Origin of the sequence: Ensifer sp., assembly GCF_035999135.1 — a bacterium.
In the GTDB taxonomy this organism is placed as follows: domain Bacteria; phylum Pseudomonadota; class Alphaproteobacteria; order Rhizobiales; family Rhizobiaceae; genus Ensifer.
Map to the genome: position 1 here is coordinate 1 of NZ_DASYGZ010000060.1, position 55860 is coordinate 55860.

Below are 55860 nucleotides of genomic sequence, written 5' to 3' on the forward strand. Positions count from 1 at the left end.
ACGGGCCGATATGACGCCGGTTGGCGAAGTCATACGGCTTGTAGTCGGTAAAGGTGAAATCCTTGGGCATGCTCATCAGGCGACGAGCTCCTTGTAGGCCGCTTCGTCGAGAAGGGCGTCGGCTGCGTTCGGATCGGCGAGCTTGAGCTTGAAGAACCAGGCAGCGCCCTGCGGGTCGCTGTTGACCAGCGACGGGTCGTCGACGATCGCCTGGTTGACTTCGACGATTTCGCCGTCAAGTGGACAATAGACGTCGGAGGCCGCCTTGACGGATTCAACCGTTGCAGCCGTATCGCCCTTGGCGAAGGTGGAGCCAGTTTCCGGCAGCTCCACGAAGACGAGGTCGCCGAGCTGGCCGGCCGCGTGTTCGGTAATGCCGACCGTTGCAACGCCAGCTTCGACCTTCAGCCACTCGTGTTCGTCGGTGAACTTCAACATTATCGCTCTCTCCTGATCAGCGTTTGTAGGTTTGTTTGACGAAGGGAAGGGCGGCGACCGCCAGGGGCAGGTACTTGCCGCGCACTTCCGCAAAGAGGGTGGTACCGACGTCGGTGTGGCCGGCATCGACGTAGCCCATCGCGACAGGCCCATCGACCGAAGGGCCGAAGCCGCCGGAGGTCACCTGTCCGACCGGCGTCTTGCCCTCGGCATCGGCAAAGAGGTTGGCGCCACCACGAACCGGCGCGCGTCCTTCAGGCTTCAGGCCGACGCGGCGGCGCGACGCGCCATCGGCGAACTGAGCGAGAATGCGATCGGCACCGGGGAAACCGCCCTCACGGGCACCGCCGGCCCGCCGGGCCTTCTGCATCGCCCATTCGATCGCGCCCTCGACCGGCGTCGTCGTTGTGTCGATATCGTTGCCATAGAGACAAAGGCCGGCTTCAAGACGCAGCGAATCACGCGCGCCGAGACCGATCGGCTTGACATCGGGATGTTCCAGCAGCCGCTGCGTCACATCGACGGCGGAGGCGGCGGGAATGGAAATCTCGAAACCATCCTCACCGGTATAGCCCGAGCGCGAAATGATGCAGGTGACGTCGTGCAGGTCCGCTTCGGCGACATCCATGAAGCGCATGCCGGACACATCCGCCCAGAGTTCGCCGAGGACAGCTTCGGCATGCGGGCCCTGCAGCGCGATCAGCGCGCGGTCGTCGAGCATAGTGACGTCGCAGGTGTCGGCGAGTCCGCTCTTAAGATGCTCGAAATCCTGGTCCTTGCAGGCGGCGTTGACGACGAGGAACAGGTGATCGCCACGGTTGGCAATCATCAGATCGTCAAGGATGCCGCCTTCGGCATTGGTGAAGATTGCATAGCGCTGCCGACCCTCGCCAAGGCCGAGCACATCGACCGGCACCAGCTTTTCAAGCGCCAGGGCTGCGTCTTCGACCTTTCCGGACTTCGGCCGGACGATGACCTGTCCCATGTGCGAGACGTCGAAGAGACCGGCGGCAACACGGGTGTGCTGGTGCTCCTTCATCACGCCGTCAGGATACTGCACCGGCATGTCGTAGCCGGCAAAGGGAACCATGCGGGCACCCAGGGAAAGGTGCAGCGCATGCAGCGGCGTCTGTTTCAAATGGGAATTGTCTTCCAAATCCGGCCTCCAGGTCTGGCGCTCCCGCGCCGGCTCACACTTCCGGCGTCAATCGCCGTCGATTCGAGCCCCCTCTGTCCCTTTGCCTGAGATTGTTATCCCTTCGGCGAGCGCAAAAACGCTTCTCTCCAGAGTCCTACCGGCACCTTGCTGGTCCTTTGGCCTGAGAGTTTCCGGGGCGGTTGCTCCTTCGGCACCGGTTTGAGCCGGCTTCTCCCAACAAGATCGTCTCCAGATAACGGCGAAGCCGGGAGCTTGGCAAGAGGGCGGTGTCGCGGTGAAACACATTTTTGTCGCATGACCAAAAGACGCAGCCGTCTCCCGCCCGCAATTCTGTCTTTGCATTCTTCATCGCCAGGGGATAACCCAGGGTCGAGATCGGGGATAACAATGGCAAGGCGGAACGGGAAAATCGGGATTGCGGTACGGCTGATCGCCGTGTTCGCGCTCGCGTTCCTCGCCGTTGCACACAAGCCGCTCACGGCCAAGACGCTCTCGCCGGCCGAGATCGCCGCCTACCAATTGCCCGACGGCACCGTTGCCGAAATCTGCTTCGGAATGGGCGGCGTCGACCATGAGGGCGGTAAGAGCCAGTCGATGGCCCCGGTCTGCGAGGCCTGTCGTCTTTCAGGCGCCGTTCTCCTGCCGGCACCGCCTGCGGAAAGTGTGCGCGCCGACAACGGCATCTGGCTGATTTCGACCGCTCGCCTCGAGGGCGGGATTGTTCATCAGCCCTTGCGCCTGCTGCCGCCGTCGCGCGGACCACCGTCTCGTTCGTAACCTCCCGCTTTCGCAATTCACACCAATGCACCGCCTCAGGCGGTATGACCACCGGAACCGGGCAGCGCCCGGACGCGTGGTCCGGAGATGACGACATGACCAAGACCCGAATCGCGTCCCTTTCGCTCGGCATCAGCCTTGCAGCAACCGGCTTCGCCCACGCGCACGCCACGTTTGAAACCGACACGGCGCCGGTGGAAACCACCTTCAAGGCGGTGCTGCAGGTGCCGCATGGCTGCGACGGCAAGCCGACGACGGAAGTGCAGATCAGGCTGCCGGAAGGCTTCGTCTTCGCCCAGCCACAGCCGAAGGCCGGCTGGGAAATCGAAATCATCAAGGGCGACTACAAGAAGACCTACGACAATCACGGCAAGAAGGTTTCTTCTGGACCGGTGGAAATCCGCTGGAAGGGCGGCAATCTTCCCGACGAATACTACGACACCTTCGTCGTTCGCGGCAAAGTCTCGGGCTTCGACAAGGAGACCGTGCTCGCCTTCCCGACCACGCAGCTTTGCGGCACCGACAGCAAGGTCCTCTGGGACGAGGTTGCCGCCGATGGCCAGAATGCGCATGACCTGAAGAGCCCGGCACCAACGGTTACGGTGACGATGGCGGAAGCCGCGGATCCCCATGCCGGCCATGGCGGCCATATGGACGCTGCCAATGGTTCGGCGAAACTCGGCGACCTCGAAATCTCCGGCGGCTCGGTCAAGGCCATGCTGCCCGGTGCCAAGGTCGGAGGCGGTTTCCTGACGATCAGGAATGGCGGAGCAGACGAGGACCGGCTGGTGGCGGTCGAAAGCCCGGCTGCCGCGCGCGTCGAAATCCATGAAATGAAGATGGAGAACGACGTGATGCGGATGCGCAAGCTTGAAGACGGCGTCGCGCTTCCGGCCGGCGAGACCGTCGAACTCAAGTCCGGCGGACTGCATCTGATGTTCATGGACGTCAAGACGCCGTTCAAGGAAGGCGATTCGGTGCCGGTTACGCTCGAGTTCGAGAAGGCCGGCAAGGTCGATGCGGTGCTGCCGGTCGGTTCGGCCAAGGGCGGGGAGGCCACCGGCGGCCACTCGCATCACTGACATGGTATCGCGATGGCGCCTGCCTCAGGCTGCATCGCTTTCATTCTCTTCGCCGGCGGGTTCTTCCTGCTGGCGTTCGTCGTCTTCATCCTGCGGCGTGTCGTCGCCGTCCCGCATGAATTCGAGATAGCGACGCAAGGCTTCCGCCTCGGAACGCTCGGGCAGGCGACCGTCCGCGGTCGTCAGCATGAAGGACAGGGGCAGGGCGCCCTTCGCCTTGGGGATAGACACCGGCGTCAGTGCCGGCTGCTCGGCGCGCTTGGTCGAGAGCAGCGTGATCGCTTCGTCGGTCGGACCGTCGCCGCGCACACGCGCGGACGGCTTCAGCGCTTCCGCTGCATAAGCCGCTGTCGTCGCGGATACTGTGACGACCTGTGTCACGTCTTTCCAGCCTTGCCCGTTGCCAATCCCTCCTTATCGCCCGGTTCAACTTTAAGGCGCGTGAAAACCGGTGCCGGCAATTTACGAAAATCTTAATTGTCACAGGCAGCCGTCAGACCATTGCCGCGCCATTGTCATACTTGCAATAATGCTAAAATGAACGCACACTCGCCTAGATAGAAGCAGGGGAGGCTGCTCATGACTGACCGTGCCGTGTTGGAAGAGGTGGTGCGGGGCGTCTACGCCGCCCGCAATGCCAATGACGTCGATGGCATCCTGAGGCATCTTGAGCCGGACTGTCGCTTTCGCATCGTCGGAAACCGGCTCGGGCCCATTACGATCGCCGTCGATACGCCGAATGCCGTGCGCGGCATGCTGGAGGATCTCATCGCGAACTGGGACATCACCGGAATGGACACGGTCGGCCTGCACGTCGACGGCGACACCGTCATCGTCCACCGCGCCGGCACGATCCGCTTCATCCCGTCAGACAGGCGCGAAAGCACCGAGATCATCGACAAGTTCACGTTTCGGGATCGCCGGATCACCGATGTGACCGAATTCGTCGACACATTGTTCGTTGCCGAGACGGTCGGCCTCCTGCCGGGTTAATCGTCGTCGACCTTCGACAGGATGAGCCGCTGCACATCCGGCTCCTGTGCGCGGATGGCGCCCATCAGAACGGCAAGGCGGCCACGCAGGCCATGGATCTGGTCGAGCAGCCCCATGGCAACATCGACGCCTTCGTCGTTGACGCCCATGGGGCCGGTGAGATCCTGGATCAACCGGGCTCGGGCAAGGTCCGCCGCTTCGAAAGACCAGCCGGCTTCCGCCTCGCGCGGCATCAGCCAACGTTGCTCCACCCAGATGCGCAGGATCTTGACCTCGATATCGAGGTGTTGGCAAAACTCGCGATCGTTCATGCGTGCCCTCCCAAGCCTTTGCGCGGATCTTCCGCCTTGCCCGCTTCCCAGGTTTCGACGAAAGCCGACAGGGCCGGGTCGTGCGCCTCGGGCAGCACGATCTTCAAGCTGACATAGGCATCGCCGTAGCCACCGCCGGACTTGTGCAATCCCTTGCCCTTCAGCCGCAGCGTCTTGCCGCTGTTGGAATGTGGCGGGATCGTCACGTTGACCGCCCCGTCGATCGTCGGAACCCGAATCTTGCCACCAAGCACGGCCTCACTCAGCGAGATCGGCACCTCGTAGTGCACGTCGTCACCTTCCACCGAATACAGCGGGTGAGGGCGGACGCGGATGTCGATCAACGCATCGCCCGCCGGCGCGCCGTTGAAGCCGGCTTCCCCCTTGCCGCGCAGTCTCAAGGTCTGGCCGTCCCGCGTCCCCGGCGGGATCGTCAGATCGAGCGCAGGCCCGCCGCCCGGCAGGTTGATCTGCGTCTTGGTGCCATTGGCCGCGTCGAGAAAGCTGATCTCCATCGAAAAGTGTGCGTCACGACCGCGCTGGCGCTGCTGTCCACCGCTGCGGCGCGAGAAGAAACTTGAGAAGATGTCATCCCCTTCGGCAAAGTCCGAGAAGCCATGGGCGCTTTCATACCGTCCCGCCGCCTCTCCGGACGCCGCGTAATCACGGTAGTATTGCCTTGGCGCGGCCTCGGCTCCGGTCTCGTCGATCTCGCCGCGATCGTATTTTCCCCGTTTTTCCTCGTCGCTCAGCAAGGCGTAGGCCGCCGAGACAGACTTGAACCGATCCTCCGCGCCCTTGTCACCGGGATTGAGATCCGGATGCAGCTTCTTGGCGAGCTTGCGATAGGCACTCTGGATATCTTTCTGGGTCGCGTCACGGCTGACGCCGAGCGTTTCGTATGGGCTCGTCATGCGGTCTCCTTCATCCAGGCGCGATCGACGCCGGACCATGTGCTTCAATCGCTTACCCATGAGCATAGGGCAGATTTCGGCCGGCGAAAGAGGCGATATCGCTCGTCTATCCGCCACCATTTCGCGAAGATTGACGCTCTGCTACAATCGGTCGCGCAAACAACGCTTAAAGACCGCGTTCCGTCTTGAAGCTCCCGGAGGTCGAAATGTCCGTCCGCCTGCAAATCGCCCTTATGCTCGGCCTGATGATCAATGCCATCCTGTTCGGGATCGGTATCGTGACCGTTCTGTCGATCCCCATCCTTGCCGACAATGCCAAATATTCAATCCCGGTGCTGGTGGTTGCATGCTTCACCATAACGCCCTTCGTCGCCTGGCTCATGGCGCCGAGACTGAGGTTGCGCTACTGGCGGGAGCGCGAGCAGGGACATAAGCAGCAGTCGGCCTGACAGAAAAACACCGACGGGGCATAGACTTCGACGGGGACGCTGACGCAACCGCTGCGCGCGGAAAAGACCGCGTCGCACAGTCGCACGATTTGCATCTTCAACGATCAGACATTTTGTTATACCACCATTTCACTACTTGTTTTTGTACTGGCGCCGCTACAGATTCGTTCTTGTCTCAATGACATAGCCGGGCTGAGGGCCAGAAGGGGACGACTTCATGAGAACGATCGTATTGCTGCTTACGTTGACCACGCTGGCTGCCTGTTCGCAGACCGCAGGTGGTCCGCCGCGTGTCGTTGGCGGCGACGGCGATTATTACCAGGGCATCGTCGCCCCGCGGTAAGGCGGGATCCTCCGCCCGGCTGGCGTGGAGGACGGGATCGCGCCTGCCTGCGGTCCCACAACACATCCTGCAGACGGTTATGGACCGTTCTCGCGCCATGTCCATCGACCATCGTCGTCGTACTCTATGATGGCGTGGTAGGCGTCACGTCGCCCCTCCAGGCGGCCGATGTGAACGCAGCCGATCGATCGATCCGCGAGCATTTCCATGACCTTTTCGAGCATCTCCGAGCCCAAGGTCATCTCTGCGCGGTCGAAAACGACGAAGCTCGGCGACATCAGGAGAATGCCTGACAGCGCCAGAAGCTGCTGCTCACGCAACGAGAGTTCCTTCTCCCAGTCACGCTCGACGTCGAACGCGCCGGCAAAGCCAACCAGGCGTTCAAGACCGATCGTGTGCAAAAGGCCAGCCATGATCGGTTCGGTGGTGGTGCGCTCCTGCTCGGGACCGACCAGAATCTGCCGAAGCGGACCGGCTGGCAGATAGGGACGCTGCGGAAGAAACCGGAGGCCGGCCGGATATTCGATCCGACCCGAGCCCGGCGTCGGGATGTGCGCCATCGCCCGGAACAAGGCGAGCCCCGGGGCGGGGTTCGACCCCGTGACCAGGACCCGGGTCGCCGTCGGTATGGAAACCGACAGGTCGCTCAGAAGTACGGGTTCGCCCTCGCTCGACGACAGGAGGGTGAGGCCGGCATAGGTCACCGGGCCGTCCCGCTCGACCAGTTCGATCGACGTTTCTCTCGCGTGCGATCTGGTGACCTCTTCATGCAGCGAACTCAGACGTGAGACCACCGCGGCGAAGTTCGAGATCGAATTGAATTGCCGGACAATCAGCGAGAACGCGCCGACCAGCATGGCAAAGGCCGCGCCGGACTGGGTAACGACGCCGAACTCGATCTCTCCGCGTATGAAGGCCGGTGCGATGATCAGGTCCGGGACGAGCTGGATCATCCAGTTGTAGCCGCCGGTGAAGAAACCCAGATTGCGGTTGACGCTGACGATCGCCCGGATGTTGGCGACCAGTTCGTCCAGCTTGTAAAGCAGCCTTTGCCGCTGACGGCCTTCGCCATGGGCAAGCATGATGGATTCGGCATTCTCGCGCACGTGGATCAGGCCGGAGCGAAAGCTCGCCTCCCTGTCCAGCCGGTCGTAGTTGAGCCCGATCAGGGGTCGCCCGAGAACGAACGTCATGTAGGAACCACACGCGGCATAAAGCACGGCCACGCCGAACAGCAGCGGACTGATGGACCACAGCACCCCTGAAAAACTGATGACCGTCAGGGTGCTGCTGAACAGCATGATGACGAAGGAGAGCGTGGTGACGGTGAAGGCGGCCACATCCTCGGCGATGCGCTGATCGGGATATGTCAGCCTGCCGGCCACGTCGAGGCGATAGTAGGTTTCATCCTCCAGATAGAGATCGACAATGCGCCGGGTCAGGTATTCGCGCCAAAGCAACGCCAGCCGCTCCTCGACGAAGCGGGCATAGACGCCAACGACGGTCAGGATGGCGAAGACGGCGACGTAGTACACGGCCTGCCGGACGAACTCGCTCATCTGGCGCTCGGCGATCGCCGTCATGAAGTTCCGACCGACGTAATTGTTCACGACATTGAGGCCGTTAAGGCCGCACAACAGCGCGATCAGTCCGCCGAACAGCAGCTTTGCCTTCAACCCGACCTCGGACGCGGCGAAATTCCTGACGGTGCCGAGGAACCGCCCGGCCGTCACCCTGAACGAGATCGTCTGCTGCTCCATGACATTCGCCAGCCCCGGTTCGAAGGACTTTCAATTCATAGCCAACCGCCTGAAAATCCGGCCCGCCGAAGCCCGGTGACGATCGGCTGGCAGCCGCGCATGATGTTCCACAGCAGGCCCGTGCGATAGTTTTCGACCATCAGCACGACCGGGCCCTGATCGATGCCGAAATGATAGGGACTGACCCACCAGCCGGTATCGCTGCCTTCCACCGCAAACGTCTGGTTGAAGGACGGCTTGAAGCCGTAGAGCCGAGTCATTCCAAGGCCCATCTGGGCACAATTCCAGATGGTCGGGATGACGATCTCGGGCGCGAAGGGCAGGGACGCGACCACCACCCAGGGCGAAACCGTGCCGTCGTCAGGGCCGAACGGCGCGCCGCGCGCGATGTAGTCGAAAAACTCCCGCTGCGTACCGTCAACGTTGCGCTTGATCCAGCCAGGACCGTCGCTTGCCGTAAACCCCCAGCAATTGGCGCCGTATCCCTTGAAATTCAACGGGTTGCGGATCGCATATTCCTGCTGGACGTAGGTCGCGTGACGGCTGTTGAGGAAGTAGTCGCTGTCGTGTTCCCGCATGAACGCGTCCCGAATGCCCCGAAAGTCGATCCACATGTGCGAGAGCTGGTGGGTGAAGAGCGGGCCCGAGTAAAGCAGCTCGCGTCCGTAGATGTTCCGCCAGTCATAGGTTTCCGTGTAGGCGGTGTAGGATTCGGGCGGTAGCGGATGGGTTGGGGATCCAAGCCCGAGAATATAGAGTAGCAACCCCTCGTCGTAGCCGCGCCAGCGATAGGGAATGAAGCCGGTTTCCGGCCGCCAGCCGTGGGTCAGCGTCGGCCCGTGGTTACAGGCCCAGTTCCAGTCCGCGCGCTCATAGAGCGCGTGTGCGAGGCGGCAGATTTCCCGTTCCTCCGGGTCATCCCTGTCGAAATAGGCAGCCACGGTCAGCGCACCGGCAAACAGGAATGTCGAATCGATTGTCGACAGTTCGCAATCCCAGACGCGCCGGCCGGTCTCGATGTCGAGGAAATGATAGAAGAAACCCTTGTAGCCGGACGCGTCGGGCTCGGGTCCCTGCGGACACTCGAACAGAAATTTCAGCCGCCTGCGGGCGATCTTCGCCGCAAATTTGCGAATGATGATGCCGCGCTCAACCAGCACCGGGATCGCCGCGAGAGCCATGCCGACCGCAGCGATGCTCGAAGGCGCATCCTCGAGCGTCTTGTCGCGCACCAGGCCGTTGTCCGGATTGGTACAATGCAGATCGTAAAGAAGCGTCGTGAACTGCAGCCGAGCGAGGTCCTGATTGGTCGGCATCCTGTTCAGTTCGCGAGCTGTCGAGGGCAGTTTCGACATGGCCGGGCAACCGCAGCTGGAGGACATTGATCGCAGACGAACACAGCAGATGAACGATCGCCCCTCAGGAGCGATCGCTCGGGCGGATCATCGCACGTTCGGCGGTGACCGACGTGGACGTGGTCGGCTAGACATTGTCACCTTCCGTCGACGTGCCTGGCTTGGCTTGCTGCGCTCCCGCCACCCCCCACTTCCATCCGCTGATCGAGGGCATGTCGTCGCCGTGCTTCTCGATATACTCCCGATGCTCGATCAGCTTGGCCTGGATCGCCTGCTTGAAATAGGCAGCGCGCGCTCCGAGCTGCGGCAGCCGGTCGATGGCGTCGCCGGCCAGATGGAAGCGGTCGAGCTCGTTCAGCACCACCATGTCGAACGGCGTTGTGGTGGTGCCTTCCTCCTTGTAGCCGCGAACATGCAGGTTGCCGTGGTTGGTGCGCCTGTAGGTCAGGCGATGGATCAGCCAGGGATAGCCGTGGAAGGCGAAGATGATCGGCTTGTTTCGCGTGAAGATGCCGTCGAAGTCCCGGTCGGACAGCCCGTGCGGATGTTCTTCGGCCGGCTGCAGCTTCATCAGGTTGACGACGTTGACGACCCTGACCTTGACCTCGGGAAGGTGCTCCCGCAGCAGCTGGACCGCAGCGAGCGTTTCCAGCGTCGGAACGTCGCCGCAGCAGGCCATGACGACGTCCGGCTCGCTGTTGGCGTCGTTGCTGGCCCAGTCCCAGATGCTGACGCCCATGCTGCAATGGCGCACGGCCTGTTCCATCGTCAGCCATTGCGGTCCCGGCTGCTTTCCGGCGATCACGACATTGACGTAGTTGCGGCTGCGCAGGCAATGGTCGGTCACCGACAGCAGCGTGTTGGCATCCGGCGGCAGGTAGACGCGCACGACTTCCGCCTTCTTGTTGACCACGTGGTCGATGAAACCCGGATCCTGATGGCTGAAGCCGTTGTGATCCTGACGCCAGACATGGGAGCTGAGGAAGTAGTTGAGTGACCCGATCGGCCGGCGCCAGGGGATCTCGTTGCAGACCTTCAGCCACTTGGCGTGCTGGTTGAACATCGAATCGATGATGTGAATGAAGGCTTCGTAGCAGGAGAAGAAGCCATGGCGGCCGGTGAGCAGATAACCTTCGAGCCAACCCTGGCACTGGTGTTCGCTCAGGACCTCCATGATACGCCCGCCCGGGGAGAGATGATCATCCTCCGGATAGATCTCGGCCATGTAGCAACGGTCGGTGACCTCGAGCACATCCTGCCAGCGGTTGGAGTTGTTCTCGTCCGGGCTGAACAGGCGGAAGTTCTTCGCATCCATGTTGTTCTTCATCACGTCGCGCAGGAACTTGCCCATGACACGGGCCGCTTCCACGGTGGTCGCGCCGGGCTTTGGCACGTCGACCGCGTAGTCCCGGAAGGCTGGCATCTTCAGATCGCGCAAAAGCAGGCCGCCATTGGCATGCGGATTGTCGCTCATGCGGCGGTGTCCTGACGGAGCGAGCGCCGCAATCTCCGGCTTCAGCCGGCCCTGCTCGCTAAACAGTTCCTCGGGCCGGTAGCTCTTCATCCATTGTTCGAGGATGCGGATATGCTCGGGCTTGTCCATTTCGCCCATCGGCACCTGGTGCGAGCGCCAGTAATCCTCGCACTTCTTGCCGTCGATTTCCTTCGGGCAGGTCCAGCCCTTGGGGGTGCGAAAGACGATCATCGGCCAGGCCGGCCGCTTCAGGTTGCCCCTGACGCGGGCATCGTCCCAGATCGCTCGTATCTCGGCGGTCGCCGTGTCGAGAACGCCTGCCAGTTGCTGGTGCACGCTTGCCGGATCGTGGCCCTCGACGAAATAGGGCTTGTAGCCCATGCCCTCGAAGAACTTCTTCAGTTCGTCGTGCGGGATGCGGGCAAGGAAGCACGGATTGGCGATCTTGTAGCCGTTCAGATGCAGGATCGGCAGGACGCAGCCGTCGCGCGCCGGGTTCAGGAACTTGTTGCTCTGCCAGCCGGTTGCAAGCGGTCCGGTCTCCGCCTCGCCATCGCCGACGACGCAGGCGACGATCAGATCCGGGTTGTCGAAGGCCGCGCCGTAGGCGTGGCTCAGGGCATAGCCGAGTTCACCACCCTCATGGAAGCTGCCGGGTGTTTCCGGCGCCACGTGGCTCGGAATGCCGCCCGGGAAGCTGAACTGCTTGAAGAGCTTCTGCATGCCCTCGGCGTCCTCGCCGATGTTTGGGTAAAATTCGCTGTAGGTGCCCTCGAGATAAGCATGCGCCACCAGCGACGGACCGCCGTGCCCGGGGCCGATGACATAGACCATGTCGAGATCGTCGCGCTTGATGACCCGGTTGAGGTGCACATAGAGCATGTTGAGGCCGGGCGACGTGCCCCAGTGGCCGAGCAGACGTGGCTTGATGTGCTCGCGCTTCAGCGGTTCGCGCAGCAAGGGATTGTCGAGCAGGTAGATCTGCCCGACCGACAGATAGTTCGAGGCGCGCCAGTAGGCGTCCAGCAGGCGAAGCTCGTCTGCGGACAACGGCGATGCGGATTTTGCGGTTGCTGTCTCGTTCGTCGATACTGTTGCAGGCGTAACCATCTGAGCCTCCCGATCGATACGACATGTGCTTGAGATCATTCCGGCCCGCTGTCGCACAGGCCGCAGTCGCTCCGTCCGTTTTCCGGGCCGCCGTTGATGCCTGGCGCTGAAGGCGCTGTTGCTTTGGCCGGCGACAACAGGAATCGTTCACGTCAGTTCAGGCCCGCGGGCACGACATCGGAAAGACGCGCGACAACGGTCGTCTCCGTTCATCCTATTGCGGATAGGGTTCGGAATAATGCTCGACGACGCCCCTGACGCCGCGCACGCCTTCGGCAAGCACGCGTGCGGCCCTGCGGCAATCTTCGGTATCGACGTTGCCCCACAGGTGTACGACGCCGTCGGACACCGCAACCTTGATATCCAGTCCTTCGAGGCCGGTGTTTTCGCCCAGGCGAATGAGAATGCTACGCCGGATGGCATCGTCGCCGGTGGCGGTCTCGTCCTGTTTCGCCTCCAGGATCGCCTGCAGCAGATCGGCGCGACTGATGATGCCGATCAGCCGGCCGTCCTTTAGCACCGGAACGCGCTTGATGCTGCGCTCCTGCATCAATGCCGCAACGCGCGCGAGCGGCGCATCCTCGTCGATCGTCACCGGATCGGTCGTCATGGCATCGCCGACCCGCCAGGAGGAACGTCTAATATAGGCCTGCGCCCGCTCGTCTGCGGCAAGCGTCGCTTGAGCGGCAGGTCCGCCGCCGCCGAGTTCCGTTCGCCGGATGAGATCGCCTTCGCTGAGGACGCCAACGAGTGCCCCGTCGCCATCGACAACGGGCAGACCGCTGACGTGACTCTCGAGCATGATGCGAGCCGCCTGCCGGATGCTGTTGTCAGGCGAAAGCGTGACGACGGCAGGTGTCATGACATCCTTGACGCGCATGTTCTTCCAACTCCCCAGACAAGGACCTTGGTAGCGTCACCAGCCGGCGTAAATTAGCCCCATCTCGCCAATTCGACAACTGTGGGACGCGGAAAACAGCAGGCGACCGTCGCCACTCAGGATTGCCGCTGCCTGCGACCTGAAACTCCGCAAGATTTGTCGGTTCGATCCGTGCCATTGTCCGTTCCAGGCGGAGTTGGATGGTCATGAGCACGGCAAAAGCGCAGATCAGGAAAACACAGGCAGCTTATGACATCAGGCTGAACAGGGTCGTCGACTACATCCACAATCATCTCGAGGAGGACATCCGCTTCGAGGATCTGGCAACGGTCGCCTGCCTGTCCTCGTGGCATTGGCACCGGATCTACACCGCCATGCGCGGCGAGACCATCGCGACAACGATCCGGCGCCTGCGCTTGTCACGGGCGGCCGAGCGGCTGGCAAACTCGCAGATACCCATCGGCGACGTGGCCGAACGGGCCGGCTACGGCTCGGCCGACGCCTTCGCACGCGCCTTCAGGCAAGTCTACGGAAAGAGCCCGACCGACTACCGCTTGAACGGAAGCCATGCGGCGTACAAGGCCGCTCTGCGGGCGCACGACAGCGCAGGTTTTACAGTTTCGATCGAAACGCTCACACCGGTCCGCTGCGCCAGCATCGCCCATACCGGCAGCTACATGCAGATCGACCGTGCGATGAGCCAGTTGTTTGCAGCCCTTGCAACGCAGGGCGGCATGGCGTCCGACCAGCAGATGCTCGCCATGTTCTACGACGACCCGGACCTGATACCGATTACCGAGCTGCGTTCACGCGCCTGTTCGCCAGTGGCCGAAGGCGTCTCGTTGACGGCGCCGATCGAGGAGGCCATCCTGCGCGGCGGTCCCTATGCGCGGCTGCGCTACCGTGGCCCCTATGCCGACATGAAGAATGCCTATCGCTGGCTGCTCGGCGCATGGCTGCCGCAATCAGGCTACGAGCCCGACGACGCGCCGGTGTTCGAAGCCTACCTCAACAGCCCGCTCGAGGTCAGGCCGACCGAACTCCTCACCGACATTCATCTACCGCTGAAAGCATCGTGATGCGCAGCGCGCCGGATGTTCCCGCTATCCCGACCGATGTCGCGAAGGCTCTCGCGCGCTTTCCCGATCCGATCCGCGCCGAGCTCCTTGCGGTCCGCCGGCTGATCTTTGCAGTTGCCGCGCAAACCGTCGGCGTCGGATCACTGACGGAAACGCTGAAATGGGGTGAACCCGCCTACCTGACCGCAGCGACCGGCAGCGGCAGCACGATCCGGCTCGGCATCCCGAAATCGCCGGAGGGCAGGGGTGCCATCTTCTTCAACTGCCGCACGGGCTTGGTCGAAACGTTCCGAGAACAATTCCCGGACTTCACTTATCAGGGCAACCGGGCGATCCTCATCGCCCCATCCGTTCCGCTCCCACACGAACAGCTTGCGATCTGCCTCGCCATGGCGCTGACTTATCATCATCGCCGGCGCGGCGGATGAGCTAATGTCCGACCAGCGGCTGCCGTCCGGGCGACGATATCTTTGAGCTGGGAAATGTGGTGATGGCGGACAGGGTGGGATTCGAACCCACGGTACGGTTTCCCGTACGCTGGTTTTCAAGACCAGAGCCTTAAACCACTCGGCCACCTGTCCTTGCCTGAGGCGGCGTCTGAACGCTTGCCGGGCACGGCGTTATTGCGCGAAGCCCTGGTTCTTTGCAACAGCTAACATGCATAGCGATGAGAATTTCTGAGCGATGGTCAGGGACGGGGGCCGGCGACCCCGTCGGTAACCGTTCGTAAACCATAACGCACGAAATGCGGCGTCGGCCTGTGGATGAATTCGCATTTTCGCCTTGATGATGTCATGAATACACACTGTTCCGTTTCGGGACGCCGAGATTTTCGCCGGGGGTAGGCGGAAGGTTCGAGTACGGCTTATTCGATCGACGTTGTGGGACAGATGACATCCAGTAAAAATGCGGCATATCTGGTCAAGGGACTGCGCCTTGCGGCAGTCCCGATGCTGTGCGTAACGCTTGCAGCCTGCGGATCCACGTCGAACACCAAGAAAACGGCGCGGACCAAGGAGTACTTTCCTGAATCCGTCTATGGCGTGAAGGCGAGCCCGCGCGTTGCCACCGGCAACAATATCCCGAAGGGCGGGGGACGCTTTCAGGTCGGCAAGGCCTATCAGGTCAAGGGCAAGTGGTACCAGCCGAAGGAAGATTTCGGTTACAACAAGACCGGCGTCGCTTCCTGGTACGGATCGGCTTTCCACGGCCGTCTGACGGCCAACGGCGAAGTCTACGACAAGGCGCATCTGTCGGCCGCCCATCCGACCTTTCCGCTGCCGAGCTACGCGCGCGTCACCAACATGGAAAATGGCACGTCGGTCATCGTGCGCGTCAACGATCGCGGCCCCTATGAATACGGTCGCATCATCGACGTTTCCTCGAAAACCGCTGACATGCTCGACATCAAGCGCAAGGGCAGCGCCAATGTACGGGTGCAATATGTCGGTCGCGCGCCGCTTGAAGGCAACGACATGCCCTATCTGATGGCGTCCTATGTCGAGAAGGGTCAACGCGGCCCGAGCGTGATGCCCGAGGGGCAGATCGCGACCGGCGTGATGGTCGCGTCGAACGAGCCGTTCCGCAACCAGAGCCTCGGCACCATCACCGTTCCGGCAAAGGCTTCGCTCGACGTCGGCGAACCGGTGACCGCACTCGCCGCACCGGTGCCGCAATTTGCCCAGCAGCCGGCGTCGCTCAACGAGTTCGTCATGCTGCCGGAAATCGGCCCGATCCCGCGCGAACGGCCGGAGTACATTCCGATGCCGAACGGCAACATGGCCTATGCCGCAGCCTACTACGAGGTTCGCGTCAGCGACGCCGAATCGCCCTTTGAAGCGATCATGGTCGACCGGAAGCAACTGACGCCTCAGGTGATCGTCGATTACGCCAATCGCCAGAAGGCAAAGGCTTCTGTGCGGTAACGGGACGCGCCGTTGTGCCAGAATGACCACGCTGCTATGCGGAAGGGGAAACCGGAGTTTCCCATGCGCATGAAGATGCTTTCGGCGGTGTTTCTCGGCGTCACGTTGTTTGCCGGCGCCACATTGGCACAGACACCGGCGCCCGCCTTCGACACAAAGGCAAAACAGATACTGCTTGTCGACGCCGAAACCGGTACCGTGCTGTTTTCGCGCGGCGAGAACGAGCCGATCCCGCCGGCGTCGCTCGCCAAGCTCATGACGATGGAAGTGGTTGCCGAAGCGCTCGGCAAGGGCGAGGTCACCGCCGAGACGACGTTTCCGGTCTCGGAACACGCCTGGCGAACCGGCGGCGCGCCCGCGGGCACCTCCACCATGTTTGCCGCCCTGAAGTCGAACATTCGCGTCGCCGACCTGTTGCAGGGCGTTGCCGTGCAACTCGCCAACGATGCCTGCATCATTCTGGCCGAAGGCATGACTGGCAGCGAGAGCGCCTTTGCCGAACGCATGACCAAGCGTGCGCGCGAACTCGGCATGCCGGTCGCCACGTTCAAGAATGCCACCGGACTGCCCGATCCGGGCAACCAGATCACGATGAGCGAACTGGTGACGCTCGTGCGCCATCTGCACGAGGCGCATCCGGACCTTTACCGGCTCTATGCGCAGCCGGAATTCGAATGGAACAAGATCCTCCAGCGCAACAAGAACCCGTTGATTTCTGCCAATATCGGCGTGGACGGCCTGGCAACCGGCTTTGCCGAGGGCTTCGGGTTCTCTCTCGCCGCTTCGCTCCAGCGCGGTGACCGTCGGGTGTATCTCGCGATGGGCGGACTTCAGACAGACAAGGAGCGCATCGAGGAAAGCCGCAAGGTTCTCGACTGGGCGATGACTGCGTTCGAGAAGAGACGGGTCTTCACCGACGGCGAGGCGATCGGCGAAGCGGCCGTCTATGGCGGCAACGCGTCCCATGTGGCGCTGGTCGCCGGCGGTCCCGTCGATGTGCTTCTTCCGGTCAACAATCCGGAGCGTCTGACGGCGCGCATCGTCTACAAATGGCCGCTGCGCGCGCCGGTGAACGCCGGAACCGAGGTCGGTGTCGTCAAATTGTGGAACGGCGAGAAGCTCTTGCGCGAGGTCCCGGTCAAGACGGCTGATGCGGTCGGGCAGGGGACCTTGACCAGCCGGGCTGTCGATGCGCTGCAGGAACTGCTGTTCTTTTGGCTCTAGGCAACGACGTTCGCCCTCGCTTGCACACACATCCGCACCAAATCGTCACCGGGCGGTTTCGCGCCGTGGACCAATCGGCTAAACAGGGCCAAATCGCATGCCGATATGGGAAAGCATGGTGTCGCTGAAAAAAGGTCTGTTCGTAACATTCGAAGGTGGGGAGGGCGCCGGCAAGTCGACCCAGCTCCGGCTTCTCGCCGAAGCCCTGCGCGCGCGCGGCTACACGGTGCTGACGACACGCGAGCCGGGCGGCTCCGCGGGTGCCGAAGCCGTGCGCCACGTCCTGCTTTCGGGTGCCGCTGAGGCGTTCGGGGTGCGGATGGAGGCGATCCTCTTTGCGGCTGCCCGCAGCGACCATGTCGAAGAGATCATCCGGCCGGCGCTTGGAAACGGCACGATCGTGCTTTGCGATCGCTTCATGGATTCCTCGCGGGTCTATCAGGGCGTGACCGGCAACCTGGAGCCGAGCTTCGTCGAAACACTCGAACGGGTGGCCATCAACGGCGTCGTGCCGGATCGCACGGTCATTTTCGACCTGCCGGCCAGTGTCGGCCTCGAGCGCGCCCAGCGCCGCGCCGGTGACGACAATCCGGATCGCTTCGAAAAAGAGCAGCTGGAAACGCACGAAAAGCGTCGCGAGGCATTTCTCGACATTGCCCGCAACGATGCTGCGCGATGCCGCGTGGTCGATGCAACACAGCCAGTCGACGCCATTGCCGCCGATGTGCTGGCCCTTGTCGAAGCGCTGCTGCCGCATGGCGACGGCACCGACACATCACCAGCGGAAGTCGCAACATGAGCGTTTCCGGTGTGCTGGACGGGGCGATCTCGCCCGCCGAAAACAATCGACTGTTCGGCCACGAGCAGGCGGAAAGCTTCCTGGCGCAGAGCTACCGCTCGGGCAAGGGGCACCATGCGATCCTGATCGAAGGGCCTGAGGGCATCGGCAAGGCGACGCTCGCCTTCCGCTTTGCCCACCATATCCTGAAACATCCAGAACCGGCAGACGCGCCCGAGGCCATTGCCGATCCGGACCCGACGTCAGCCATCGGACGGCAGCTTGCCTCCGGCGCGTCGCACAACCTCTTGCATCTGGCGCGCCCGATCGACGAGAAGACGGGCAGGGCGAAGGGCGCGATCACCGTCGACGAGGTCCGGCGCGCCGGCAAGTTCTTCAGCCAGACTTCGGGCACGGGCAACTGGCGCATCGTCATCATCGATCCCGCCGACGATCTCAATCGCAATGCCGCCAACGCCATCCTCAAGATCCTCGAGGAGCCGCCGCGCCGCTCGCTCTTCCTGGTGCTGACCCATGCGCCCGGGAAACTGCTGCCGACGATCCGCTCGCGCTGCCTTCCATTGCGATTGAAGCCGCTTGAACCGCAAGCGCTGAGCCAGGCACTGGGGCATCTGGGTTTCGATCTCGCCGGCGAGAATGCCGAGCGCATCGTTGCAGCTGCCGGAGGCAGCGTCGCCGAGGCGCTGAAACTCATCAATTACGGTGGGCTGGAAATCGCCGCCAACTTCGAGGCGATCCTGCAAGGGCAGGGACCGGCCGTGCGCAAGGACATGCACAAGCTCGCAGATGTGCTCGCCGGCAAGGACAGCGAAACGATCTTCGACTTCTTCCAGGCGCTGGCAAGCGATCGCATCATGCGTGAGGCGCGGGAAGCTGCAGTCGCGGGAGACATCATGCGAGCCGAGCGCTTCGCGCGGCTTTCTGCTGCCGTTACCGAGCGGTTGACGGTGAGCGACGCCTATAATCTCGACCGCAAGCAGACGATCCTGTCGCTGCTCGACGACGTGAAGGCAGCGCTATAGCGACGGCCGGAAGCGCCACTTCCGCGCGATGGCTGCGGACAGGTCGAGATCATGGTGGCGGGCAAAGAGCAGCACATGTCCAAGCAGATCGGCGGTCTCGTCCGCCAGCGAGGTCCTCAAATCTTTTGCTGATCTGCCATGGGTCCGACCCCGACCCGACAGCTTGTTCCAGGCCTGGGTCAGTTCACCCAGTTCCTCCTGCATCTTGAGGATAAACCAGTCGGGATCGCGCTCGATTCCGTGTGCTGCCGCATAGCCGGCAGAGGCGGTTTCAAATTGGCTGCCCAGTCGCTCCAGCATGATTCATCTCCCGATTTGTTTCCTTTTTGTTCTATTGCGCGGACACAACCGATGCAAGGCCGTCAGGCCGGGGGATGCTGGTGCCGGCCGGGCTTTTCACGCATCGCATGTTTCTTCCGCCGAGCGTATGCGCTAAGAGCGTGCGTAGCTTCATCCGAGATAGATTGAATCCGCCTATGAGAGACACGTCCCCCTTTTACATCACCACCGCGATTTCCTACCCGAACGGCAAGCCGCATATCGGCCATGCCTACGAATTGATCGCGACGGATGCCATGGCGCGCTACCAGCGCCTGGACGGGCGTGAGGTGTTCTTCCTGACCGGTACCGACGAACACGGCCAGAAGATGCAGCAGACGGCACGCAAGGAAGGCGTGGCGCCGCAGGAACTGGCCGACCGCAACTCGGCGGAATTCCAGAAGATGGCCGTGGTGCTGAACGCATCCAATGACGACTTCATCCGCACCACCGAGGAGCGCCACCATCAGGCGTCGCAGGACATCTGGATCCGCATGGGCGAGGCGGGCGACCTCTACAAGGATTCCTATGCCGGCTGGTATTCGGTGCGCGACGAAGCCTATTACCAGGAAAACGAGACCGAACTGCGTGCCGACGGCGTGCGCTATGGTCCACAGGGTACGCCGGTCGAGTGGGTCGAGGAGCAGAGCTATTTCTTCAAACTGTCCGAATACCAGGACAAGCTTCTGAAGCATTACGAGGAAAACCCTGATTTCATCGGTCCGGCCGAGCGCCGCAACGAGGTGATTTCCTTTGTGAAATCCGGCCTCAAGGATCTCTCGGTCTCGCGTACCACCTTCGACTGGGGCATCAAGGTTCCGAACGATCCGGCGCATGTCATGTATGTCTGGGTCGACGCGCTCACCAACTACATCACCGCAACCGGCTATCTCGACGACCCGAAGGGCCCGCGCGCAAAATTCTGGCCGGCGAACATTCACGTGATCGGCAAGGACATCATCCGCTTCCACGCGGTCTACTGGCCGGCCTTCCTGATGTCGGCGGGCCTGCCTCTGCCCAAGCGCGTCTTTGCCCACGGCTTCCTGCTCAACAAGGGCGAGAAGATGTCGAAGTCGCTCGGCAACGTCGTCGATCCGTTCAATCTCGTTGAGCATTTCGGCCTCGACCAGATCCGTTACTTCTTCCTGCGCGAGGTCTCGTTCGGGCAGGACGGCAGCTACAGCGAGGAGGGGATCGCAACCCGCATCAACTCCGACCTTGCCAACGGCATCGGCAACCTTGCCTCCCGTTCGCTGTCGATGATCGTCAAGAACTGCGACGGTCAGGTGCCGGTGTGCGGCCCGTTGACCGACGAGGACAAGGCGATGCTGGCTGCGGCCGACGCACTGCTTGAAATCACCCGTGACGAGATGGGCAAGCAGATGATCCACCGGGCGCTGGCGGCGATCATCGCCGTCGTCTCCGAGACCGACCGCTACTTCGCCGGCCAGGAGCCCTGGGCGCTGAAGAAGACCGATCCGGCGCGCATGGGCACCGTGCTCTATGTCACGGCCGAAGTGGTGCGCCAGATCGCCATCCTGTTGCAGCCGTTCATGCCGGAATCGTCAGCAAAGCTGCTCGACCTCGTGGCAGCGCCGGCCGACAGCCGCGATTTCGCAGCGCTGGGCGAGGCGGGTCGCCTCGTCTCGGGCACGCCACTCGAAGCGCCGAAGCCGGTTTTCCCGCGCTACGTCGCGCCGGAAGCGCAGTAAGGCACTTTGAGCATGCTGATCGATACCCATTGCCATCTGGATTTTCCCGATTTCGAAGCGGAGCGTGACGCGATCGTCGCCAGGGCGCATGAGGCCGGTGTCGAGCAGATGATCACGATCTCGACCCGCGTGAAGCGGTTCGAGACCATCCTGGCGATCGCCGAGGCCTATCCGAACGTCTTCTGTTCCGTCGGCACCCATCCGCACAATGCGGACGAGGAACTGGACATCACGACGGAAGACCTGGTCCGGCTTTCCGCACATCCGAAGGTGGTGGCGATCGGCGAGGCGGGTCTCGACTACTTCTACGACAACGCGCCGCGCGAAGCGCAGGCCGAAGGCCTGCGCCGGCATATCGCTGCGGCGCGCGAGACCGGCCTGCCGCTCGTCATTCACAGCCGCTCGGCGGACGAGGACATGGCGGCGATTTTGACCGAGGAAAGCGGGAAGGGCGCCTTCCCCTTCCTCCTGCACTGCTTCTCCTCCGGTCCGGAGCTTGCCCGCATCGGCGTCGCGCTCGGTGGCTACGTCTCGTTCTCGGGCATCCTGACCTTCCCGAAGTCCGAGGAATTGCGCGAGATCGCCAAAACGGTGCCGCATGACCGGATGATCGTCGAGACCGACGCGCCTTATCTTGCGCCCAAGCCCTTCCGCGGCAAGCGCAACGAGCCGGCCTATGTGGCGCACACGGCCGCGGTGCTCGCCGAGACGATCGGCGTCAGGGCGGAAGAGATCGCAACGATCACCACTGACAATGCTTTCCGCATCTTCTCGAAGATGCCGAGGCTCTGACGTGGCGTTCCGGCGCACCTTCACCATCCTCGGCTGCGGCTCGTCACCGGGCGTGCCGCGCATCACTGGTGACTGGGGCGCCTGCAATCCTGGCAATCCCAGGAATCGGCGGCTGCGCGCAGCGCTGCTCGTGGAGCAGACAGCACCGGATGGCGGTAAGACGACGGTTGTCATCGACACCGGCCCGGACTTTCGCACCCAGATGGTCGCCGCCAATGTCCGCCATATCGACGCTGTCATCTACACCCATGCCCATGCCGATCACTTGCACGGGATCGACGACCTCAGGGGCTTCGTCATCGAGAACCGCAGGCGCGTGCCGATCTGGGCCGACGCCTATACGATGGAGCGCATCCGCGAGGGATTTCGCTATTGCCTGGAATCGCCGCCGGGCAGCGGCTATCCGCCAATCGTCGAGCCACGCATCATCCCCGACGACCTGTCACCGGTGGTGATATCAGGCGCCGGCGGACCGATCGCGTTCCGGCCGCTGATGCAGTTTCACGGCAACATTCATTCGCTGGGCTTCCGCATCGGTGACTTTGCCTATTGCAGCGACGTCAGCGATTTCCCCACCGAGACGATCGAGAAGCTCGGCGGGCTCGATCTCCTGGTGATCGACACGCTGCAGTACAAGTTTCATCCGAGCCATCTGTCGCTGGTGCAGTCGCTCGGCTGGATCCAGCGCTTTCAGCCCAGGCGGGCCGTCTTGACGCACATGCACGTGCCGCTCGACTACGACACGGTGCAGGGCGAGACGCCTGAACATATCGAGCCGGCATACGACATGATGCGGCTCGAATTCGATGTCGAGATCCCGGCGCCCGGCGTTGCCTAAATTAGATTAGTACGCAACACTAATATACGGAATTACTTCGAAAAATACGGCGCGAGATTGGCGCGGATCCGGTCAAGAACCGTGGCTCCCGAGGTGTCGGGCACGAAACGCTGGCCGGTGATCTGCTCGAAGGCTTCGATGTAGACGGCAGAGGTCTGCTCGACGAGATCGACCGGGATTTCCGGGATCGGATCCTTGTAGGGGTCGCAGCGTTCCGTCACCCAGGCGCGCACGAAATCCTTGTCGAAGCTCTTTGGACGTTCGCCGCGCTCGAAGCTCTGCTGGTAGCTGTCGGCAATCCAGTAGCGGCTGCTGTCAGGTGTGTGGATCTCGTCGGCGAGAATGATCGTGCCGTTCTCGTCGGTGCCGAATTCGTATTTGGTATCGACCAGGATGAGACCGCGTTCGGCGGCACGCTGCTGGCCGCGGGCGAAAAGCGCCAGCGCATATTGCCAGACGGTATCGAGCTGTTCTTTGGTCAGCAGGCCTTGCGCGAGGATTTCTTCGGCTGAAAGCGGTTCGTCATGGCCACCGTCGAAAGCCTTGCTGGTGGGCGTGATGATCGGTTGCGGCAGCTTCTCATTGTCGCGCATGCCGTCCGGCAAGGTGATGCCGTACATGGCGCGTTCGCCGTTCCGATATTTCGTCAGGATCGAGGTGCTGGTGGTGCCGGCGAGATAACCACGCACGACGACCTCGACCGGCAGGATATCGAGCCGCTTGCCGATGACGACATTGGGATCCGGATAGCTGACGACATGGTTCGGGCAAATATCGGCGGTATCCTCGAACCAATAGCGCGCCGTCTGGGTCAGCACGTGACCCTTGTTGGGGATCGACGTCAGGATCACGTCGAAAGCGCTGAGGCGGTCCGTAGCGATGATGATGCGGTTGCCATCGGGCAGGTCGTAGTTTTCACGAACCTTGCCTTTATAGCGGCCTGGCAGTTCCGGAATGAAAGCATCTGAAAGAACGCGCATTTCGCTCATCGCATCTGGCCTTGAAAGTGGTGCTTCGATGCGGGAACGCTAAGCAGGCCGGAAAGCCCGGGTCAAGCACGCCAGGGCAAGGTTTGCCGCACAATCCATGCTTTCCAGCATATCCGCCAGTTCCATAATCTATCTTATGTGATCAATGCATGTAGCCGCAAAGTTAAAGTGTCCTGATCCTGCAAAGTTGGAATGTCACTCTCCCCGGGTTTGGCGAGCTCGAAAAATTCAGATTGCTGCGCCCCACAGCAGGCTCGCGCCGGTGCCGAGCAAAAGCACATCCATGATGCGCCTGAACGTCTCTGGCGGCAGCCGGATCAGAAACGGTTTCGCCAGCAGCGAACCGACCATCAAGGATCCGCCAACCGTCAGTCCTTTCGTCAGCGCGGCCAGAGGTAGCGCACCGAAACTCTGGAACGTGAACGTCTTGGTGACGTAGATCGCCAGCGAAGCTGCGGCTTCGGTCGCAATGAAGCTCCCTTTGGTTAGCCCGTATCCGAGGAAAATCGGAACCGACATCGGGCCGGTCGAAACGACGATGCCCGTCAAGAAGCCGATTACGGCACCTGCCAATGCAAGATGCGCTGGTCTCAGCTGTCGCAAAGTTGCAGCAAGCCACCGCCGCATCGGGATCATGGCCAGGAAGAACAGGCCGATTGCCACATCCACCGCGCGCGGTGGCAGAACCAGCATCGTGCGCGCGCCCAAGGCAGCGGCCGGCACACCCGTCGCCGCATAGGCCGCCACCGCGCGCCAGTCGACAGCGCGCCACCATACAAGGACGCGAGAGACATTAGCCATCACGGCCGCCACAGCCATGATCGGAATGGCCTCCCTGGGGCCATAGACATAGGTCAGGACGGGCAAGAGCATGATCGATGAGCCCGTGCCGATGATGCCGCTTACGAGCCCGGCCACAAGGCCGACAATGAGGACAAAAAGCAAGCGCCGGCTCCATCAACCTTCGATGTATCGTCACGCGAAATCGGCCCTCGGCCGCCAACTACATCGAACAGGTCGATAAGACGTGAGTCTCCCGATTTCGAGAAGCTAAAATGCCACGGTTGCTCCACGCCCAGCGCACATCATGCCGCTTTGAATGCGGCGCGCTGCTCCATGTATCCTGACGGATCGGGACCGGTCCGCATCATTGTCCGTCGCCACGCCTCCTGCTCCGCGTTGATCAGCGCCAGTTCCCAGACGCAGGCAACGACCGGTCTCCTTGCGGTGTCCATGGGCTCAGCGGCGGAATACAGTTTCCGATAGATGTGTTGGCAAAGAACCGAACCTTGGATCCACCAGTGAACGGAGATGGAAAGTCCAAGCGTGCCGGGGTGAATGATCACGAAGCCCATGCCGTTGCTATTGCCCTCGTCTCGAACGCGCTGAAGCACCTCCTTTCGCACGACCGACTGGGCCAGCAGCTCCATCGCGTCATCGATCGTCGCGCCTTCGGCCAGGAGGCCGTAGACCTTAAGCTTGAGATCGCCGATCTTCCATTGACCCAGATGCGAAACGGCTCGGGGATGATAGACATCGATCGTGTTTGTCGTCATCGGCGCATTCCAATCCTTCACCACCCTCAATGGAACCATACTATCTGGAATAACGCGTTGGTTGAAGGGCCGCACCGGCGGACCCTGCCCGGCGTTCAGCGGAATTCATCTGGCTCCATCACGCCCACGCTGGTCGTCCTTCATGTCCGTGATCCCCTTCACGAGCCGATCCGCCGGCCCGAAATCCGTCATTTCTGTTCCCGATAACCGGAAGCCGAGCGCTTGGTAGAACCGAACCGCGTAACCACCGGACGTCACGGCCAGCAACCTCACGCCGGCATCAGCAGCCGATTGCTCCGCTTCTGACAGCAGCATGCGGCCGATGCCCTGCCGCCATGCGCCAGGATCGATGAAGACGGCATCGACCTCAGCAACCTCCACAGATCTCGGCAACATCGTGCAGAACCCGACGATTTTCGCCATCCAGTTCGGCGACAAGCGTGTGCGCAATGTTTTCGGGTGCGATGCCGAAGACGTCAGGATTGTCGAGAAGGTCTTGATGGTGTTCGCCGGTCGCCAGCGATGCACGGCGCTGGAGCACTTCCAGGTGCTGATGGTCGGCGGCGGTGGCGCGGCGGATCGTTGGCTGCATGGTTTCCATCACATGATGAGCGAAGAGCCAATAGATTTACTCTGAACCGTCGTCCGTCCAATCAACGAACATCTTGCGCCTTGTGCGTTCTGGACGCTCAGCCCCTACCCTCATAGGACGTCGTTATTACCTTGACAAAAAAAACTGTCAAGGCAATCATCGCGCCATGCTCGATCTTGACGTCATAGATGCGCCGGCCGCCGCCGCGCTTGCCCTGGAGCCCATCAAGGCCCGTTTGCTTGCGGAACTTGCCGCACCCGCATCGGCTGCAGCACTCGCGGGCCGGGTGGGACTGACGCGCCAGAAGGTCAATTACCACCTGCGTGTGCTCGAAGAACACAAGCTGATCGAACCGGCCGAGGAACGCCGCTGGGGCGGGCTGACCGAACGCTTGATGGTCGCGACGGCGACGTCCTATGTGGTCTCGCCGGCGGCTTTGGGTCCGATCGCTGCGGATCCCGGACGCAGTGGAGATCGCCTTTCCGCGAGCTACCTCGTCGCGCTTGCGGCCCGTATCGTGCGGGAAGTCGGCGGCCTGATGCGCGGCGCACGCCAACAGGAAAAGCGCCTTGCGACGCTCGCGATCGACACCGTCATCCATTTTCGATCGCCCGCCGATCGCGCGGCCTTCACCTCCGACCTGGCGCAAGTCGTCGCTGCTCTGGCGGCCCGTTATCACGCAGAAGACGCACCTGATAGCCGGCCACACCGGCTCGTGGTCGCGTCCTACCCCGCGCCGAGGGAGAGCGGCGGCGGTGCATCCGAAGACACCAACTCCTGAAAGGATATCTCATGCCGATCAAGAAGGATGGCAGCGGAAAGCGCTGGGTCGAGATGGAATTGATCGTACCCGGCTCGCCGGAACAGGTTTGGCAGGCGATCGCGACCGGCAATGGCAACAGTGCCTGGTTCACCAAGACCCGGATCGACGAGTACGTCGGCGGCAAGATCGCCTTCGACTTCGGCGCGATGGGCGGCTCGAGCGGAGAGATTACCCATTTTGAGCCGCCTGCCCGCTTCGAATATGTGGAACGGGAATGGAGCGAAGGCGCGCCACCGATTGCGACCGAAATCACCGTTACGGCGCGATCGGGCGACCGCTGCGTGGTGCGCATGGTGCACTCGCTGTTTTCCACGACGGATGACTGGGACGACCAGATGGAAGGTTTCGAGGGCGGCTGGCCGGGCTTCTTCGAGGTGTTGAAGATCTACCTCGGCCATTTTGCCGGTGAGAAGGCGTCGTGCTTCATGGCCATGGCTGCCACGAAGGAGCCTGAAGGCAAGCTGTGGGATCGCTTGACCGACGCGCTCGATCTCACTGCGGCCAATGTGGGCGAGGAACGCACGACCGCGTCCGATCCGGAGAGCTTTTCCGGCGTCGTCGAGCGGATTCAACAGGAACGCACGCAACGTTATCTTCTGCTGCGCTTGACGTCCCCTGCACCCGGCATCGCCTTCATCGGGACATGCGCGATCGGCGACGGCGCCAACGTCAGCATGTCTCTCTTTTTCTACGGCGACGATGCCGGCGCAAGAGCGGCAGCCAGCGAGACCAGATGGCGGGAATGGTTCGCAAGGACGTTCGCATAGGCTGCCGATGCCACGGCGTCTGTAGCTCCTTGGCCTCGCACGATCGGGCGACTGCGCCCGATCAACCGATTTCTTCAAACATCACCACTTTATGATACATAAATCGTGACATTCATAAAATTCTGTAACAAGCTGATTTTATTTAATACATTCCGATTGTCCGGCACTTGCTGTGGTGGACATCACCTTGGCGCCGCCATTCCCAAAACCCGTCGTCGTCCTATGCTTTGACTGACACCGACGGATGGAGATCTCGATGTTCAGGACGTTTGCCGTTGCCCTTGGACTGGTGATGCAGCTGGTCGCTGCAAGTGTGGTACATGCCGACGAGCCCGTCGATACGGCGCGATCGATCATCCAGGGGCAGATCGACGCGTTTCTGCATGACGACGCGGAGACGGCCTATTCCTTCGCCTCTCCGGCGATCCGCGGAAAATTCCCGGACAAGGCAGCCTTCTTCGACATGGTCAAGCGCGGTTACCAGCCGGTCTACCGCCCGGGCAACTTCGCCTTCGGCCGCTCCAAGGTCGTCGGCGACCAGGTGCTGCAGGAGGTCTTGATCTCGGCCCCGGACGGCAAGGACTGGACGGCGGTCTACGAGCTCCAGAAGCAGCCGGACGGCAGCTACAAGATCAATGGCGTGATGATGCTGCAGCAGGCGCCGGGGCCGGCGATCTGATCGCTGTGGTATGGTTGCGCGTTCTGAGCTTCAGACCGGCGGAAGATCACCTCGCCGCCAGGTCTCCTGTGTCTCCGCCATGAAATCGGCAAAGCGGCCCTCATCGATCGCCAGACGGATGCCGGCCATCAGCTCCTGGTAATAGGCGAGATTGTTCCAGCTGAGCAGCATGCCACCGAGCGACTCGTTCGAGCGGATGAGATGATGCAGGTAGGCGCGCGAGTAGTCGCGCGTCGCCGGGCACGACGATTGCTCGTCGAGCGGCCGCATGTCCTCGGCGTGGCGCGCGTTGCGCAGGTTGATGCGGCCGTGGCGTGTGAATGCAAGGCCGTGACGACCGGACCGGGTCGGCATCACGCAATCGAACATGTCGATACCCTCGGCCACCGACCTCAGGATGTCGTCCGGCGTGCCGACGCCCATCAGGTAACGCGGCTTGTCGACCGGCATGATCGGGCATGTGATGTCGAGCATGCGCAGCATCACCTCCTGCGGCTCGCCGACGGCAAGGCCACCGATGGCATAGCCCTTGAGGTCGAGGCCCTTCAGCGCTTCGGCCGAACGTTCGCGCAGCTTCGGAATGTCGCCGCCCTGCACGATGCCGAACATCGCCTTGCCCGGCTGGTCGCCGAAGGCGACCTTGCAGCGCTCGGCCCAGCGCAGCGACATTTCCATCGCGCGCTCGATTTCCTTGGGCTCGGCCGGCAGCGCCACGCACTCGTCGAGCTGCATCTGGATATCGCTGTCGAGAAGCCCCTGGATCTCGATCGAGCGTTCCGGCGACATGTGGAAGAGCGCGCCGTCGACATGACTCTTGAAGGTGACGCCCTGCTCGTCGAGCTTGCGCAAGCCGGCAAGCGACATCACCTGGAACCCGCCTGAATCCGTCAGGATCGGCCCCTGCCAGCGGATGAGGCCATGCAGGCCGCCGAGCCGCGCGACACGCTCGGCGCCCGGGCGCAGCATCAGGTGGTAGGTGTTTCCGAGAATGATGTCGGCGCCGAGATCCTTCACCTGGTCGAGATACATCGCCTTGACAGTGCCGACAGTTCCGACCGGCATGAAGGCCGGCGTGCGGATCGTGCCGCGCGGCATGGAAACCTCGCCGCGCCGCGCCTTGCCGTCGGTCTTGTGGAGCTTGAACTGGAAGGTCTCGGTCATCTAGTTTTTCCGGAAAAGCAGGCTGGCGTCGCCATAGGAATAGAAACGGTAGCCGGTTTCGATCGCATGCGCGTAGGCCGCGCGCATCGTTTCCAGGCCAGAGAAGGCCGAAACCAGCATGAACAGCGTCGATTTCGGCAGGTGGAAATTGGTCATCAGCATGTCGACGGCGCGGAAACGGTAGCCGGGCGTGATGAAGATGCCAGTTGGACCGGACCAGGGCTTGACGATGCCGTCTTCAGACGTCGCGCTTTCAATCAGTCGCAGCGACGTCGTGCCGACGCAGATAATCCGCCCGCCCCTCGCCTTGACCGCGTTGAGCCGTTCGGCCGTCGCAGCGTCAACATGACCGATCTCCTGGTGCATCACATGGTCGTCGGTGTCATCGGCCTTGACCGGAAGGAAGGTGCCCGCCCCGACATGCAGGGTGACGAAGTGTTTCTCGATGCCCGCCGCGTCGAGCTCGGCAAAGAGACGGTCGGTAAAGTGCAGCCCGGCGGTCGGCGCCGCAACGGCGCCCTCTTCGCGGGCGTACATGGTCTGGTAGTCGGCCCGGTCCTGGGCGTCCTCGGCACGCTTCGAGGCAATGTAGGGCGGCAAGGGAATATGACCGACAGCCATGATCGCCTCGTCGAGTGCAGGGCCCGCTAGATCGAAGCGCAGGGTGATCTCGCCGGCGTCGCCCTTTTCCTCGACGAACGCATCGAGCGTTCCGATAAGGCAACTTCCGCCGCCGTGACCGAAAGCGATGCGATCGCCAACCTTCAGGCGCCGGGCCGGACGGGCAAAGGCTTTCCAGCGATCCGGCGCGATACGCATATGCAGCGTCAGCGAGACCGGCGTGGTGACGTCTTCACCACGGTGGCGGATACCTTCCAGTTGCGCCGGGATCACCTTGGTGTCGTTGAAGACAAGCGCATCGCCTGCCCTCAGGAACGACGGCAGGTCGAGCACGCCGTGATCCGAGAGAACCTCGGAGGTTTCAGGGCGGACAACGAGCATGCGGGCGCTGTCGCGCGGGCTTGCTGGCCGCAGCGCAATTGACGTTTCCGGCAGATCGAAGTCGAACAGGTCTACGCGCATCGTTACCTTCAGACAAAAGCAAACCCGCCCCGGCGCTTTTGGCGACCGGGGCGGGTTCGTGCATTAGCGCAAATCAGACGTCTGCGGCAACCCGCATCGTGACGATCGAGTCGGGATCACGCACCGGCTCGCCGCGCTTGATCTTGTCGATGATCTCCATGCCTTCGGTGACCTGACCCCAGACCGAGTACTGCTTGTTGAGCCAGGGGGCGTCGGTGAAGCAGATGAAGAACTGCGAGTTGGCCGAGTTCGGCATCTGGCTGCGGGCCATCGAGCAGGTGCCGCGAACGTGGCTGACGTTCGAGAATTCAGCCTTCAGGTCCGGCTTGGAGGAGCCGCCCATGCCGGCGCGGGCCGGGTTGAAGTGCTCGCCGCCGGTCTTGCCGTACTGCACGTCGCCGGTCTGGGCCATGAAGTCCTCGATCACGCGGTGAAACACCACGCCGTCATAGGCGCCTTCGCGGGCCAGTTCCTTGATGCGGGCGACATGACCCGGAGCGACATCAGGCAGAAGCTCGATGACGACCTTGCCCTTGGTGGTCTCCAGGATGATCGTGTTTTCCGGATCCTTGATCTCGGCCATGGGTTTTCTCCTTGCTGTTAACTTACTTGCCGACCTTGACGCTGATCATGCGGTCGGGATCGGTGACGGAGCCGTTGTTGGCATCGTCGCCGAGCTTGATCTTGTCGACATTCTCCATGCCGGAAACGACCTTGCCGACGACCGTGTACTGGCCGTTCAGGAAGTCGCCCGGTGCGAACATGATGAAGAACTGCGAGTTGGCGCTGTTCGGATCCTGCGAGCGAGCCATGCCGACCGTGCCGCGCTCGAACGGAACGTCCGAGAACTCGGCCGGAATGTCCGGACGCGACGAACCGCCGGTGCCGGCAGCCTGCGGCTGGTAGCCGTTTTCCATGTCGCCATACTGCACGTCGCCGGTCTGGGCCATGAAGCCCTTGATCACGCGGTGGAAGGCGACGTTGTCATACTCGCCGGCCGCCGCCAGCGCCTTGATCTGCTCGACATGCTTCGGCGCGATGTCGGGCCTGAGTTCGACGACGACCGGCCCATCCTTGAGCGTGATCGTGAGGAAGTTATCGGCCGCTTGCGCGAACGCCGTGCCCGTAAACGAGGCAAGCGCGATGGCGCCGGCGAAAGCGAGATGGAGGATTTTCATGGTTTCTCCCTGCGTAGTGAATTGTGGGCCGCCCGTTACGACGCGCGGCGTTTGGCCTGCAGTGCGTGAAAAACTGCCTTGGGCACGAAGGCACTGACGTCGCCGCCCATGGCCGCGATCTGGCGGACCAATGTGGCGGTAATGGGCCGCGATGCCGTGCCTGCCGGCAGGAACAGGGTCTGGATATCCGGCGCCATCTGTCGGTTCATGCCGGCCATCTGCATCTCATAGTCGAGGTCGGTTCCATCGCGCAGCCCGCGCACGAGCAGCTTCGTGCCGCGCTCGCGCGCCGCGTCGACCACCAGGTTATCGAAGGCGACCACGTCGATATCGCCTGCCCTGTCCGGCAGGAATTCGAGCAGCGACTGGCGGATGAGACCGGCGCGCTCGTCAAAGGAGAAAAGCGGTGCCTTGCCCGGGTGGATGCCGATCCCGACGATGACTTTCGTCGCCACGTTCAGCGCCTGCACAAGCACATCGAGATGCCCGTTCGTCATCGGATCGAAGGAGCCGGGGTAAAATGCCGTGGTCATCGCACCTGTTTCCGTTTGGTGAAGCCTTTTGTCACGGACGGCGACGGATCGCAAGAGTTGTACGGGCGTTGGTACTGTTCCCTGGGAAACAGCGGGCCTTAAAGAATGAATGCTAGATGAATGCCATGTTCAAGGGCGCTTCACACGCAAGACGTTAAATGTAGCGCCAGTAACAACGGAACTTTTTTGAACGTACTGCCGTTTAGGATGCGAAAGGATTACGGCTATGGCACTTGCTCTGTTTTCGATGGCGATGTTTTTCACGATGCTCTTTGCGACGATACATGCAATGCGCAACGAGTCCCGTGACCGGCACGAAAAGTTCGTGATCCAGAAGATCATTCGATAATGGAGAGCGTCATGGCCACCCTGTTCATGATCGCGGCAGCGGTTATCAGTTTCGTGTTTTTGATCGATTTCGCCCGGACGATACGCGACCTCCAGCGCGATCGTCGGGGTTCGGAACGGCTAGACGGCTTCAACGTCTAGCGGTTTCGAGGCTTCGTAAACGAAGCTTGGTAGTAGGCGACGCCCGTTCCCCTTCCCCTGAGGCGGTCGCCATTTCAAGCCGGACGGCATCCCCTGCCCGTCCGGCTTTTTCTTTGCCTGCTCGCAAGTCGCGACCGTTCCGCTCAGGCTGCCTTCTCGCCTCCCGCCTTTGCGGTGAGCCCGTTCAGCATCCGGAAGAAGCGCCAGTTCAGGAGCACGGCTGCAGCCGCAAGGCCGAGCACGAAGCCGAACCAGACACCGGTGCCGCCAAAATTGAACGGGAAGGCAAAGGCCCACGCACAGACGAAGCCGATCGGCCAATAGGAAATCAGCGCCAGCAACATCGGTACCTTGGTGTCCTTCAGGCCGCGCAGCATGCCGGCTGCGATCGCCTGCATGCCATCGACGAGCTGAAATGCACCGGCAATGACGATCAGCGGTGCGGCAAAGGCCAGAACGGCGGCCGCGTCCGGCCGGGCGGTGTCGAGATAAAGTGCTGCAAGCTGGCTCGGGAAAAACGCAAAGATCGCGCTGCCGACAACGGCAAAGCCGGCGCCGAGCACAAGCGAGGCAATCGCTGCGCGGCGAACGCCGAGCAGATCGCCGCGCCCATAGGAAAGACCGACGCGCACGGTCGCCGCCTGCGCCAGGCCGAGCGGGATCATGAAGGCGATCGAGGCGAACTGCAGGGCGATGCCGTGGGCTGCGAGCTCGACGGTGCCGATCGTACCCATCAGCAGCGAGGCGACCGTAAAGAGGCTGACTTCGGCAAGGATGGTGAGTGAGATCGGTATGCCGAGGAAGACGACTTCGCGGAATGCCACCCAGTCGGGCCGCCAGAAACGGACGAACAGTTCGTATTGGTTGAGCTCAGGCTTGCTCTTGATATAGCCGATCGTCAGCACGGCGCCGAGCACGGCTACACCAAGGGCTGCCACCGCCGCGCCGAAAATGCCGAGGCGCGGAAAACCGAAATGCCCGAAGATCAGCACGTAGCAAAGCGCGGCATTGAGCAGGAGCGTCGCCAGCGTCACGTAAAGAATGATCCCCGCCCGTTCGAGGCCACTCAGGAAGGCGCGAAGCACCATGAAGATCAGGCCGGGGAAGATCGCCCATTGCGCGATGCGGACATATTCTCCCGCAAGGGCGGCGACCTCGGGTTGCTGCCCGGCAAACAAAAGAATCGGCTCGGCCATCCACAGCAACGGCGCCGTCAGCACACCGTAGAGCATCACCACCCACATGCCCATGCGAACGGAGCGGCGCACCGAAACCTTGTCGCCGCGTCCAACGGCCTGGGCCGCCATCGGCACCACCGCATTGGCAAAGCCGTTTCCGAAGACATAGACGGTGAAATACATCTGCGTCGCCAGAATGATCGCCGCAAGCTCGGTCGCGCCGAGCTTTCCGACCATCAGCACATCCGTCGTATTGATCGCAAGCTGGGCCAGCTGCGCGCCGATGAACGGCACGCCAAGATAGAACGTCGCGCGATAGTGCGTGCGCCATGAATTGTCGGTCGTCACGGGGGTCGGGCTCGAATTCGCGGTCAGCATGGCAGATTCCTGGCAGTCTGCGGCGCGTGCCGCGGTTGCCGATCGAAGGGAGGAAAACCGGAAATAGATGACCGATGGCCAAAGAGCCAGCCGCCAGGGCGAAGTTGCTCAAACTTTCATCGACAGATCACGAAAATTGATCAATTTCCAGGCACGCGGGTCAGTTCGCCGCGCGCAGCCTTCTCGATCGCCGGGATCTCCTCCGGCTCGTCCGCTTCATCCCGCTTGCTTTCTTCAGTCTCCTGCGGTCCGACCGCACTGCTCCTCGGTATCTTCAGGAGAAACACGACGATCGCGCCAACGAGGAAGCAGCTTGCAAGCGCGTAGGGAGCGCCAGCGAACGCCACCGGCGCCGCAGGGCTCGTGAAATAGCCGAAGGCTTGAGTGAAGATTAGCGGGCCGATGATCGTCGTAATGCTGCCGATGCTGGTCAGCGCGCCCTGAAGCTCGCCCTGAGCCGATGGCGGAACATGGGCGGCAGCGATGCTGCGCAGCGGCGGATCGGCAAGACTTTCGAGCGCGGTGGCGATAATGACGGCATAGATCATCCAGCCCTCAGACGCGCCGGCATAACCGATCGCGCCCAGCGTCGTGAAGGTGAGCCCCAGCACTGCCGTGCGCCACTCACCGAGCCTCGGCACGACGCGCGGCAGCACGAACCCCATGACCAGCGCGCCGCCGATACCGAAGATCCCGAGCGAAAGCCCGATCTGCCCCTCGCTCCAGCCGTACCGATAGGCTGAGACGAACGACCAGACGGCCGGATAGACGGAGTGGGCAAGCCAGAAAAGGAAGAAGACCAGCCCGACCCAGCCAATGCCGGGATAGTTGCGCATCTGTTTCAGCGCCCCGAGCGGATTGGCCCGCTTCCATTCGAAGCGCCTGCGGTTTTTGCGCTCAAGCGTCTCTGGCAGCAGGAACACGCCGAGCACGAAATTGACGAAGGAAAGTGCCGCTGCACCGTAGAACGGCACCCGCGGACCGAATTCGCCGAGCAGTCCGCCAAGCACGGGGCCGAGCGCGAAGCCCGTGCCGAAGGCGATGCCGATCAGACCGAAATTCTTGGCGCGGTTGCCGTCATGACTGATATCGGCAATGTAGGCGGCTGCCGTACCGAAACTGGCGCCGCTGACACCGGCGAGCACTCGACCGATGAACAGCATCCAGTAGCTGGTGGCAAGGGCGCAGATCAGGTTGTCGATCGCAAAGGTCAGTACGGAGGCGAGCAACACCGGTCGCCGGCCGAAGCGATCGCTGAGATTGCCGATCAGTGGTGCAAACAGGAACTGCATGGCCGCATAGACGAGCAGCAGCCAGCCTCCGTCGATTGCCGCTTCGCTGATGCTGGAGCCGGTCAGTTCCTCCAGATAGGTCGGCAGCACCGGAACAATGATGGCGATACCGACAATGTCGAGGAACAGGATCAGAAAGACGAGGAACAGGCCGCGTCTGGTAAACTTCTCATCGAGCATCTGCCACTCCCCCGAGCACCTGCCGCCCGGACTCGGAGACAGAACGTGAACGACACGACCAATTTAGGTGTAACGGATGATTTCACCCGAAACAATCCGTGAACACCTCAATTTATCTGATGTGACTATCGCAAAGGTTGATGCATCGGACACGTCACACGCCCATATCATGGACTGCTGCGACGCTGTTCTGTCTTCAGGAAATCGACGAATGCGCGCAAGGGCGCGGGCATGTGTCGTCGGCTGGCATAATAGAGAAACGGCCCGGAAAAACTGGTCGTCCAGTCGCCGAGAATGGCAACGAGCCGTCCCGTTGCAATTGCGGGAGCGACGAATTCTTCGAACGTCCTGATGATTCCGATGCCATCAATCGCCGCACGGAGCTCGAGGTCGATCGTGTTGGCAAGCACGATGGCCGGTGGCGCGATCGTCAGCGTCGTTTCACCCTCGCCGAATTCCCACGCAAGGGAAATGCCGCTCGCGAATCGATGGCGAATGCAACTGTGTTCGAGCAAGTCGCGCGGATGCTCAGGCACGCCCCGCATTTCAAGGTATTCCGGCGCCGCGGCGGTAACGTAGCGCTGCAGCCGCGGACCGATCGGGATCGCGATCATGTCACGCTCGACGCGTTCCTCGTAGCGAATGCCGGCGTCGAACCCGGCCGCAAGTACGTCGACGAACCCGTCCTCGGCGGTCACCTCGAGAGAAATCGCCGGATGCTCGCGCAGGAAACGACCGATGATCGGTGCTAGGATCTCACGGGCGACGATGGTCGGGACGTTCAGCTTCAAGGTTCCGGCCGGGCTGTCGCGCATGTCGTTGACCTGATCGAGCGCGCCTGAGATCTCGCCGAGTGCCGGCGTCAGCCGGTCGAGCAACCGGGATCCGGCTTCCGTGAGCGTGACGCTGCGGGTCGTGCGGTTGAGAAGCCGCACCTTGAGCCTGGCCTCGAGCCGGCGAAGCGCTTCGCTCAGCGACGATGCCGACACGCCCCGCATCTTGGCGGCTGCGCGAAAACTGCGGGCCGCGGCAACAGCGGTAAAGGCATCGAGATCGGCAAGTGGCAGATCGTTCATTGTGCAAAATTCCGTACAAGCTGTTCGTTTTGATCCGGATTATCGCACGACAAGGCAAGGAGTAAACAAGAACCAGGCAGACGGCCGGCGGTTTTCGGCCCCACCGAAGGAGAACGACCATGGATTACGTTACACTTGGCAAGACCGGCCCCTCGGTCTCGGCGCTTGGCCTTGGCTGCATGGGAATGTCGGGCATGTATGGCCCGGCGGACCGCGCCGAAAGCATCGCCACGATCCATGCCGCGCTGGACGCCGGCATCACGCTTCTCGATACCGGCGACTTCTATGGCATGGGCCACAACGAAATGTTGATCGGCGAGGCGCTGAAGGGCGGGAAGCGTGACAAGGCCATATTGAGCGTCAAGTTCGGCGCGCTGCGCGACGCCGGCGGAAACTGGCTGGGCTACGACAGCCGGCCAAAGGCGGTACGCAGCTTCCTCGCCTATACGCTGCAGCGGCTCGGCGTCGACCATATCGACGTCTATCGTCCTTCGCGTCTCGATCCGGACGTCCCGATCGAAGACACCATCGGCGCGATCGCCGACATGGTGAAGGCCGGCTATGTCAAACACATCGGCCTGTCCGAGGTCGGCGTCGATACCATCCGCCGTGCGGCTGCCGTGCACCCGATTTCGGACCTGCAGATCGAATACTCGCTGATTTCACGCGGCATCGAGGATGCGATCCTTCCCGCCTGCCGCGCGCTCGGCATCGGCATCACCGCCTATGGCGTGCTGTCGCGCGGCCTGATCAGCGGCCATTGGCAGAAGGGGTCGGCTGGAAAGGGCGACTTCCGCGCCATGAGCCCCCGTTTCCAGGACGGTAACATCGACACCAACCTCGCTCTCGTCGAGGCCCTCAGGCAGATCGCCGAAGGCAAGGGCGCCTCCGTCGCCCAGATAGCGATTGCCTGGGTCGCGGCACAGGGCAAGGACATCGTACCTCTCGTCGGCGCGCGCCGCCGCGACCGGCTTGGCGAGGCCCTGGCATCGCGCGAGGTCCGTCTCAGCGCCGAGGACATGGCAGCGATTGAGCGCGCCATCCCCCGCGATGCGGCTGCTGGTGCGCGCTACCCGGAAGCGCAGCTCGTCCATATGGACAGTGAACGCTGACCCAAAAGACAAAGGGCCGGCAAACAGGCCGGCCCTTCGTCGATGTGGATGTTCGAAAAATCAGACGCCGCCCGAGAAGGTATCGCAGGCCGACATCTTGCCGCTGTCGAAGCCACGCTTGAACCAGCGCATGCGCTGTTCCGATGTGCCGTGGTTGAAGCTCTCCGGAACGACATAGCCCTGCATGCGCTTTTGCAGCGTGTCGTCACCGATCTGGGTGGCGGCGTTCAGCGCCTCCTCCAGGTCGCCCTGCTCCAAAAGGCCCTTTTGCTGCGTGTACTTGCCCCAGACGCCGGCGAAGCAGTCGGCCTGGAGCTCGACGCGCACCGACATCTGGTTCGCTTCGGTTTCGCTCATCGACTGGCGCATCTGGTTGAACTTCGGCAGTACGCCGATCAGGTTCTGGACATGGTGGCCAACTTCGTGGGCGACGACATAGGCCTGGGCGAAATCGCCGGCCGCATCAAATTTTTGCGCCAGTTCGTCGAAGAAGCTCATGTCGAGGTAGAGCTTGTGATCACCCGGGCAGTAGAAGGGTCCGGACGCCGCTGATGCAAAACCGCAGGCTGAGCGAACCTGGCCGCGGAACAGCACCATCTTCGGTTCTTCATACTGCTGGCCATTGGCCTGGAAGATGCCGTGCCAGGTGTCTTCCGTCTCGGCGAGCACCGTCGCCATGAACTGCTTCATTTCCTCCTCCTGCGCCGTTCCCTGTGGCGCCGGCGAACCGTCGCTCTGCTCGAAGCCAGGCAGCTGGACCTGGCTGCCACCGCCATTCAGCACCTGCAGCATGTCGATGCCCATGGCCTTCAGGATGAAGTAGAGAACGACAAGAAAGATGATGGTGCCGAAGCTCATGCCGCCCCCGGCCCGGCGCATGCCACCGCCGCCACCCGGCATGCGGAAGCCGCCGCCCCGTCCGAAAGGGCTTCCGCCAAGGCCGCCGGGGCTCGCGCCCCGCTGGTCTTCGACGTTGTCGGATTGGCGGCGGCCCTTCCATTCCATGATCTGTCCTCCCGGCATGGGGCGATGGGATATCGGTCAGATCATTTATATGCCCGGCCGAATGAAGTTGTAAAACGCAATCAGGCCGACAAGGTTGCGATCACATCAATCTTTTCGGGGGGTTGCCGTCCTTCGACGGATCCGAACACGGCGCCGTATCCTTGACCGGCCGCAGCTTTGACGATCCTATTCAAAACGGGAGAAAACGGGAGGCACGGTCATGAAAGCACTGCGGCTCGAAGACATCGGTCATCTCCGGCTCGCCGAAGTGCCAAAACCCTGCCCGGCCCACTCGAGCTGCTCGTACGGGTCGAGGCGTGCGGCATCTGCGGTACCGACCGGCATCTGTTGCACGGCGAGTTCCCGTCGAAACCACCGGTGACACTCGGTCACGAATTCTGCGGCATCGTCGAAGCAATTGGCAGCAGCGTATCCGACATCGCCATCGGCGCGCGCATCACCGGCGACCCCAACATTTCCTGCGGCACCTGTGCGCAATGCACGGCGGGCCGGGTCAATCTCTGCCGCAATCTCAAAGCAATCGGCATCCATCGTGACGGGGGCTTTGCCGAGTATGTCCTCGTGCCGCGCAGCCAAGCCTATGAAATACCGCTCGACCTCAATGCGGTGTACGGCGCGTTTTGCGAACCGCTCGCCTGCTGCCTGCACGGCGTGGATACCGCAGACATTCGCGCCGGTTCCACCGTTGTCGTGCTTGGCGGCGGCGTGATCGGTCTGCTGACTGTCCAGCTTGCCCGGATGGCCGGCGCGACGACGGTGATCCTGTCGACGCGACAGGCGGCCAAGCGGCAGCTGGCCGAAGAAGTGGGCGCCACGGCGACCGTCGATCCCTCCTCCGGCGACATCGTGGAACGGATCGCCGGCGCCTCCGGGCTGGTCCCCGGTGGCGTCGATGTGGTCATTGAGTGCGCGGGCGTTGCCGAGACCGTCAGACAATCGACGCGGCTTGCCAAGCCCGGCGGCACGGTCGTGATCCTCGGCGTCATGCCGCAGGGCGAGACGGTGGAGATCGAACCCTTCGACATTCTCTTTCGCGAACTGCGCGTGCTCGGGTCCTTCATCAATCCCTTCGTGCACCGTCGCGCAGCCGATCTGGTGGCCTCGGGCGCGATCGAGATCGACAGGCTGATTTCGCGGCGCGTGACCCTCGACGAAGCGGCGGATGTCATCTCGAGACCGGCCGGACCGGCGAGGTCAAAGTGCTTGTGATCCCCGGCGCACCGGCGGCAAGATCGCCGAATTGACGTCGTTGAACGTCTCGGGCAGCAGCGGAGGCGCAAATATGCGGGCTTCTTGTCGATTCCGGAATTTTCGGGGTTTCGCTTGCAGAAACATTTGCCTATAAGCCGCTTCTAGCCTGAAAAGACCCATCAATGCGTGCCCGGCCGGTGACCTCCCACTTCGGCCGGTTTTTCGCGCAGCTAGAAACGGATGATCGACCATGCCGAAGCGCCAAGATATCAAGTCCATTCTTATCATCGGGGCGGGGCCGATCGTCATCGGTCAGGCTTGCGAATTCGACTATTCCGGCACCCAGGCCTGCAAGGCGCTGAAGGAGGAAGGCTACCGCGTCATCCTCGTCAACTCCAACCCGGCGACGATCATGACCGATCCGGGCCTGGCGGATGCCACCTATGTCGAGCCGATCACCCCTGAGGTTGTCGCCAAGATCATTGCCAAGGAGCGCCCCGATGCGCTGCTCCCGACCATGGGCGGCCAGACGGCGCTCAACACGGCGCTGTCGCTTCGCCGCATGGGCGTTCTCGACCGCTACAATGTCGAGATGATCGGCGCCAAGCCCGATGCGATCGACAAGGCTGAAGACCGCGCCCTCTTCCGCGAAGCCATGGCCAAGATCGGTCTCGAAACGCCGAAGTCGCGGCTCGCCAACGCCACCGACATCAAGGACCACGACCGCAAGGTGCACGAGGCCGAGCGCGCCGAACTGAAGGGCCGGCTTTCTGGCGCGGAACTCGACAAGGCGCTCGACGATCTGGAGAACCAGTGGAACCTCGGCGAAGGCGATCGCAAGCAGCGCTACATGAACCATGCGATGGCGATTGCAGCCCAGGCGCTCGACGACGTCGGTCTGCCGGCGATCATTCGCCCGTCCTTCACGCTTGGCGGCACAGGCGGCGGCATCGCCTATAACCGCACCGAATTCTTCGACATCGTCGGCAGCGGCCTCGATGCGTCGCCGACCACCGAAGTGCTGATCGAAGAATCGGTGCTCGGCTGGAAGGAGTACGAGATGGAAGTCGTCCGCGACACTGCGGACAACTGCATCATCATCTGCTCGATCGAAAACATCGACCCGATGGGCGTGCACACGGGCGATTCGATCACCGTCGCTCCGGCGCTGACGCTGACCGACAAAGAATATCAGATCATGCGCAACGCCTCGATCGCGGTGCTGCGCGAGATCGGGGTCGAGACCGGCGGCTCGAACGTCCAATTCGCCGTCAACCCGGCGGACGGCCGCCTGGTCGTCATCGAGATGAACCCGCGCGTATCGCGCTCCTCGGCCCTCGCCTCCAAGGCGACCGGCTTCCCGATCGCCAAGATCGCGGCCAAGCTCGCGATCGGCTACACGCTCGACGAACTCGACAACGACATCACCGGCGGCGCAACGCCCGCGTCGTTCGAACCGTCGATCGACTATGTCGTCACCAAGATCCCGCGCTTCGCCTTTGAGAAGTTCCCGGGTGCCTCGCCGGTTCTGACCACGGCCATGAAGTCGGTCGGCGAAGTCATGGCGATCGGCCGCACCTTTGCCGAATCGCTGCAGAAGGCGCTGCGCGGGCTCGAGACGGGCCTGACCGGGCTCGATGAGATCGAAATCCCCGACATGGACGAGAACGGCGATGGCCGCAACGCCATCCGCGCCGCGATCGGCACGCCGACGCCGGATCGGCTGCGCATGGTCGCCCAGGCGCTGCGCCTCGGCATGAGCGAAGCCGAAGTCCATGAGGCGAGCAAGATCGACCCGTGGTTTATCGCCCAGTTCAAGGCGATCGTCGACATGGAAGCGCGTATCCGCGAACACGGCCTGCCGAAGGACGCAGAGAACCTGCGCATGCTGAAGGCCATGGGCTTCTCCGACGCGCGTCTTGCCACGCTCGGCGGCAAGCGCCCGAAGGAAGTGGCGGAACTGCGCAATGCGCTGAACGTGCGCCCCGTCTACAAGCGTATCGACACCTGCGCTGCCGAATTCGCGTCGCCGACCGCCTACATGTACTCGACCTACGAGACACCCTTCGTCGGCCTTGCCCGTTCCGAAGCCGAAGTCTCCGACCGGAAGAAGGTCGTCATCCTCGGCGGCGGCCCGAACCGCATCGGCCAGGGCATCGAGTTCGACTATTGCTGCTGCCACGCCGCCTTCGCGCTGAAGGACGCCGGCTATGAAGCGATCATGATCAACTGCAACCCCGAGACCGTTTCCACCGACTACGACACCTCGGACCGGCTCTACTTCGAGCCGCTGACGGCCGAAGACGTGATCGAGATCATGCGCGCCGAGCAGGAAAAGGGCGAACTGGTCGGCGTCATCGTGCAGTTCGGCGGCCAGACGCCGCTGAAGCTTGCCGAGGCGCTGGAAAAGAACGGAATTCCGATTCTCGGTACCGCGCCGGACATGATCGACCTCGCCGAAGATCGCGACCGCTTCCAGAAGCTCCTGATGAAGCTCGATCTCAACCAGCCGAACAACGGCATCGCCTACTCGGTCGAGCAGGCGCGCCTCGTTGCCGCCGAAATCGGGTTCCCGCTGGTGGTGCGTCCGTCCTACGTTCTGGGCGGCCGGGCGATGCAGATCATTCATTCGGAAAGCATGCTGCAGACCTACCTGCTCGACACAGTTCCGGGCCTCGTTCCCGAGGACATCAAGCAGCGTTATCCGAACGACAAGACCGGCCAGATCAACACGCTTCTCGGCAAGAACCCGCTGCTGTTCGACAGCTACCTGACCAACGCCACGGAAGTGGACGTCGACTGCCTCTGCGACGGCAAGGACGTGTTCGTGTCGGGCATCATGGAGCATATCGAGGAAGCCGGCATTCACTCCGGCGACAGCGCCTGCTCGCTGCCGGTGCACACGCTCGACACCGCCATGGTCGACGAACTCGAGCGTCAGACGGGAGCCCTTGCCAAGGCGCTCAATGTCGGCGGCCTGATGAACGTGCAGTTCGCGATCAAGGACGGCACCATCTACGTGCTGGAAGTGAACCCGCGCGCCTCGCGCACGGTGCCCTTCGTCGCCAAAACCATCGGCGCGCCGATCGCCAAGATCGCCGCCCGCGTGATGGCCGGCGAGGCGCTTGATGTGGCGATCGCCGCCTATGGCGAGAAGCCGGATCCGCGCAATCTCAAGCACATCGCCGTCAAGGAAGCGGTGTTCCCGTTCGCACGCTTCCCCGGCGTCGACACGCTGCTCGGCCCGGAAATGCGCTCCACCGGCGAGGTCATCGGCCTCGACACCGACTATGCGCTCGCCTTCGCCAAGTCGCAGCTCGGCGCCGGCGTCGACCTGCCGCGCGACGGAACGGTGTTCGTGTCGGTGCGTGACGAGGACAAGACCCGCGTGCTTCCGGCAATCCGCATCCTCGTCGACATCGGCTTCAAGGTCATGGCGACGGGTGGAACGGCACGCTTCCTCGGTGAAAACGGCATCGCCGCCACCAAGATCAACAAGGTCCAGGAAGGCCGTCCGCACGTCGAGGACGCGATCCGCAACCGCCACGTCCAGCTGGTCATCAACACCACGGACAGCAACAAGGCGATCTCGGACTCCAAGTCCCTTCGTCGCGCGACGCTGATGCAGAAGGTGCCCTACTACACCACCATGTCGGGCGCAGAAGCAGCAGCCCAGGCGATCAAGGCGCTGAAGGCCGGCAGCCTCGAAGTCCGGCCGCTGCAGAGCTACTTCAAGGCCTGACGACAAATTGCGGCGCGCGACGACCTCGCGCGCCGCTTCCCCCTTGGCAGGGTACCCCGCCTGCCCGCTGAACGCCGCATGAACGGACGGTTCAGGCTCCATTCCCCAGCCGCGTGTTTTCATGCGCTCACGCATCCAGAGATTACGTCCAATCGATGCGGTATACGGGGCAAGATCGTGCAGCGCTATTTCTTCGATTTGCAGTGGGACGGCGAGCGTTTCGTCGATGACGACGGCATCCATCACTTTGACGAAGGTTCGGCCATCTACTACGGCCAACGCATCGCCGACAGGATCGGCCGCGATTCGGACTACAGCTCGCTGACCGTCCTGGTCCATTCGGCCAATCGCAAGCTGCTCGCGACGATCAGGCCGTCCGTGGGTCGTGGCGGCGAGCAACGCGCACTTCTTGCCAGGCGCCACGTTGGAACGTTGCATCAGGCCGCCTGAGGCTGCCCTGTCGCGCGCACCTGCTTACAGGCACGGAGGCGCCACAGTCACTTGAGCGGCACCCCTGATTGCTCTGACGCCAGCGCCCCGCCAGAGCCTCGACGTGATCGTCTTGCCGCAAGCATCACCGTCCTCAATCCCAGATAGAGCGATGCCGTCGAAATCACGAATGCGACGACGAAGACGGCAAGCATGGCGTCGTGGAGCGTCGCCACACTTGCGTTCTCATCGAAGCCGCGAAGGTTTGCCGTCAGCCCGCAGACGGCTGCGCCGATGGCGTAACCCGCCGATTGCAAGGTCGGAAGCAGCGCCGAGGTCTTGTCGCGCTCGCCGCGCGGCGACACGTCCATCAGCAACTGGCTGAGCGTTCCCCAGGAAATGCCGAACCCGGCGCCGACGGCGATCTGGCTCGGAAAGACCAGTCGGTAGTCATCGATGCCGACCGCGACGGTAAGGCCGGCAAGGCCGAGGCTGAGAAGGGCCGGTCCGGCCGGGATGAGTTTCACGCGCAGCGCATGGGAGCGAAGGCTGGCGACGAAAATTGCCGTCGCACTCCAGGACATCGCCATCAGGGCGGCCGAAAAGCCGGCCGCCGTCGGGCTGAAGTTCCAGACGTGCTGAAGACCGTAGATGAGATAAACCGAGCCCGAGGCCTGCGCCAGCGGCATCAATAGCACCACCCAAAGACCGGTGCCGAGCGGCTTCTTGAGCGAAAACGCGCCGGTTGGAAGGATCGAGTGGACCGCCCGGCGATCGGTTTCGGTCGCAGCCCACAGGATCGTCAAGGCCGTTGCGAGCGCTGCGGCCATGACGGGCACGCTCCCGGCCTTGTTCGACACGGAAATCAACAGAATGCCGACGCCGACGACCACGAGGCGCAACAGCGGTATGGGACGGGCCTTTTCGGTGGACGGAGCCTGCGCCGGAACGATGAAGAGGACGAGCGTGATGAACAGTGCCGCAGCCGGGATATTGACGGCGAAAGCCGCCCGCCATGACCAATACTCGGTCATGAAGCCGGAAATGAGCGGGCCGCCGAAGGCAGCCGTCGCCCAGACGATGGCCTCGGCTCCAAAGATCTTCGGCACGAGCCGTGGCGGAAAGAGTTCCGGGATCAGCGCATAGCAGACGGCAGCAATGATGCCTTCGCCGAAGCCCTGGAACACGCGACCTGCGAGCACCTGCGGCATGCTGCTTGCGGTCGTCGCGATAAACGTACCGGCGACGAAGACGACAGCGGCGGCAATGAGCGTGCCACGTGCGCCGAAGCGCGCCTTGAGATTGGCGGCAACTGCACCGCCGAGAATGGCGAAGACCAGGTAGAGCGTGACCGCCCAGGAGATCAGCGTGGCGCCGCCGAACTCCTCGACCGCGGTCGGCAACGCCGTCGACACGAAAAACTCGTTAAAGGCGAAAAGCGCGACCCCGAGACAGAGTGTCACCGTGGCAACGAAATAGTCCGGACGGAGCAATTCGCGCCAGCGGCCCTCTTCGCCTGGCAGTGCGTCGCCGGTATTCGTCCTTTTGACATCCTTGGCCAATTCCATCGACTGCGGTTCCCCTTTGACGTTCACCACAGCACAGTTACGACCTCAAGCGCAGTTGAGGTAAAGCACTTTCTCACCAAAATGCCGGCCGTCAATCTCCTCTACAAGTTGCGCGCGCATCGCAGCGTTCGGTGGATGATGGCGAAATATCTGGCTTTCGCGCTTCCGTTTCTGCTATAACCACGGTTCGAAGTTTCGGACGGTTCCGGCGTTCACGCGCCGGAGACCGTTTTCTTTTGCGTTGGCGCCGCCCAAAGGGTGGCGCCTCGTGCTGAATGAAGGACATTGAAATGGTCGAAAAAGTGCCGATGACACAGGGTGGATTCGTCAACCTGCAGGAGGAGCTGCGCTGGCGCCAGCAGGAAGAACGACCACGAATCATCGAGGCGATTGCCGAGGCACGGGCACATGGCGACCTGTCGGAAAATGCCGAATACCATGCTGCCAAGGAGGCACAGAGCCACAACGAAGGCCGGATCGCCGAGCTCGAAGACTTGATCGCCCGCGCGGAAGTCATTGATCTTACAAAGATGTCCGGTTCAAAGATCAAGTTCGGCGCCAAGGTCAAGCTGGTCGACGAAGACACCGAGGAAGAAAAGACCTACCAGATCGTCGGCGACCAGGAAGCCGACGTGAAGGCCGGTCGCATCTCGATCTCCTCGCCGATCGCACGCGCGCTGATCGGCAAGGAAGTTGGCGATTCCATCGAAGTGAATGCGCCGGGCGGCTCCAAGGCCTACGAAATCCTCGCGGTCAACTGGGGCTGATCGGCCCCCATCGGGGCGGAGGCTCTCTTCGCCCCGGCTTTCCCCTTCCCCGCAAGTCGATCGTTGCTCGCGCAAGGAGTGCGCATCCGTGGCCGATATCCGGAACGTCGAGGTCATCGCTCCCAATTTCAAGCGCCGCCTCTCGGGCGTGACGTCCACCATCATCCAGTTGATTCCGATCCAGCGCGCGCTTGGCGAAAAGATTGCCGTGCTCGGGCCCGGCTTGCCGGACGCCCTGCCCTCGATCCGCTTCCGCGACCTGCTGCGCCTGTGGAGTGCGCCCGAAAGCCGCCCCTGCCGCGTCTGGCATGCCCGCCGCAATGTGGAAATGCTGCCGGCGATCGTGCTGCGCGATCTCTTGCGGATGAAGCTGAAGATCGTCTTCACCTCCGCCTCGCAACGGCGTCACACCGGGTGGAGCAAGTTCCTTATTTCCAGGATGGACGCGGTGATCGCGACCAGCAGCAAGACGGCCGCCTATCTCCAGGTGCCGAACACGGTCATCCTGCACGGCATCGACACCAAGCGCTTTCAGCCGGCCGGCGACACGGGCGCGGCGAAGACAGCACTCGGGCTCGACCCCGCGCAGAAATATGTCGGCTGTTTCGGGCGCGTGCGTAAGCAGAAGGGCACCGATCTCTTCGTCGACAGCATGATCGCGCTTCTGCCCTGCCGACCGGGCTGGAGCGCCGTTGTTGCCGGTCGCGCGACCGGACCCCACGTCGCCTTTGAAAACGAGCTGAAGGAGCGGGTCGCGAAAGCGGGCCTTTCCGACCGGATCCGCTTTGTCGGCGAGCACACCAACATCCCCGACTGGTATCGCGCGCTCGATCTTTTCGTCGCGCCGCAGCGCTGGGAAGGGTTCGGCCTGACGCCGCTCGAAGCGATGGCAACGGGCGTGCCCGTGGTCGCGACCGACGTCGGCGCCTTTTCGGAACTGGTGGTCGTCGGAGAGCAGGAAACTGGGACTGTGATCCCGGCCAGCGACCTGCAGGCCATGGTGGAGGCATCCGCAGGCTTCATGGACGACGATCGGCGCCGCACGTCCGCCGGCGCCAACGGCAAGGCACTCACCTGCGCTTCGTTTGCAATCGAGGGCGAGGCCCGTGCAATCAATGCCGTCTATGAACGGCTGATGCGCGCCTGACCCTCTCCCCTGACGTTTGCTTGCAGCATGTTTCGGCAGGGTCTTCTCAGCCCCCGCCCCTGCCGCCGGCCTATCGTTTCGAAGCAAACAGCTTCATATAGGCGTCGGTGATGGCCTGCTTGGAAAACTGGCTCATCAGCGTCTGATGGCCGCGTTCGGCCAGGCGCTCGCCAAGCACGGTGTCATTGGCAATGCGATCGATCGCCTGGGCGAAGCCGTCCGCGTCACCGATATCAACCATCAGGCCGTTCTCGCCGTCGCGCATGAACCAGAGCGGCCCTTCCGAGCGGCTGGAAACGACCGGCGTGCCTTGCGCCCAGGCCTCGAGGACAACGTTTCCAAGCGGCTCGTGGCTCGACGCCATGACGAAGATGTCCGAAGCGGCAAGGAACGGACGCGTGTCCTTCTGCCAGCCGGCGAAACGCACGCGCTTTGCGACGCCCAGATCGTTAGCAAGCTTCTGCAGGTTCTCACGCTCTTCGCCGTCCCCAACCAGCCAGAGATAGGCGTCCGGCACCTTGGCGATGGCCTGGATGAGCGTGTGGAAGCCCTTCCGCGGCACGAAACGCCCCATCGACATGACAACAGGCACGTTCTCCGGTGTATCGAGTGTGGCGCGGCTCACCGGCGCGACGCGTTCGGTGCCGGTGAAGTTGGAAATCACCTCGACATCGCGCTTCCAGCCGATCTTGCGCACATGCTCGGCAATGCCCGGCGTGTTGCAGACGAGGCAGTCGGTGTTGCGGAAATAGTCGAGCCGCAGCGGATAGTCGCCAAGCCGCGAGATCTTGATGCAGCCCTTGTAGTTCGGCATCAGCCGGCTTGCGCGCGGCATCCAGGCAAAGAGCGCATCCGGCTTCTCGCGGCGCGCCATGCTGCTCACCTTCATCGGCAGAAGGATGCGATCGAGCGACAGGTTGCGGAAGTTGCTCTCGATGATGCGGGTCGCACCCTCGATGTCCTTCTTCCAGATGCGTCCGTGGCGGATGACGGCGGTCTGCTCGACCCCGCGCTCGCCCAGCGCGTTGACCAGATGGACGAAGAAGCGCTCGGCGCCGCCGTCCTTGCCGAAGTGAAAATGCATGACTTTCATGGGAACCTCACGGCTTGCCCGCGCCCCGATCCATGTCGTCATGGTTCGGGTGCCGCTTCAGCGCGTGCCTCTGATAGATCTTTGCTGCGGTGAGGAAGGCGTAGACAGCCCCCGTCATCGCTTCGATGAAACCCGGAAAGCCGCACCGCCACAGGCCGTTGCGGAAATAGAGCCGGAGGAAGTAGAGCGGCGGGCTGAACAGCATCTTGTAGGGACGCGCCGATTTACCGGCCGCAAACTGCTGGTCCGCTTTCAGCGTCGAATACTTGTTTTCCTTCAGGATCTGCTCGTCGATGATCAGCGGACGATAGTGCAGCAGGCTTCCCTTGGCCGCCGCACCCACGGCGCCATCCGGCACGATGCCTTCATGGACCTTCTGGTTGAGATCGTATCGTCCCCTGCCCTTGCGGATCAGCCGGAGGTTACGGCGTTCGTGCACGCGTTCCGGCGTGTAGCCGTAGCCGATCAGATAGGGCCTGCGCGCAATGCGCCAGCCGACAGTCTCCGCCGGCGCACTGAGCAACGTCGGCAGCAGCGCCTTCAGCGGTGCGTCGAGGCGCTCGTCGGAATCGATGTTCAGGCACCAGGCCTCGGTGCACTGATCGAGCGCGAACTGCTTCTGTCCGGCGTAGCCCCGCCACGGCTCGTGCATGAAGCGGATCGGCCAACCCTTGTCGATGTAGGACTGAACGAGCGCAGGCGTCCCGTCGGTCGACCCGGAATCGACGATGACGATCTCGGCGCACTGATCGAGGCTCTCGATGCAGTTTGCAAGATAGGCCTCTTCGTTCTGGCAGATGATGAAGGCAGACAGCGGAAGCTTGTTCATGATGGTCCTAGATCTGCACGAGCCCGATGTCCTTGACCTGACGGATCGTCAGCATCGTGCGCACCGTGTCGACGCGCTCGTTGGCCGTCAGCACCTCGATGACGAAATCCTGGAACGTCGTCAGGTTCTCGGCGACACAATGCAGGAGGAAGTCGCTTTCGCCGGACACCGTCCAGGCCTGCCGGACGATCTGCCATTCGGCGGTCGCGGCGGAGAAGGCCTTCAGGTCGGCTTCCGACTGGCGCTTCAGGCCCACCATGCAGAAGGCCACCAGGTCGAAACCGAGCGTGGGCGCATTCAAGAGTGCGTGGTAGCCCTTGATGACGCCGGTCTCTTCCAGCTTGCGCACCCGCCTGAGGCACGGCGGCGCGGATATACCGACCCGTTGGGCGAGATCCACATTGGTCATCCGGCCATCACGCTGGAGCTCGCGAAGGATCTTGAGATCGATTGCGTCGAGCTCGACTTGTTTCGTCATGAACGTTCGTCCTTTTTGCGTGGCGACTTTGTGAGCGGGCAAAGTCGAAAACGAGAATTGCTTGCGGTTTGATCGGCCCCGTGGCCTGAATTGTTTGCAGACGTCTATCCTCCGGACCCGGGCGCGATCGGAATCGTCGCGCCGGCACGGTCGTTGAGGACCAGGTCATCTTGAGGCAGTGCGCTGCCGAGCGCTGCGCGTTCGCGACGGAACCGTGCTCGGCCGGCATTCAACCCCATATGCTTCTCCAGCAAAGTGAATCCGCGTGAAATATCGTCAAACCCGCTGGACAACAAGGAGCCACGCCGACTATTCGCGGGAAAATGGCGCGTCGATGCCGGCTTGGCGGCAGAACGCGGCGCTTGCACCACCCGAAGGCTCCCTCCGTCGTCCGCGTTCGGCTGTGATCGGACGCGGCAAGAAGCCTCCCCGCCCCTGATGCAGAAACGCGTCATCTGGTGGCGAAACCGAGCCTCTGGCTCAAGCACTTGTGTGTATCGGCCGGGACACCCTTGAAACTCATGGTGGGGAATCCCTAAACTATGGGACTATTTCCCATTCACGCAATGGAATCGGTTGAGCTTTGCGTTTCTCGCCGATGAACGAAGGACACGACTATGACTGCCCGTCACGTGAAAGTGCTGATCATCGGCTCCGGCCCGGCTGGCTATACGGCTGCCATCTATACGGCGCGCGCCATGCTTGAACCCGTGCTGATCGCCGGCATGGAACAGGGCGGTCAGCTGATGATCACCACCGACGTGGAAAACTACCCGGGTTACGCCGATCCTGTGCAAGGCCCGTGGATGATGGAGCAGATGCTCAAGCAGGCCACCCATGTCGGCGCCGAGATCGTCAACGACCTCGTCACCGACGTCGATCTTTCGGTCCGTCCGTTCCGCATCAAGACCGACAGCGGGACCGATTGGACCGCCGACGCGCTGATCATCGCCACCGGCGCCAAGGCGAAGTGGCTCGGGATCGAGACCGAGCCGACCTTCATGGGCTTCGGCGTTTCGGCTTGCGCCACCTGCGACGGGTTCTTCTATCGCAACAAGGACGTGATCGTCGTCGGCGGCGGCAACTCGGCCGTCGAAGAGGCGCTCTACCTCTCCAACCTCGCCAAGACGGTTACCGTCGTCCACCGCCGTGACAGCTTCCGGGCCGAAAAGATCTTGCAGGAGCGCCTGTTCGCCAAGCCGAACGTCAAGATCATCTGGGATCACGAGGTCACGGAATATCTGGGCGCACCTGCCAAGCCGCCAATGCCGGCATCGGTCAACGGCGTGAAGCTGCGCAACACCAAGACCGGCGAGACCGCCGACATGGTCACCGACGGCGTGTTCGTCGCGATCGGCCATGCGCCGGCGGTCGAGCTTTTCAAGGGTAAGCTCCGTCAGAAGTCCAACGGCTATCTCTGGACCGCGGCCGATTCGACGGCGACCGACGTACCGGGCGTTTTTGCCGCAGGTGACGTGACGGACGACATCTATCGTCAGGCGGTGACGGCAGCCGGGATGGGCTGCATGGCGGCGCTCGAAGCCGAGAAATACCTGGCGGGTCATATGCCCGTCGCAATTGCAGCCGAATAGAAGCTGCGAATCGGGGTGGTGTCGCTGAGGCACCGCGCCCGTGTGGGAACAGATGCATCAGCCACGCCCGGAAGACAGGCTCCTGTCTCCCGGAGTGGTTTCTTATGGGGGACTTCATGTCGCTGGACTGGGACAAACTGCGCATTTTTCACGCGGCGGCCGAGGCTGGGTCGTTCACCCATGCGGCAGATAAGCTTCACCTCTCGCAATCGGCGATCAGCCGGCAGGTGAGCTCGCTGGAGCAGGACGTCGGCATCAAGCTGTTCCACCGCCATGCGCGCGGTCTGATCCTCACCGAACAGGGCGAAATCCTCTATCGCACGGCACATGAAGTGCTGATGAAGCTGGAAAGCGTCAAGGTCCAGCTGAGCGAAACCACGGACAAGCCGAGCGGCAAGCTGCGCATCACCACCACGGTCGGACTCGGCCAGGGCTGGCTGACGGACAAGATCCAGGAGTTCATGTCGCTGCATCCGGAGGTGCAGGTGCAGCTCATCCTCGACAACGAGGAACTGGACGTCAACATGCGCCATGCCGACTGCGCCATCCGCCTGCGCCAGCCGCAACAGTCGGACCTGATCCAGCGCAAGCTGTTCACCGTGCACATGCATGTCTATGCCGCACCGTCCTACATCAACAAATATGGCGAACCGCAGTCGGTCGAGGACCTCGACAACCACCGCATCATCACCTTCGGCGAGCCGGCGCCCAACTACCTTCTCGACGTGAACTGGCTCGAGATCGCCGGTCGCGATTCGGACAATCCTCGGGTCTCGCATCTGCAGATCAACAGCCAGACCTCGATCAAGCGCGCCTGCCTGCTCGGCATCGGCGTCGCTATGTTGCCCGACTATATCGTTGGCCGCGACCCGGGCCTCATCCAGCTGCCGATCAGCGCCGACATCCCGTCTTTCGACACCTATTTCTGCTATCCCGACGAAATGAAGAACGCGGCGAAACTCAAGGTTTTCCGCGACTACATCGTCGCCAAGGCGAGAAACTGGAACTTCTGAAGGCCCTCCGCAAATGCCCATTTACGGAGCAATTGCCGAAACCAGAGCTATCATACTGTTTTAAAAGAGAATTTATCGATGCGCCGCATGTTTTGTGCGGCGCATTTTTGTTGTGCGCCGCAAAATTGAGCAGGGATGCGCACATGACATGGCTGTCATGCATATTAAATGATTGCTGCTCGCCCAAAAAAGCAGCATACCACACTCAGCTGATGCATCTTTGGTGGCTTCTCCTCCCAGTGCCACCGCAGCAGCTGTTCCCCTCTGGAGGTTTAATTACCTTCACAACTTATAAAGGGCCCAAGTCATCTTGTGGCCCTCTTTTTTTGTCTACTCTTTGCAGACAGCGAACCGTGATGAAAATCGCGATCGGCTATTGAAAGCCGATACTTCGCTTCCCATATCAAAATGCAGCTGGTGCATTCTTGGTGGCTTCTCCTCCCCCGCCACCGCATCAGCTGTTCCCCTCTGGAGGTTTTAATTACCTTCAAAACTACAAGGGCCCAAGTCATCTTGAGGCCCTCTTTTTTTGCCTGCACGGTCCTCACAGCCTTGTGATTTGAATATCGTGTTTTAGCGATACATCTATCGATAAAGCACGATGTGGCGATATACGATGGATAGAGACGAGGTATTGAAGGCGCTTGCCCATCCAGTCCGGGTGAAGATTCTCGCCTGGCTGAAGGAGCCCCAGCGTCATTTCCCCACCCAGGAACATCCGCTCGATCTTGGAGTTTGCGCCGGCCAGTTCGAACGCTGCGGCCTGTCGCAATCGACCGTATCCTCGCATCTCGCCGTGCTTCAGCGCGCCGGCCTGGTGACGACACGCCGCGTCGGCCAGTGGGTCTTCTATCGTCGTGACGAAGACGCGATCGCAGCCTTCCTCCGGAACATCGGCGATCTCTGAAGCCAGCAAATCCTCCCAAGCAGACCTCCCTGAAAGGACCCTCCCATGGCCACGCTTTTTGACCCTGTTACCATCGGCGACATTGCGCTGAACAACCGCATCGTCATGGCGCCATTGACGCGCAATCGTTCACCAGGCGCCGTTCCGAACACACTGAATGTCACCTACTACGAGCAACGCGCCTCCGCGGGCCTGCTGATTACCGAGGGAACGGCGATCACCCAGCAGGGCCAGGGCTACGCCGACGTTCCCGGCCTCTACACTCCGCAGGCGCTAGAAGGCTGGCGCAAGGTGACGGATGCGGTGCACGCCAAGGGTGGGCGGATCGTCGTCCAGATCTGGCATGTCGGGCGCATCTCGCATAACTCGCTGCAACCGGAAGGCGCCAAGCCGGTCGCGCCTTCGGCAATTCGCGCCAAGTCCAAGACCTATCTGATCAACGCTGACGGAACCGGGTCCTTTACTGAGACCTCCGAACCGCACGCGCTGGAGATTGCGGAGATCGACGGCATCGTCGAAGACTATCGCCGTGCGGCGCGGGCAGCGATCGACGCCGGCTTCGACGGCATCGAGATCCACGCGGCCAATGGCTATCTCATCGATCAGTTCCTGCGTTCCGGCTCAAACCATCGCAGCGACGCCTATGGCGGCACACTCGAGAACCGGGCCCGCTTCCTGTTCCAGGTCGTCGATGCCGTTACGCAGGAGATCGGCGCGGGCCGTGTCGGTATTCGCCTGTCGCCGGTGACGCCAGCCAACGACGCCTACGATCCGGAACCGCAAGCGGTCTTCGGCTACGTGCTGAAGAACCTCGCCCGGTACGCCCTTGCCTACATTCACATCATCGAGGGGGCGACGGGCGGTCCGCGGGATCACCAGCAAGGCGACCACCCGTTCGACTATCCTGCGCTGCGGGCGACCTATGTCGCCGCCGGCGGCAAGGCCGCCTGGATGACGAACAACGGTTACGACAAGGCGCTGGCCGAAAAGACACTCAGGGACGGCGAGGCCGATCTTGTTGCCTTCGGCAAACCGTTCATCGCCAATCCGGATCTTGTCGAGCGTCTGGAACGCAACGCGCCGCTCAACGCGCCCGACCAGGCGACCTTCTACGGTGGCGGCGCCAGGGGTTACACCGACTACCCGGCCCTTGAACAGGTCGCATGAAGCTCCCACATGGCCAGTACCCCCGCCGTCCGGCGGGGGTATTTGTCTGGGAAGACGTTGTTTATGTTCTCTTCTTACTTTGAAAAATGGGCATTGCAGCCCGATGGCGAATTGATTGTTACGCCCTCCAGCCATCTCTTTCCCGTGCGCTATGACAACCAGTTGGCGATGCTGAAGGTGGCGCGGGACGCGGAAGAAAAATACGGCCGCTTGCCGATGCTCTACTGGAACGGCCAGGGTGCAGCCAAAGTCTATCACTCGGATGGCGACGCGATCCTGATGGAGCGCACCGACAGCCGGCACAACCTGTTCCACATGGCGATGACCGGAAGCGACGAGGAGGTCACGCGCATCATCTGCCGCGCAGTGGCCGAGCTCCACGCGCCCCGCGCGACTGCGGTGCCGAACCATCTCGTGCCCCTCGACAAGTGGTTCGCATCGCTGGAAACGGCCGCTCCCGCCCAGGGCGGTCTGTTCGCACAGGCGCTTCAGGCGGCAAAGGCGCTGCTTGCCGACCCCGAGCCCCCGGTCGTGCTGCACGGCGACGTTCACCACGCCAACATTCTCGATTTCGGCGCGCGTGGCTGGCTTGCAATCGACCCGAAGCGGGTGTTCGGCGACCGGGGCTACGACTATGCAAACCTCTTCTGCAATCCGGAACTGCCGCTGGTCACCGCGCCCGGCCGCCTGCAGCGACATCTGCCCATCGTCGCCAGGGAGACGGGCCTCGCGCCGCGCCGGATCCTGAACTGGGTGCTGGCCTATGCAGGGCTTTCGGCCGCCTGGTTTCTGGAGGATGGCGACGACGCCGGGGTCAAGAGCGACCTGAAGATGGCTGAGATCGCGATTGCCGAGCTCGGCCGCTAGAGCGCCTGGCTGCTCCAAGCTTCACCACTGGAGGCGATATACTCTAGGGCGATCCTGTCTTCAGCAGGATCACCGCATATGTGCAGGCGGCACTACCGTCATTGCGAAACGCGCAATCCTGCGGCGGTCCGAGCTCCAGGCAGTCGCCCTCGGCAAGCGCATGCGTTTCACTTCCCTCCACAAAGGTCAGGCGCCCGTCCGTCACCCAGATCCAGCGGCGATGG

Annotated in this window: 57 protein-coding genes, 1 tRNA gene, 1 pseudogene and 1 riboswitch (1 of these 60 only partly in view); of the genes and pseudogenes, 30 read left to right on the plus strand and 29 right to left on the minus strand. The window is 62.3% G+C overall.

Annotation, left to right across the window (positions count from 1 at the left end; genetic code table 11):
* Window positions 1-75: 75 nt before the first annotated feature.
* A complete protein-coding gene (gene gcvH, locus VGO12_RS06425; RefSeq protein WP_025427112.1) occupies window positions 76-438 on the minus strand; it encodes a glycine cleavage system protein GcvH in 363 nt (120 codons plus the stop codon).
* Between the two features lie 16 nt (window positions 439-454).
* On the minus strand, window positions 455-1594 hold the full coding sequence (gcvT, locus tag VGO12_RS06430) for a glycine cleavage system aminomethyltransferase GcvT (protein WP_327511899.1): 1140 nt from the start codon (window positions 1592-1594) through the stop codon (window positions 455-457).
* A 141-nt stretch (window positions 1595-1735) separates the two neighbouring features.
* Window positions 1736-1823: riboswitch (glycine riboswitch) on the minus strand.
* Window positions 1824-1984: 161 nt separating this feature from the next.
* On the opposite strand from gcvT, the gene VGO12_RS06435 reads away from it, so the two are divergent.
* Entirely contained in the window at window positions 1985-2374 is a 390-nt protein-coding gene (locus VGO12_RS06435) for a hypothetical protein (protein WP_327511900.1), read from the plus strand.
* Window positions 2375-2469: 95 nt separating this feature from the next.
* Complete coding sequence (locus VGO12_RS06440) at window positions 2470-3456, plus strand: copper chaperone PCu(A)C (RefSeq protein ID WP_327511901.1); 987 nt, start codon at window positions 2470-2472, stop codon at window positions 3454-3456.
* Window positions 3457-3480: 24 nt separating this feature from the next.
* Here the strand turns inward: VGO12_RS06440 and VGO12_RS06445 are convergent, their stop codons facing one another.
* Entirely contained in the window at window positions 3481-3837 is a 357-nt protein-coding gene (locus tag VGO12_RS06445) for a hypothetical protein (protein ID WP_327511902.1), read from the minus strand.
* Window positions 3838-4035: 198 nt separating this feature from the next.
* Here VGO12_RS06445 and VGO12_RS06450 point away from each other — a divergent pair, with 198 nt between their 5' ends.
* The gene (locus VGO12_RS06450) at window positions 4036-4449 is read left to right on the plus strand and encodes a nuclear transport factor 2 family protein (protein WP_327511903.1); all 414 of its coding nucleotides are present in this window, start codon (window positions 4036-4038) and stop codon (window positions 4447-4449) included.
* Here VGO12_RS06450 and VGO12_RS06455 read toward each other — a convergent pair.
* Window positions 4446-4760 (minus strand): chaperone modulator CbpM, encoded by a 315-nt coding sequence (locus tag VGO12_RS06455; protein ID WP_327511904.1) that lies wholly within the window; start codon window positions 4758-4760, stop codon window positions 4446-4448. The two genes, VGO12_RS06450 and VGO12_RS06455, sit on opposite strands and share 4 nt — an antisense overlap.
* Window positions 4757-5674 (minus strand): DnaJ C-terminal domain-containing protein, encoded by a 918-nt coding sequence (locus VGO12_RS06460; RefSeq protein ID WP_327511905.1) that lies wholly within the window; start codon window positions 5672-5674, stop codon window positions 4757-4759. The genes VGO12_RS06455 and VGO12_RS06460 overlap by 4 nt, the downstream gene beginning before the upstream one ends.
* Window positions 5675-5880: 206 nt before the next feature.
* Here VGO12_RS06460 and VGO12_RS06465 point away from each other — a divergent pair, with 206 nt between their 5' ends.
* Window positions 5881-6123 (plus strand): hypothetical protein, encoded by a 243-nt coding sequence (locus VGO12_RS06465; RefSeq protein WP_327511906.1) that lies wholly within the window; start codon window positions 5881-5883, stop codon window positions 6121-6123.
* A gap of 217 nt (window positions 6124-6340) precedes the next feature.
* Complete coding sequence (locus VGO12_RS06470) at window positions 6341-6466, plus strand: hypothetical protein (protein WP_327511907.1); 126 nt, start codon at window positions 6341-6343, stop codon at window positions 6464-6466.
* 77 nt (window positions 6467-6543) lie between these two features.
* On the opposite strand, the gene VGO12_RS06475 is transcribed toward VGO12_RS06470, so the two are convergent.
* The 4 genes from VGO12_RS06475 to VGO12_RS06490 form a co-directional block, all read right to left on the minus strand.
* The gene (locus VGO12_RS06475) at window positions 6544-8226 is read right to left on the minus strand and encodes an ABC transporter ATP-binding protein/permease (RefSeq protein ID WP_327511908.1); all 1683 of its coding nucleotides are present in this window, start codon (window positions 8224-8226) and stop codon (window positions 6544-6546) included.
* 35 nt (window positions 8227-8261) lie between these two features.
* Complete coding sequence (locus VGO12_RS06480) at window positions 8262-9542, minus strand: glucoamylase family protein (RefSeq protein ID WP_414650684.1); 1281 nt, start codon at window positions 9540-9542, stop codon at window positions 8262-8264.
* 166 nt (window positions 9543-9708) lie between these two features.
* Window positions 9709-12165, minus strand: a complete 2457-nt coding sequence (locus VGO12_RS06485; RefSeq protein WP_327511910.1) for a phosphoketolase family protein — start codon at window positions 12163-12165, stop codon at window positions 9709-9711.
* A 214-nt stretch (window positions 12166-12379) separates the two neighbouring features.
* The gene (locus VGO12_RS06490; RefSeq protein WP_327511911.1) at window positions 12380-13045 is read right to left on the minus strand and encodes a CBS domain-containing protein; all 666 of its coding nucleotides are present in this window, start codon (window positions 13043-13045) and stop codon (window positions 12380-12382) included.
* Between the two features lie 206 nt (window positions 13046-13251).
* On the opposite strand from VGO12_RS06490, the gene VGO12_RS06495 reads away from it, so the two are divergent.
* Entirely contained in the window at window positions 13252-14124 is an 873-nt protein-coding gene (locus VGO12_RS06495) for an AraC family transcriptional regulator (protein ID WP_327511912.1), read from the plus strand.
* Window positions 14124-14552 (plus strand): DUF1801 domain-containing protein, encoded by a 429-nt coding sequence (locus VGO12_RS06500; protein WP_327511951.1) that lies wholly within the window; start codon window positions 14124-14126, stop codon window positions 14550-14552. The genes VGO12_RS06495 and VGO12_RS06500 overlap by 1 nt, the downstream gene beginning before the upstream one ends.
* Before the next feature lie 63 nt (window positions 14553-14615).
* On the opposite strand, the gene VGO12_RS06505 is transcribed toward VGO12_RS06500, so the two are convergent.
* Window positions 14616-14705: transfer RNA gene (locus VGO12_RS06505), tRNA-Ser, on the minus strand.
* 309 nt (window positions 14706-15014) lie between these two features.
* Here VGO12_RS06505 and VGO12_RS06510 point away from each other — a divergent pair.
* The 4 genes from VGO12_RS06510 to VGO12_RS06525 all read left to right on the plus strand — a co-directional run bounded on the left by VGO12_RS06510 (window position 15015) and on the right by VGO12_RS06525 (window position 19094).
* Entirely contained in the window at window positions 15015-16049 is a 1035-nt protein-coding gene (locus VGO12_RS06510) for a septal ring lytic transglycosylase RlpA family protein (protein WP_327511913.1), read from the plus strand.
* Between the two features lie 63 nt (window positions 16050-16112).
* Window positions 16113-17273, plus strand: coding sequence for a D-alanyl-D-alanine carboxypeptidase family protein (locus tag VGO12_RS06515; RefSeq protein WP_327511914.1), 1161 nt, complete (start codon window positions 16113-16115; stop codon window positions 17271-17273).
* A gap of 97 nt (window positions 17274-17370) precedes the next feature.
* Entirely contained in the window at window positions 17371-18072 is a 702-nt protein-coding gene (tmk, locus tag VGO12_RS06520) for a dTMP kinase (protein WP_327511915.1), read from the plus strand.
* Complete coding sequence (locus VGO12_RS06525; RefSeq protein ID WP_327511916.1) at window positions 18069-19094, plus strand: DNA polymerase III subunit delta'; 1026 nt, start codon at window positions 18069-18071, stop codon at window positions 19092-19094. The genes tmk and VGO12_RS06525 overlap by 4 nt, the downstream gene beginning before the upstream one ends.
* Here VGO12_RS06525 and VGO12_RS06530 read toward each other — a convergent pair.
* Window positions 19089-19394 (minus strand): pyrophosphatase, encoded by a 306-nt coding sequence (locus VGO12_RS06530; RefSeq protein WP_327511917.1) that lies wholly within the window; start codon window positions 19392-19394, stop codon window positions 19089-19091. The genes VGO12_RS06525 and VGO12_RS06530 overlap by 6 nt on opposite strands.
* Window positions 19395-19570: 176 nt before the next feature.
* Between VGO12_RS06530 and metG the strand changes: the two genes are divergently transcribed.
* Genes metG through VGO12_RS06545 form a run of 3 tightly spaced genes read left to right on the plus strand, consistent with a single transcriptional unit; the run spans window position 19571 to window position 22754 of the window.
* Complete coding sequence (metG, locus tag VGO12_RS06535) at window positions 19571-21124, plus strand: methionine--tRNA ligase (RefSeq protein ID WP_327511918.1); 1554 nt, start codon at window positions 19571-19573, stop codon at window positions 21122-21124.
* 12 nt (window positions 21125-21136) lie between these two features.
* Window positions 21137-21916, plus strand: a complete 780-nt coding sequence (locus VGO12_RS06540) for a TatD family hydrolase (RefSeq protein ID WP_327511919.1) — start codon at window positions 21137-21139, stop codon at window positions 21914-21916.
* Between the two features lies 1 nt (window position 21917).
* Window positions 21918-22754 carry an MBL fold metallo-hydrolase gene (locus VGO12_RS06545; protein ID WP_327511920.1) on the plus strand — a complete coding sequence of 279 codons (837 nt, stop codon included), beginning with the start codon at window positions 21918-21920 and terminating at the stop codon, window positions 22752-22754.
* Window positions 22755-22786: 32 nt separating this feature from the next.
* Here the strand turns inward: VGO12_RS06545 and VGO12_RS06550 are convergent, their stop codons facing one another.
* From VGO12_RS06550 to VGO12_RS06565, 4 genes are all read right to left on the minus strand, one after another.
* Window positions 22787-23734, minus strand: coding sequence for a phosphoribosylaminoimidazolesuccinocarboxamide synthase (locus VGO12_RS06550; protein ID WP_327511952.1), 948 nt, complete (start codon window positions 23732-23734; stop codon window positions 22787-22789).
* 237 nt (window positions 23735-23971) lie between these two features.
* Complete coding sequence (locus tag VGO12_RS06555) at window positions 23972-24688, minus strand: sulfite exporter TauE/SafE family protein (protein ID WP_327511921.1); 717 nt, start codon at window positions 24686-24688, stop codon at window positions 23972-23974.
* Between the two features lie 140 nt (window positions 24689-24828).
* Complete coding sequence (locus VGO12_RS06560; RefSeq protein WP_327511922.1) at window positions 24829-25374, minus strand: hypothetical protein; 546 nt, start codon at window positions 25372-25374, stop codon at window positions 24829-24831.
* A 30-nt stretch (window positions 25375-25404) separates the two neighbouring features.
* Entirely contained in the window at window positions 25405-25722 is a 318-nt protein-coding gene (locus VGO12_RS06565; protein WP_327511923.1) for a GNAT family N-acetyltransferase, read from the minus strand.
* On the opposite strand from VGO12_RS06565, the gene VGO12_RS06570 reads away from it, so the two are divergent.
* The 4 genes from VGO12_RS06570 to VGO12_RS06585 all read left to right on the plus strand — a co-directional run bounded on the left by VGO12_RS06570 (window position 25649) and on the right by VGO12_RS06585 (window position 28160).
* Window positions 25649-25936, plus strand: a complete 288-nt coding sequence (locus VGO12_RS06570) for a hypothetical protein (RefSeq protein ID WP_327511957.1) — start codon at window positions 25649-25651, stop codon at window positions 25934-25936. The two genes, VGO12_RS06565 and VGO12_RS06570, sit on opposite strands and share 74 nt — an antisense overlap.
* 121 nt (window positions 25937-26057) lie before the next feature.
* Window positions 26058-26672 carry a helix-turn-helix domain-containing protein gene (locus tag VGO12_RS06575; protein ID WP_327511924.1) on the plus strand — a complete coding sequence of 205 codons (615 nt, stop codon included), beginning with the start codon at window positions 26058-26060 and terminating at the stop codon, window positions 26670-26672.
* 11 nt (window positions 26673-26683) lie between these two features.
* Complete coding sequence (locus VGO12_RS06580; RefSeq protein ID WP_327511925.1) at window positions 26684-27481, plus strand: SRPBCC domain-containing protein; 798 nt, start codon at window positions 26684-26686, stop codon at window positions 27479-27481.
* Window positions 27482-27737: 256 nt separating this feature from the next.
* Window positions 27738-28160 (plus strand): DUF4864 domain-containing protein, encoded by a 423-nt coding sequence (locus VGO12_RS06585; RefSeq protein WP_327511926.1) that lies wholly within the window; start codon window positions 27738-27740, stop codon window positions 28158-28160.
* Between the two features lie 30 nt (window positions 28161-28190).
* On the opposite strand, the gene tgt is transcribed toward VGO12_RS06585, so the two are convergent.
* The 5 genes from tgt to coaD all read right to left on the minus strand — a co-directional run bounded on the left by tgt (window position 28191) and on the right by coaD (window position 32115).
* Complete coding sequence (gene tgt / locus VGO12_RS06590) at window positions 28191-29321, minus strand: tRNA guanosine(34) transglycosylase Tgt (protein WP_327511927.1); 1131 nt, start codon at window positions 29319-29321, stop codon at window positions 28191-28193.
* Window positions 29322-30404: a tRNA preQ1(34) S-adenosylmethionine ribosyltransferase-isomerase QueA gene (gene queA, locus VGO12_RS06595; protein WP_327511928.1), complete on the minus strand. Its 1083-nt coding sequence runs from the start codon at window positions 30402-30404 to the stop codon at window positions 29322-29324.
* Window positions 30405-30477: 73 nt separating this feature from the next.
* On the minus strand, window positions 30478-30987 hold the full coding sequence (locus VGO12_RS06600) for a peptidylprolyl isomerase (protein ID WP_327511929.1): 510 nt from the start codon (window positions 30985-30987) through the stop codon (window positions 30478-30480).
* 22 nt (window positions 30988-31009) lie between these two features.
* Window positions 31010-31582 (minus strand): peptidylprolyl isomerase, encoded by a 573-nt coding sequence (locus tag VGO12_RS06605; RefSeq protein ID WP_327511930.1) that lies wholly within the window; start codon window positions 31580-31582, stop codon window positions 31010-31012.
* A 35-nt stretch (window positions 31583-31617) separates the two neighbouring features.
* A complete protein-coding gene (gene coaD / locus VGO12_RS06610) occupies window positions 31618-32115 on the minus strand; it encodes a pantetheine-phosphate adenylyltransferase (protein ID WP_327511931.1) in 498 nt (165 codons plus the stop codon).
* Between the two features lie 360 nt (window positions 32116-32475).
* Between coaD and VGO12_RS06615 the strand changes: the two genes are divergently transcribed.
* The gene (locus VGO12_RS06615) at window positions 32476-32604 is read left to right on the plus strand and encodes a hypothetical protein (protein WP_327511932.1); all 129 of its coding nucleotides are present in this window, start codon (window positions 32476-32478) and stop codon (window positions 32602-32604) included.
* 143 nt (window positions 32605-32747) lie between these two features.
* On the opposite strand, the gene VGO12_RS06620 is transcribed toward VGO12_RS06615, so the two are convergent.
* The 3 genes from VGO12_RS06620 to VGO12_RS06630 all read right to left on the minus strand — a co-directional run bounded on the left by VGO12_RS06620 (window position 32748) and on the right by VGO12_RS06630 (window position 36708).
* Entirely contained in the window at window positions 32748-34160 is a 1413-nt protein-coding gene (locus VGO12_RS06620; RefSeq protein WP_327511933.1) for an MATE family efflux transporter, read from the minus strand.
* A 140-nt stretch (window positions 34161-34300) separates the two neighbouring features.
* Window positions 34301-35632, minus strand: a complete 1332-nt coding sequence (locus VGO12_RS06625) for a TCR/Tet family MFS transporter (protein WP_327511934.1) — start codon at window positions 35630-35632, stop codon at window positions 34301-34303.
* A gap of 167 nt (window positions 35633-35799) precedes the next feature.
* On the minus strand, window positions 35800-36708 hold the full coding sequence (locus tag VGO12_RS06630; protein WP_327511935.1) for a LysR family transcriptional regulator: 909 nt from the start codon (window positions 36706-36708) through the stop codon (window positions 35800-35802).
* A gap of 119 nt (window positions 36709-36827) precedes the next feature.
* On the opposite strand from VGO12_RS06630, the gene VGO12_RS06635 reads away from it, so the two are divergent.
* Complete coding sequence (locus VGO12_RS06635) at window positions 36828-37820, plus strand: aldo/keto reductase (protein ID WP_327511936.1); 993 nt, start codon at window positions 36828-36830, stop codon at window positions 37818-37820.
* A gap of 60 nt (window positions 37821-37880) precedes the next feature.
* Here VGO12_RS06635 and ypfJ read toward each other — a convergent pair whose 3' ends face one another.
* The gene (ypfJ, locus tag VGO12_RS06640; RefSeq protein ID WP_327511937.1) at window positions 37881-38825 is read right to left on the minus strand and encodes a KPN_02809 family neutral zinc metallopeptidase; all 945 of its coding nucleotides are present in this window, start codon (window positions 38823-38825) and stop codon (window positions 37881-37883) included.
* Window positions 38826-39045: 220 nt separating this feature from the next.
* On the opposite strand from ypfJ, the pseudogene VGO12_RS06645 reads away from it, so the two are divergent.
* The 3 genes and pseudogenes from VGO12_RS06645 (at window position 39046) to VGO12_RS06655 (ending at window position 44229) form a co-directional block, all read left to right on the plus strand.
* Window positions 39046-40090 (plus strand): annotated as a pseudogene (locus VGO12_RS06645) (zinc-dependent alcohol dehydrogenase family protein).
* A gap of 197 nt (window positions 40091-40287) precedes the next feature.
* The gene (gene carB / locus VGO12_RS06650; RefSeq protein WP_327511938.1) at window positions 40288-43779 is read left to right on the plus strand and encodes a carbamoyl-phosphate synthase large subunit; all 3492 of its coding nucleotides are present in this window, start codon (window positions 40288-40290) and stop codon (window positions 43777-43779) included.
* Window positions 43780-43956: 177 nt separating this feature from the next.
* Window positions 43957-44229 (plus strand): DUF6894 family protein, encoded by a 273-nt coding sequence (locus VGO12_RS06655; RefSeq protein ID WP_327511953.1) that lies wholly within the window; start codon window positions 43957-43959, stop codon window positions 44227-44229.
* A gap of 47 nt (window positions 44230-44276) precedes the next feature.
* On the opposite strand, the gene VGO12_RS06660 is transcribed toward VGO12_RS06655, so the two are convergent.
* Window positions 44277-45776 carry an MFS transporter gene (locus tag VGO12_RS06660; protein ID WP_327511939.1) on the minus strand — a complete coding sequence of 500 codons (1500 nt, stop codon included), beginning with the start codon at window positions 45774-45776 and terminating at the stop codon, window positions 44277-44279.
* Window positions 45777-46066: 290 nt separating this feature from the next.
* Here VGO12_RS06660 and greA point away from each other — a divergent pair, with 290 nt between their 5' ends.
* On the plus strand, window positions 46067-46543 hold the full coding sequence (gene greA / locus VGO12_RS06665) for a transcription elongation factor GreA (RefSeq protein ID WP_327511940.1): 477 nt from the start codon (window positions 46067-46069) through the stop codon (window positions 46541-46543).
* An 88-nt stretch (window positions 46544-46631) separates the two neighbouring features.
* The gene (locus VGO12_RS06670) at window positions 46632-47690 is read left to right on the plus strand and encodes a glycosyltransferase family 4 protein (RefSeq protein ID WP_327511941.1); all 1059 of its coding nucleotides are present in this window, start codon (window positions 46632-46634) and stop codon (window positions 47688-47690) included.
* 70 nt (window positions 47691-47760) lie between these two features.
* Here VGO12_RS06670 and VGO12_RS06675 read toward each other — a convergent pair whose 3' ends face one another.
* The 3 genes from VGO12_RS06675 to VGO12_RS06685 are packed head-to-tail and all read right to left on the minus strand — an operon-like array spanning window position 47761 to window position 50090.
* Window positions 47761-48783 (minus strand): glycosyltransferase, encoded by a 1023-nt coding sequence (locus VGO12_RS06675; protein WP_327511942.1) that lies wholly within the window; start codon window positions 48781-48783, stop codon window positions 47761-47763.
* 7 nt (window positions 48784-48790) lie between these two features.
* A complete protein-coding gene (locus VGO12_RS06680) occupies window positions 48791-49615 on the minus strand; it encodes a glycosyltransferase family 2 protein (RefSeq protein ID WP_327511954.1) in 825 nt (274 codons plus the stop codon).
* 4 nt (window positions 49616-49619) lie between these two features.
* Window positions 49620-50090 (minus strand): Lrp/AsnC family transcriptional regulator, encoded by a 471-nt coding sequence (locus VGO12_RS06685; protein ID WP_113539971.1) that lies wholly within the window; start codon window positions 50088-50090, stop codon window positions 49620-49622.
* Window positions 50091-50707: 617 nt separating this feature from the next.
* Between VGO12_RS06685 and trxB the strand changes: the two genes are divergently transcribed.
* From trxB to VGO12_RS06710, 5 genes are all read left to right on the plus strand, one after another.
* A complete protein-coding gene (trxB, locus tag VGO12_RS06690; protein WP_327511943.1) occupies window positions 50708-51682 on the plus strand; it encodes a thioredoxin-disulfide reductase in 975 nt (324 codons plus the stop codon).
* A 116-nt stretch (window positions 51683-51798) separates the two neighbouring features.
* Entirely contained in the window at window positions 51799-52695 is an 897-nt protein-coding gene (locus tag VGO12_RS06695; RefSeq protein ID WP_043614622.1) for a LysR family transcriptional regulator VtlR, read from the plus strand.
* 616 nt (window positions 52696-53311) lie between these two features.
* A complete protein-coding gene (locus VGO12_RS06700; protein ID WP_327511944.1) occupies window positions 53312-53602 on the plus strand; it encodes a metalloregulator ArsR/SmtB family transcription factor in 291 nt (96 codons plus the stop codon).
* 45 nt (window positions 53603-53647) lie between these two features.
* Window positions 53648-54769: an alkene reductase gene (locus VGO12_RS06705; RefSeq protein ID WP_327511945.1), complete on the plus strand. Its 1122-nt coding sequence runs from the start codon at window positions 53648-53650 to the stop codon at window positions 54767-54769.
* Between the two features lie 63 nt (window positions 54770-54832).
* Entirely contained in the window at window positions 54833-55636 is an 804-nt protein-coding gene (locus VGO12_RS06710) for an aminoglycoside phosphotransferase family protein (RefSeq protein WP_327511955.1), read from the plus strand.
* 43 nt (window positions 55637-55679) lie between these two features.
* Here VGO12_RS06710 and VGO12_RS06715 read toward each other — a convergent pair whose 3' ends face one another.
* Window positions 55680-55860 carry the final stretch of an XRE family transcriptional regulator gene (locus tag VGO12_RS06715; protein WP_327511946.1) on the minus strand. 395 nt of this gene lie beyond the right edge of the window, so 181 of the gene's 576 nt are visible here — the last part of the coding sequence; the start codon falls outside the window, past its right edge — the gene reads right to left on this strand; it ends in the stop codon at window positions 55680-55682.

Coding starts and splice junctions, on each gene's coding strand:
- VGO12_RS06550 (WP_327511952.1), bottom strand. CDS start 23,734: ATGCGCGTTCTTTCAGATGCTTTCATTCCGGAACTGCCAGGCCGCTAT.
- coaD (WP_327511931.1), bottom strand. CDS start 32,115: ATGACCACGGCATTTTACCCCGGCTCCTTCGATCCGATGACGAACGGG.
- VGO12_RS06620 (WP_327511933.1), bottom strand. CDS start 34,160: ATGCTGACCGCGAATTCGAGCCCGACCCCCGTGACGACCGACAATTCA.
- VGO12_RS06600 (WP_327511929.1), bottom strand. CDS start 30,987: ATGGCCGAGATCAAGGATCCGGAAAACACGATCATCCTGGAGACCACC.
- VGO12_RS06440 (WP_327511901.1), top strand. CDS start 2,470: ATGACCAAGACCCGAATCGCGTCCCTTTCGCTCGGCATCAGCCTTGCA.
- VGO12_RS06575 (WP_327511924.1), top strand. CDS start 26,058: ATGCTCGATCTTGACGTCATAGATGCGCCGGCCGCCGCCGCGCTTGCC.
- tmk (WP_327511915.1), top strand. CDS start 17,371: ATGCCGATATGGGAAAGCATGGTGTCGCTGAAAAAAGGTCTGTTCGTA.
- VGO12_RS06470 (WP_327511907.1), top strand. CDS start 6,341: ATGAGAACGATCGTATTGCTGCTTACGTTGACCACGCTGGCTGCCTGT.
- VGO12_RS06625 (WP_327511934.1), bottom strand. CDS start 35,632: ATGCTCGATGAGAAGTTTACCAGACGCGGCCTGTTCCTCGTCTTTCTG.
- VGO12_RS06710 (WP_327511955.1), top strand. CDS start 54,833: ATGTTCTCTTCTTACTTTGAAAAATGGGCATTGCAGCCCGATGGCGAA.
- VGO12_RS06460 (WP_327511905.1), bottom strand. CDS start 5,674: ATGACGAGCCCATACGAAACGCTCGGCGTCAGCCGTGACGCGACCCAG.
- VGO12_RS06515 (WP_327511914.1), top strand. CDS start 16,113: ATGCGCATGAAGATGCTTTCGGCGGTGTTTCTCGGCGTCACGTTGTTT.
- metG (WP_327511918.1), top strand. CDS start 19,571: ATGAGAGACACGTCCCCCTTTTACATCACCACCGCGATTTCCTACCCG.
- VGO12_RS06700 (WP_327511944.1), top strand. CDS start 53,312: ATGGATAGAGACGAGGTATTGAAGGCGCTTGCCCATCCAGTCCGGGTG.
- VGO12_RS06455 (WP_327511904.1), bottom strand. CDS start 4,760: ATGAACGATCGCGAGTTTTGCCAACACCTCGATATCGAGGTCAAGATC.
- VGO12_RS06490 (WP_327511911.1), bottom strand. CDS start 13,045: ATGCGCGTCAAGGATGTCATGACACCTGCCGTCGTCACGCTTTCGCCT.
- VGO12_RS06695 (WP_043614622.1), top strand. CDS start 51,799: ATGTCGCTGGACTGGGACAAACTGCGCATTTTTCACGCGGCGGCCGAG.
- trxB (WP_327511943.1), top strand. CDS start 50,708: ATGACTGCCCGTCACGTGAAAGTGCTGATCATCGGCTCCGGCCCGGCT.
- VGO12_RS06685 (WP_113539971.1), bottom strand. CDS start 50,090: ATGACGAAACAAGTCGAGCTCGACGCAATCGATCTCAAGATCCTTCGC.
- ypfJ (WP_327511937.1), bottom strand. CDS start 38,825: ATGGAATGGAAGGGCCGCCGCCAATCCGACAACGTCGAAGACCAGCGG.
- VGO12_RS06605 (WP_327511930.1), bottom strand. CDS start 31,582: ATGAAAATCCTCCATCTCGCTTTCGCCGGCGCCATCGCGCTTGCCTCG.
- VGO12_RS06580 (WP_327511925.1), top strand. CDS start 26,684: ATGCCGATCAAGAAGGATGGCAGCGGAAAGCGCTGGGTCGAGATGGAA.
- VGO12_RS06540 (WP_327511919.1), top strand. CDS start 21,137: ATGCTGATCGATACCCATTGCCATCTGGATTTTCCCGATTTCGAAGCG.
- VGO12_RS06630 (WP_327511935.1), bottom strand. CDS start 36,708: ATGAACGATCTGCCACTTGCCGATCTCGATGCCTTTACCGCTGTTGCC.
- VGO12_RS06495 (WP_327511912.1), top strand. CDS start 13,252: ATGAGCACGGCAAAAGCGCAGATCAGGAAAACACAGGCAGCTTATGAC.
- VGO12_RS06530 (WP_327511917.1), bottom strand. CDS start 19,394: ATGCTGGAGCGACTGGGCAGCCAATTTGAAACCGCCTCTGCCGGCTAT.
- carB (WP_327511938.1), top strand. CDS start 40,288: ATGCCGAAGCGCCAAGATATCAAGTCCATTCTTATCATCGGGGCGGGG.
- greA (WP_327511940.1), top strand. CDS start 46,067: ATGGTCGAAAAAGTGCCGATGACACAGGGTGGATTCGTCAACCTGCAG.
- VGO12_RS06570 (WP_327511957.1), top strand. CDS start 25,649: ATGAAGACGGCATCGACCTCAGCAACCTCCACAGATCTCGGCAACATC.
- VGO12_RS06500 (WP_327511951.1), top strand. CDS start 14,124: ATGCGCAGCGCGCCGGATGTTCCCGCTATCCCGACCGATGTCGCGAAG.
- gcvH (WP_025427112.1), bottom strand. CDS start 438: ATGTTGAAGTTCACCGACGAACACGAGTGGCTGAAGGTCGAAGCTGGC.
- VGO12_RS06615 (WP_327511932.1), top strand. CDS start 32,476: ATGGCCACCCTGTTCATGATCGCGGCAGCGGTTATCAGTTTCGTGTTT.
- VGO12_RS06705 (WP_327511945.1), top strand. CDS start 53,648: ATGGCCACGCTTTTTGACCCTGTTACCATCGGCGACATTGCGCTGAAC.
- VGO12_RS06475 (WP_327511908.1), bottom strand. CDS start 8,226: ATGGAGCAGCAGACGATCTCGTTCAGGGTGACGGCCGGGCGGTTCCTC.
- VGO12_RS06435 (WP_327511900.1), top strand. CDS start 1,985: ATGGCAAGGCGGAACGGGAAAATCGGGATTGCGGTACGGCTGATCGCC.
- tgt (WP_327511927.1), bottom strand. CDS start 29,321: ATGACCGAGACCTTCCAGTTCAAGCTCCACAAGACCGACGGCAAGGCG.
- queA (WP_327511928.1), bottom strand. CDS start 30,404: ATGCGCGTAGACCTGTTCGACTTCGATCTGCCGGAAACGTCAATTGCG.
- VGO12_RS06485 (WP_327511910.1), bottom strand. CDS start 12,165: ATGGTTACGCCTGCAACAGTATCGACGAACGAGACAGCAACCGCAAAA.
- VGO12_RS06480 (WP_414650684.1), bottom strand. CDS start 9,542: ATGCCGACCAATCAGGACCTCGCTCGGCTGCAGTTCACGACGCTTCTT.
- VGO12_RS06675 (WP_327511942.1), bottom strand. CDS start 48,783: ATGAAAGTCATGCATTTTCACTTCGGCAAGGACGGCGGCGCCGAGCGC.
- VGO12_RS06585 (WP_327511926.1), top strand. CDS start 27,738: ATGTTCAGGACGTTTGCCGTTGCCCTTGGACTGGTGATGCAGCTGGTC.
- VGO12_RS06465 (WP_327511906.1), top strand. CDS start 5,881: ATGTCCGTCCGCCTGCAAATCGCCCTTATGCTCGGCCTGATGATCAAT.
- VGO12_RS06510 (WP_327511913.1), top strand. CDS start 15,015: ATGACATCCAGTAAAAATGCGGCATATCTGGTCAAGGGACTGCGCCTT.
- VGO12_RS06450 (WP_327511903.1), top strand. CDS start 4,036: ATGACTGACCGTGCCGTGTTGGAAGAGGTGGTGCGGGGCGTCTACGCC.
- VGO12_RS06635 (WP_327511936.1), top strand. CDS start 36,828: ATGGATTACGTTACACTTGGCAAGACCGGCCCCTCGGTCTCGGCGCTT.
- VGO12_RS06565 (WP_327511923.1), bottom strand. CDS start 25,722: ATGGCGAAAATCGTCGGGTTCTGCACGATGTTGCCGAGATCTGTGGAG.
- VGO12_RS06525 (WP_327511916.1), top strand. CDS start 18,069: ATGAGCGTTTCCGGTGTGCTGGACGGGGCGATCTCGCCCGCCGAAAAC.
- VGO12_RS06660 (WP_327511939.1), bottom strand. CDS start 45,776: ATGGAATTGGCCAAGGATGTCAAAAGGACGAATACCGGCGACGCACTG.